The organism is uncultured Cocleimonas sp. (assembly GCF_947495625.1).
Taxonomy (GTDB): Bacteria; Pseudomonadota; Gammaproteobacteria; order Thiotrichales; family Thiotrichaceae; genus Cocleimonas.
The window spans coordinates 173,014-230,684 of sequence record NZ_CANLZW010000001.1 but is presented as its reverse complement, the minus strand read 5'-3'; the positions used below and the strand labels follow the sequence as shown (position 1 = coordinate 230,684).

49 protein-coding genes and 1 pseudogene (2 of these 50 only partly in view) are annotated in these 57,671 nt (G+C 37.7%); 30 read left to right on the top strand and 20 right to left on the bottom strand.

Annotation, left to right across the window (positions count from 1 at the left end; translation table 11 throughout):
- The 5 genes from Q1A31_RS00985 to Q1A31_RS00965 form a co-directional block, all read left to right on the top strand.
- A protein-coding gene (locus Q1A31_RS00985; RefSeq protein ID WP_299871019.1) for an Ig-like domain-containing protein crosses the window boundary here: on the top strand, window positions 1–3,998 show its 3' portion. It extends 370 nt beyond the left edge of the window; the window shows 3,998 of its 4,368 coding nt (coding positions 371–4,368); its start codon lies off the left edge, out of view; it ends in the stop codon at window positions 3,996–3,998.
- A 14-nt stretch (window positions 3,999–4,012) separates the two neighbouring features.
- Entirely contained in the window at window positions 4,013–5,542 is a 1,530-nt protein-coding gene (locus Q1A31_RS00980) for a putative Ig domain-containing protein (protein ID WP_299871017.1), read from the top strand.
- Entirely contained in the window at window positions 5,532–5,942 is a 411-nt protein-coding gene (locus tag Q1A31_RS00975) for a hypothetical protein (protein ID WP_299871015.1), read from the top strand. The genes Q1A31_RS00980 and Q1A31_RS00975 overlap by 11 nt, the downstream gene beginning before the upstream one ends.
- 11 nt (window positions 5,943–5,953) lie before the next feature.
- Window positions 5,954–7,153, top strand: a complete 1,200-nt coding sequence (locus Q1A31_RS00970; RefSeq protein WP_299871011.1) for a cytochrome-c peroxidase — start codon at window positions 5,954–5,956, stop codon at window positions 7,151–7,153.
- A 96-nt stretch (window positions 7,154–7,249) separates the two neighbouring features.
- Window positions 7,250–7,669: a hypothetical protein gene (locus Q1A31_RS00965; protein WP_299871010.1), complete on the top strand. Its 420-nt coding sequence runs from the start codon at window positions 7,250–7,252 to the stop codon at window positions 7,667–7,669.
- A gap of 492 nt (window positions 7,670–8,161) precedes the next feature.
- On the opposite strand, the gene Q1A31_RS00960 is transcribed toward Q1A31_RS00965, so the two are convergent.
- From Q1A31_RS00960 to dnaA, 5 genes are all read right to left on the bottom strand, one after another.
- Window positions 8,162–8,929, bottom strand: a complete 768-nt coding sequence (locus Q1A31_RS00960; RefSeq protein ID WP_299871009.1) for an exodeoxyribonuclease III — start codon at window positions 8,927–8,929, stop codon at window positions 8,162–8,164.
- 12 nt (window positions 8,930–8,941) lie between these two features.
- A complete protein-coding gene (gyrB, locus tag Q1A31_RS00955; protein WP_299871008.1) occupies window positions 8,942–11,359 on the bottom strand; it encodes a DNA topoisomerase (ATP-hydrolyzing) subunit B in 2,418 nt (805 codons plus the stop codon).
- 129 nt (window positions 11,360–11,488) lie between these two features.
- Entirely contained in the window at window positions 11,489–12,574 is a 1,086-nt protein-coding gene (locus Q1A31_RS00950; RefSeq protein WP_299871007.1) for a DNA replication/repair protein RecF, read from the bottom strand.
- Window positions 12,575–12,598: 24 nt separating this feature from the next.
- On the bottom strand, window positions 12,599–13,705 hold the full coding sequence (gene dnaN, locus Q1A31_RS00945; RefSeq protein ID WP_299871006.1) for a DNA polymerase III subunit beta: 1,107 nt from the start codon (window positions 13,703–13,705) through the stop codon (window positions 12,599–12,601).
- A gap of 252 nt (window positions 13,706–13,957) precedes the next feature.
- Window positions 13,958–15,364 (bottom strand): chromosomal replication initiator protein DnaA, encoded by a 1,407-nt coding sequence (dnaA, locus tag Q1A31_RS00940; RefSeq protein WP_299871005.1) that lies wholly within the window; start codon window positions 15,362–15,364, stop codon window positions 13,958–13,960.
- A 415-nt stretch (window positions 15,365–15,779) separates the two neighbouring features.
- On the opposite strand from dnaA, the gene rpmH reads away from it, so the two are divergent.
- From rpmH to Q1A31_RS00910, 6 genes are all read left to right on the top strand, one after another.
- Window positions 15,780–15,914 carry a 50S ribosomal protein L34 gene (gene rpmH / locus Q1A31_RS00935; protein WP_299871004.1) on the top strand — a complete coding sequence of 45 codons (135 nt, stop codon included), beginning with the start codon at window positions 15,780–15,782 and terminating at the stop codon, window positions 15,912–15,914.
- A gap of 54 nt (window positions 15,915–15,968) precedes the next feature.
- The gene (gene rnpA, locus Q1A31_RS00930) at window positions 15,969–16,349 is read left to right on the top strand and encodes a ribonuclease P protein component (protein ID WP_299871003.1); all 381 of its coding nucleotides are present in this window, start codon (window positions 15,969–15,971) and stop codon (window positions 16,347–16,349) included.
- 12 nt (window positions 16,350–16,361) lie between these two features.
- On the top strand, window positions 16,362–18,068 hold the full coding sequence (gene yidC / locus Q1A31_RS00925) for a membrane protein insertase YidC (RefSeq protein WP_299871002.1): 1,707 nt from the start codon (window positions 16,362–16,364) through the stop codon (window positions 18,066–18,068).
- A 61-nt stretch (window positions 18,069–18,129) separates the two neighbouring features.
- Window positions 18,130–19,467 carry a tRNA uridine-5-carboxymethylaminomethyl(34) synthesis GTPase MnmE gene (gene mnmE, locus Q1A31_RS00920; protein ID WP_299871001.1) on the top strand — a complete coding sequence of 446 codons (1,338 nt, stop codon included), beginning with the start codon at window positions 18,130–18,132 and terminating at the stop codon, window positions 19,465–19,467.
- A gap of 80 nt (window positions 19,468–19,547) precedes the next feature.
- On the top strand, window positions 19,548–20,171 hold the full coding sequence (locus Q1A31_RS00915) for a LysE family translocator (RefSeq protein ID WP_299870998.1): 624 nt from the start codon (window positions 19,548–19,550) through the stop codon (window positions 20,169–20,171).
- Between the two features lie 38 nt (window positions 20,172–20,209).
- Complete coding sequence (locus Q1A31_RS00910; protein WP_299870995.1) at window positions 20,210–20,824, top strand: LysE family translocator; 615 nt, start codon at window positions 20,210–20,212, stop codon at window positions 20,822–20,824.
- Window position 20,825: 1 nt separating this feature from the next.
- Here Q1A31_RS00910 and Q1A31_RS00905 read toward each other — a convergent pair whose 3' ends face one another.
- From Q1A31_RS00905 to Q1A31_RS00885, 5 genes are all read right to left on the bottom strand, one after another.
- Window positions 20,826–21,074, bottom strand: coding sequence for a hypothetical protein (locus Q1A31_RS00905; RefSeq protein WP_299870992.1), 249 nt, complete (start codon window positions 21,072–21,074; stop codon window positions 20,826–20,828).
- 168 nt (window positions 21,075–21,242) lie between these two features.
- Complete coding sequence (locus tag Q1A31_RS00900; RefSeq protein ID WP_299870989.1) at window positions 21,243–21,500, bottom strand: hypothetical protein; 258 nt, start codon at window positions 21,498–21,500, stop codon at window positions 21,243–21,245.
- 70 nt (window positions 21,501–21,570) lie between these two features.
- Entirely contained in the window at window positions 21,571–22,053 is a 483-nt protein-coding gene (locus tag Q1A31_RS00895; protein WP_299870987.1) for a HugZ family protein, read from the bottom strand.
- A 62-nt stretch (window positions 22,054–22,115) separates the two neighbouring features.
- Window positions 22,116–22,604 (bottom strand): hypothetical protein, encoded by a 489-nt coding sequence (locus tag Q1A31_RS00890; protein WP_299870985.1) that lies wholly within the window; start codon window positions 22,602–22,604, stop codon window positions 22,116–22,118.
- A gap of 29 nt (window positions 22,605–22,633) precedes the next feature.
- A complete protein-coding gene (locus Q1A31_RS00885) occupies window positions 22,634–23,410 on the bottom strand; it encodes a TatD family hydrolase (protein WP_299870983.1) in 777 nt (258 codons plus the stop codon).
- Between the two features lie 381 nt (window positions 23,411–23,791).
- Between Q1A31_RS00885 and Q1A31_RS00880 the strand changes: the two genes are divergently transcribed.
- Genes Q1A31_RS00880 through Q1A31_RS00870 form a run of 3 tightly spaced genes read left to right on the top strand, consistent with a single transcriptional unit; the run spans window position 23,792 to window position 26,662 of the window.
- A complete protein-coding gene (locus Q1A31_RS00880) occupies window positions 23,792–25,519 on the top strand; it encodes a mucoidy inhibitor MuiA family protein (RefSeq protein ID WP_299870981.1) in 1,728 nt (575 codons plus the stop codon).
- Window positions 25,520–25,573: 54 nt separating this feature from the next.
- Window positions 25,574–26,290, top strand: coding sequence for an aspartate/glutamate racemase family protein (locus Q1A31_RS00875; protein ID WP_299870979.1), 717 nt, complete (start codon window positions 25,574–25,576; stop codon window positions 26,288–26,290).
- 21 nt (window positions 26,291–26,311) lie between these two features.
- Window positions 26,312–26,662, top strand: a complete 351-nt coding sequence (locus Q1A31_RS00870; RefSeq protein ID WP_299870977.1) for a DUF1304 domain-containing protein — start codon at window positions 26,312–26,314, stop codon at window positions 26,660–26,662.
- Between the two features lie 41 nt (window positions 26,663–26,703).
- On the opposite strand, the gene Q1A31_RS00865 is transcribed toward Q1A31_RS00870, so the two are convergent.
- Together Q1A31_RS00865 and Q1A31_RS00860 are read right to left on the bottom strand one after the other, a co-directional pair.
- Entirely contained in the window at window positions 26,704–27,084 is a 381-nt protein-coding gene (locus Q1A31_RS00865; protein WP_299870975.1) for a YbaN family protein, read from the bottom strand.
- A gap of 47 nt (window positions 27,085–27,131) precedes the next feature.
- Window positions 27,132–27,851, bottom strand: coding sequence for a gamma-glutamyl-gamma-aminobutyrate hydrolase family protein (locus Q1A31_RS00860; RefSeq protein ID WP_299870973.1), 720 nt, complete (start codon window positions 27,849–27,851; stop codon window positions 27,132–27,134).
- A 298-nt stretch (window positions 27,852–28,149) separates the two neighbouring features.
- Between Q1A31_RS00860 and Q1A31_RS00855 the strand changes: the two genes are divergently transcribed.
- The 3 genes from Q1A31_RS00855 to Q1A31_RS00845 all read left to right on the top strand — a co-directional run bounded on the left by Q1A31_RS00855 (window position 28,150) and on the right by Q1A31_RS00845 (window position 32,878).
- Window positions 28,150–28,881 (top strand): molecular chaperone, encoded by a 732-nt coding sequence (locus Q1A31_RS00855; RefSeq protein ID WP_299870971.1) that lies wholly within the window; start codon window positions 28,150–28,152, stop codon window positions 28,879–28,881.
- Between the two features lie 55 nt (window positions 28,882–28,936).
- Window positions 28,937–32,194 (top strand): fimbria/pilus outer membrane usher protein, encoded by a 3,258-nt coding sequence (locus Q1A31_RS00850; protein WP_299870970.1) that lies wholly within the window; start codon window positions 28,937–28,939, stop codon window positions 32,192–32,194.
- Between the two features lie 195 nt (window positions 32,195–32,389).
- On the top strand, window positions 32,390–32,878 hold the full coding sequence (locus Q1A31_RS00845) for a hypothetical protein (RefSeq protein ID WP_299870968.1): 489 nt from the start codon (window positions 32,390–32,392) through the stop codon (window positions 32,876–32,878).
- A 95-nt stretch (window positions 32,879–32,973) separates the two neighbouring features.
- Here Q1A31_RS00845 and Q1A31_RS00840 read toward each other — a convergent pair whose 3' ends face one another.
- Together Q1A31_RS00840 and Q1A31_RS00835 are read right to left on the bottom strand one after the other, a co-directional pair.
- Window positions 32,974–33,240: a YcgL domain-containing protein gene (locus Q1A31_RS00840; protein WP_299870966.1), complete on the bottom strand. Its 267-nt coding sequence runs from the start codon at window positions 33,238–33,240 to the stop codon at window positions 32,974–32,976.
- Complete coding sequence (locus Q1A31_RS00835) at window positions 33,237–33,875, bottom strand: hypothetical protein (protein ID WP_299870964.1); 639 nt, start codon at window positions 33,873–33,875, stop codon at window positions 33,237–33,239. The genes Q1A31_RS00840 and Q1A31_RS00835 overlap by 4 nt, the downstream gene beginning before the upstream one ends.
- Before the next feature lie 439 nt (window positions 33,876–34,314).
- Between Q1A31_RS00835 and Q1A31_RS00830 the strand changes: the two genes are divergently transcribed.
- The 12 genes from Q1A31_RS00830 to Q1A31_RS00775 all read left to right on the top strand — a co-directional run bounded on the left by Q1A31_RS00830 (window position 34,315) and on the right by Q1A31_RS00775 (window position 48,367).
- Window positions 34,315–35,082, top strand: a complete 768-nt coding sequence (locus Q1A31_RS00830) for a DeoR/GlpR family DNA-binding transcription regulator (RefSeq protein ID WP_299870963.1) — start codon at window positions 34,315–34,317, stop codon at window positions 35,080–35,082.
- 140 nt (window positions 35,083–35,222) lie between these two features.
- Window positions 35,223–36,719 carry a glycerol-3-phosphate dehydrogenase gene (glpD, locus tag Q1A31_RS00825; protein WP_299870962.1) on the top strand — a complete coding sequence of 499 codons (1,497 nt, stop codon included), beginning with the start codon at window positions 35,223–35,225 and terminating at the stop codon, window positions 36,717–36,719.
- 41 nt (window positions 36,720–36,760) lie between these two features.
- The gene (locus tag Q1A31_RS00820) at window positions 36,761–37,840 is read left to right on the top strand and encodes an ABC transporter ATP-binding protein (RefSeq protein ID WP_299870960.1); all 1,080 of its coding nucleotides are present in this window, start codon (window positions 36,761–36,763) and stop codon (window positions 37,838–37,840) included.
- Window positions 37,840–38,928, top strand: coding sequence for an ABC transporter ATP-binding protein (locus Q1A31_RS00815; protein ID WP_299870959.1), 1,089 nt, complete (start codon window positions 37,840–37,842; stop codon window positions 38,926–38,928). Before Q1A31_RS00820 ends, Q1A31_RS00815 begins: the two co-directional genes overlap by 1 nt.
- Window positions 38,929–38,931: 3 nt before the next feature.
- Window positions 38,932–39,813, top strand: a complete 882-nt coding sequence (locus tag Q1A31_RS00810; RefSeq protein ID WP_299870957.1) for a carbohydrate ABC transporter permease — start codon at window positions 38,932–38,934, stop codon at window positions 39,811–39,813.
- A 65-nt stretch (window positions 39,814–39,878) separates the two neighbouring features.
- A complete protein-coding gene (locus tag Q1A31_RS00805) occupies window positions 39,879–40,688 on the top strand; it encodes a carbohydrate ABC transporter permease (protein ID WP_299871117.1) in 810 nt (269 codons plus the stop codon).
- Between the two features lie 23 nt (window positions 40,689–40,711).
- On the top strand, window positions 40,712–40,993 hold the full coding sequence (locus tag Q1A31_RS00800; protein ID WP_131904724.1) for a DUF2160 domain-containing protein: 282 nt from the start codon (window positions 40,712–40,714) through the stop codon (window positions 40,991–40,993).
- Between the two features lie 72 nt (window positions 40,994–41,065).
- Window positions 41,066–42,787 carry an ABC transporter substrate-binding protein gene (locus Q1A31_RS00795; protein WP_299870953.1) on the top strand — a complete coding sequence of 574 codons (1,722 nt, stop codon included), beginning with the start codon at window positions 41,066–41,068 and terminating at the stop codon, window positions 42,785–42,787.
- Between the two features lie 135 nt (window positions 42,788–42,922).
- A complete protein-coding gene (gene glpK / locus Q1A31_RS00790; protein WP_299870951.1) occupies window positions 42,923–44,437 on the top strand; it encodes a glycerol kinase GlpK in 1,515 nt (504 codons plus the stop codon).
- A gap of 43 nt (window positions 44,438–44,480) precedes the next feature.
- Window positions 44,481–45,242: an SDR family NAD(P)-dependent oxidoreductase gene (locus tag Q1A31_RS00785; RefSeq protein WP_299870949.1), complete on the top strand. Its 762-nt coding sequence runs from the start codon at window positions 44,481–44,483 to the stop codon at window positions 45,240–45,242.
- 132 nt (window positions 45,243–45,374) lie between these two features.
- Window positions 45,375–46,883 carry a YifB family Mg chelatase-like AAA ATPase gene (locus Q1A31_RS00780; RefSeq protein ID WP_299870947.1) on the top strand — a complete coding sequence of 503 codons (1,509 nt, stop codon included), beginning with the start codon at window positions 45,375–45,377 and terminating at the stop codon, window positions 46,881–46,883.
- Between the two features lie 143 nt (window positions 46,884–47,026).
- The gene (locus tag Q1A31_RS00775; RefSeq protein WP_299870945.1) at window positions 47,027–48,367 is read left to right on the top strand and encodes a VOC family protein; all 1,341 of its coding nucleotides are present in this window, start codon (window positions 47,027–47,029) and stop codon (window positions 48,365–48,367) included.
- Between the two features lie 2 nt (window positions 48,368–48,369).
- On the opposite strand, the gene Q1A31_RS00770 is transcribed toward Q1A31_RS00775, so the two are convergent.
- From Q1A31_RS00770 to nirB, 6 genes are all read right to left on the bottom strand, one after another.
- Window positions 48,370–51,306 carry a FimV/HubP family polar landmark protein gene (locus Q1A31_RS00770; RefSeq protein WP_299870944.1) on the bottom strand — a complete coding sequence of 979 codons (2,937 nt, stop codon included), beginning with the start codon at window positions 51,304–51,306 and terminating at the stop codon, window positions 48,370–48,372.
- A gap of 419 nt (window positions 51,307–51,725) precedes the next feature.
- Window positions 51,726–52,976 carry a diaminopimelate decarboxylase gene (lysA, locus tag Q1A31_RS00765; protein ID WP_299870942.1) on the bottom strand — a complete coding sequence of 417 codons (1,251 nt, stop codon included), beginning with the start codon at window positions 52,974–52,976 and terminating at the stop codon, window positions 51,726–51,728.
- A gap of 1 nt (window position 52,977) precedes the next feature.
- Window positions 52,978–53,151, bottom strand: a complete 174-nt coding sequence (locus tag Q1A31_RS00760) for a lipoprotein (RefSeq protein ID WP_299870940.1) — start codon at window positions 53,149–53,151, stop codon at window positions 52,978–52,980.
- A 158-nt stretch (window positions 53,152–53,309) separates the two neighbouring features.
- On the bottom strand, window positions 53,310–53,711 hold the full coding sequence (locus Q1A31_RS00755) for a TusE/DsrC/DsvC family sulfur relay protein (RefSeq protein ID WP_299870938.1): 402 nt from the start codon (window positions 53,709–53,711) through the stop codon (window positions 53,310–53,312).
- A 20-nt stretch (window positions 53,712–53,731) separates the two neighbouring features.
- The gene (nirD, locus tag Q1A31_RS00750; RefSeq protein ID WP_299870936.1) at window positions 53,732–54,049 is read right to left on the bottom strand and encodes a nitrite reductase small subunit NirD; all 318 of its coding nucleotides are present in this window, start codon (window positions 54,047–54,049) and stop codon (window positions 53,732–53,734) included.
- 23 nt (window positions 54,050–54,072) lie between these two features.
- Window positions 54,073–56,508 carry a nitrite reductase large subunit NirB gene (gene nirB, locus Q1A31_RS00745; protein ID WP_299871114.1) on the bottom strand — a complete coding sequence of 812 codons (2,436 nt, stop codon included), beginning with the start codon at window positions 56,506–56,508 and terminating at the stop codon, window positions 54,073–54,075.
- Between the two features lie 472 nt (window positions 56,509–56,980).
- Between nirB and Q1A31_RS00740 the strand changes: the two are divergent.
- Window positions 56,981–57,671: pseudogene (locus Q1A31_RS00740) on the top strand (formate/nitrite transporter family protein); it runs 79 nt beyond the window's last position.

Genomic DNA, 57,671 nt, shown 5'->3' with positions numbered 1-57,671 from the left:
GTGGAAATCTACTAAATTTCTCTGGAAAAAACGTTTTATGTAAACAAATCGAATCCAGGCCACTAGCACACAAAAACGGTAATAATGTGGTTAGTGCAAACAACCTAAGTTTATTTAGTGTTTCGCCCGTGGGGGCTTATTACTATATTCCTACATGGCGTTTTATGGATGACGGCACAATAGAACCCTGGATAGGAGCTACTGGTGCATTGCAACGATTTGGATCCAATCAAAGCAGGGGCTGGAAATTAGGTGATAACCGTGTCGGTATTGCACATTTACATAACTTCTTCTGGAAACTTGATTTCGATTTAAATGGATCACACCTTGATGATGTCGTTGAAGAACTGAATTTCCCATTAGTTAATAACAAAAGACTAAGGACTATTACAGCATTTACTACAGAAGCTGCGCGCAAAGTAAATCCAGATACAATGCGTCATTGGCGAATAAAAGATAAGTCTCTTAAAAACGCAAACGATCATAGTGCTTCATTCGATATTTTAATCAATGAAACAGGTCATCAGGATATCGGGCCAGCGAGTGAACCCTTCACGCATAATGACTTTTATGTGACTAAACAAAAAAATGAGGAGAAATTTGCTTCTCATAATCCCAGTGGTGCAAGTAACCTGGCAGAGTTTGCCAATGGTGAATCAATTTTAAATAACGATATCGTCGTCTGGGCTGGGGTCACTTTCTATCACATGCCCCGCTCTGAAGATGCACCACATATGAATGCCCATTGGAGTCACATAAAAATAGTTCCACGTGACTGGCATGCATCTAATCCTTTGGGTACAACACCTGTAAACACACCACCAACTGTTACTTCTCCCAGTAATCAAAGTACACAACAAGGTAGCTCAGTTAGTCTTTCTATCCAGGCAACTGATGTAGATGGTGATTCTCTAAGCTATTCAGCTACAGGACTACCAAACGGTATTCAGATAAACAATAATTCGGGGTTAATTTCAGGTAATGCTTCAATAGCTGGTGATTATGATACGACTATTACAGTAAGCGATGGAAGTGACACTAGCTCGGTCCAATTTAATTGGCTAATTTCTGCTGTTAATACGAATACACCACCCACAATATCATCTCCCGGAAATCAAACCGGTTTAGTGGGTAACAATGTAAATCTAACAATTCAAGCGAATGATACAGACGGCGATAGCTTAAGTTATAGTGCTTCTGGACTTCCAAATGGTTTACAGATCAATACTACTTCAGGTCGAATATCTGGTAGTTTAAACGCTGCTGGAAATTATTCTGTCACTGTTACCGTGAGCGATTCTTCAGTTTCAGCTAATACATCCTTTAATTGGGTAGTAACTTCACCCAATAATTCTACGGCGAATGAAGTATCAAGTTCTGCAATTACTATAGATGGTAATGTAAATGATTGGAATGGCTTAGATTACTTCAGTGACGACCCTGATGATATCGATGGTGAAAATAACCAAATTGATTGGCTAAAAATTGCTATCGCACATAGCCCACAAAATGTATTTATGACGTATAAAAACCGTCAAAATGTCGATCCTAACAATAATTCTGGAACATATATTCCTTGGGGTTGGGAAGCTTATTTAGACACAGATAATAATTCAAATACCGGTTATAAACTTGGTTCTATAGGTGCTGATTACGTAATTGATGGTTACGTAATCGAACGTTATATCGGAACCGGGACTAGTTGGAGTTGGGATATAGTCGATAATGCTTCTTTGATGTATTCAGGAGCAGATGTAGAACTATCATTTCCACGATCAAATATTGGTAATCCGCAAAATATGAAAGTCGTGTTTAATGGTGATAATGGTGCTTATAACGGAGACAGTACCGATAGATATCCTGATAGTGGGTATTTTAGCTATACTTTTTCAGGATCTAGTAGCCCTAATTCTGCGCCAATAGCTGATAATCAACAATTTACTGTTGGTAGTAGTGCTTCTGTTAGTTTAATTTTAACAGCAACAGATCCAGACAATGACAGCATTAGCTATAGCATTACTCATCAGCCTCAACATGGCTCTTTAAGTGGCTCTGCGCCTAATCTGGTATATACGGCTGATAATGATTTTACTGGTGACGATAGTTTTATATTTATAGCTAATGATGGCGAATTAAATAGCTCTTCAGCAACCATAAAAATTACTGTCACTAATGGGCAAGAAAATGGAGCTATTGCTAACTACGTAAACTCACCAATTACAGTTGATGGGAATGAATCTGACTGGTCAGAATTATCTCGTTTCAGCAACGATGCCAATGATGCTTCAGGAAATATCAATTGGCAAAATACTGCGCTTGCCCATGATACTTCTAAGTTATATTTACTCTATAAAAACTGGGGAAATATTGACCCTTTTGATAGTTCTGGATCTTATTTAGCATGGGGATGGCAGATATTTATCGATAGCGATAAGAATGCTTCTACTGGTTTCCAATTGGGTGCCATTGGTGCTGATTACGTTCTAGAGGGTAATCATATTCAACGCTACACTGGAAGTGGCAGTAATTGGAGTTGGTCTCACATAGATTCAGTTGAGTCTAAATACCAAGCTAACATTGCAGAATTAGCACTTCCACTTAGTCAAATAGGAAATCCTGATTCTATTAGAGTGGGTTTTAGAGGTGACAGTAGTTCTTATGCTGGATCTGGAATTGATTTATATCCTGATGGTCTAAATAATTCACAATCTAGTATTCGCTTTTTCGAGTATGACATTACAGGTGGTGATTCAGGTTCTAATGGTCGACCCATCGCTTATACACAATCTGTATCTGTAAATTCAGGATCTAATGTAAGTATTGCATTGGTTGGATCAGATCCTAATGATGATACTCTGACTTACAGTGTTGTAGCTAACCCTACAAGTGGTTCTTTATCTGGTATTGCTCCTAATTTAACTTATACACCAGACAATAACTTTATAGGTCAGGACAATTTCACGTTTAATGTTAGCGATGGTAATGTTGATAGTTCTAATGCAACAGTAAACATAAATGTATCTGGTGCCCAAAGCGGCACTTACTCTAACCCAGTGAGCAGCATATCTATCGATGGTAACAACGAGGAATGGGCTAGTTTATCCGCGTATACTCAGGATGGTAATGATATCGGCGGAATCAATAACGTAATCGACTGGCAAAGAGCAGCGACTTCACATAATGGATCAGATATTTATTTTATGTATGAAAGCTACAACGCTATAAATACAGATGCCAATAATGGCAGCTTTATCAATTGGGGTTGGCAAACATTTATAGATACTGACTCTAATCAAAATACTGGATATCAAATAGGTACTGTTGGTGCTGAATATGTTATCGAAGGAACTCAAATACAACGCTATATTGGAGACGGCAGTAGTTGGAGCTGGGATAATTTTGCAACCGCAACAGTAAGCTATAACGCCAATACTGTCGAACTCGGTTTTGCTAGGAGTCTAATTGGTAACCCTAATAAATTACGTGTGATCTTTGTAGGAGATAATGATGCATTCGGTGGTAGCAGCATAGACACTTACCCTAATGCTTTAGATTACTTTGAATATCAGTTATCAGGCGGCACAACAGAATCTTCTAATAGACCAGATGCTTCTTCTATTACATTAGAAGTCAGAGCTAGCAATACTGCTGATATAACATTGTCGGCAACCGACCTGGATGGCGATAACCTCACTTACCGACTAGTAGTGCAGCCCAGTAACGGAACCTTGTCTGGTAGTGGACAGAACTACATTTATACACCTAATGCTGATTTCATAGGAGAAGATAGCTTTAGATATATAGCCAGTGATGGCACTTTTGATAGTTCCGTTGAAACCGTTGTTTTGAATGTATCTGAAAGTGGAGCTGGTAGCGGCACAGGCACAGGCACAGGCACAGGCACAGGCAATTCTAGTTCAAGTGGTGGAGGTTCATTGCCATTCGAATGGTTAATGCTATTTAGTTTCATTGGACTTTTAAGATTTAGAATAAAATAATAAGAGCAAATATTTTGAATAAATTAATAACAAAAATAGTTTTACTAATAACAATTTTTTTACTTGGTTTTAGTAACGCTCACGCTGCCGAAGATTGCGGTGATGAGTTTTATGTCAATGAAATCTTTCCCAATGGTGCTCGCTGGGATATGTGTTGGGAACATAAAGACAGAGAAGGGATTATCTTCAAAAGTATCTATTTTACGCCAAAAAATGGCTCTCGTAGAATGGTACTGAATCAAGCTGCAATAGCACAAATACACGTTCCTTATGATGATAACGGCACCCGTTTTCATGATTTATCAGATCTCGGAATAGGTGGCTTGAATATGTTAGAAGTCCAAGCTGACGAATGCCCAAGCGGAAGCCTACTGCCATTCAACGGTAAAAATGTTCTTTGTAAACAAACGACTAAACAAGATATCTCATTTAAATCAGGTACTAATTCATCAAATGGTTATTATCTAAGTTTGTTTAGTGTATCTCCAGTCGGTGCTTACTATTATATTCCCACCTGGAAATTCTTCGATAATGGCTCTATAGAACCTTGGATGGGAGCTACTGGTGCACTTCAACGTTTTGGAACAGACCAAAGTACTGGCTGGTTATTAGCTGATGACAGAGTAGGTATTGCTCACTTACATAACTTTTATTGGAAACTAGACTTTGATCTAAATAAAACCTATCTAGATGATGTTGTAGAAGAAATTAATTTTGATCTTGTTGATGGTAAACGACAGCGTAGCATTATTCCTTTTTCTAAAGAAGCAGCGCGCAAAGTTAACCCAGACACTATGCGTCATTGGCGTGTAAAAGATAAAACAGCTAAAAATGAGAATGGTCATAATATTTCTTATGATGTCATTCTTAGTGAAATGGGCCATCAAGACATCGGTCCAACAAGCGAACCATTTACTCACAATGACTTCTTTGTTACCACCCAGAAGGATAACGAACGCTTTGCATCACACAACACCAGTGGCGGCGAAAATTTAGATGAATTTGTAAATGGTGAAAATATTGTTGATAACGATATCGTAGTTTGGGCCGGAGTCACTTTTTATCATATGCCTCGCTCAGAAGATGCACCGCATATGGATGCTCACTGGAGTCATCTCAAAATAATTCCTCGAGATTGGATGGCTAGAAACACTTTAAGTGAACAAGTTAGTAATTCAGCCCCTACTATTACAACTATCGGCAGTCAAAGCAGTGAGATCAATAAATCTATTACTCTCAATGTAGAAGCTAATGATTCTGATGGCGATAGCTTAAATTACTCAGGGACTAACTTACCTCCTGGATTAAATATAGATGCTACTACGGGTAAAATAACTGGTACTCCAACGAATACAGGAACTTATGTTGTACAAATATCCGTGTCAGATGGTCAACAAAATAGTTCTACTGAATTCAATTGGACTGTAACAGAGGCAGCTACTAGTTCTGGTTCTGGCGGTGGATCATTATCGCTAATTTCACTGTTCTTTTTATTAAGTATTATTTTGTTAAGTGTAAGTCGCAGGTTAAAGAATGATGATTAAATCTGTATTATTTTCTATATTCATTGTTTCTTACGCCATACTGAATGCGGGTGAAAACTCTATCTGGGTAATGTCTCAGGTATCTACAAACAACCACTATAAAGTTGATTTACAATGTGATCACCCCCCCACTTTAAGCGGCTTTCAGTCATGTAGTTTAAACCTTCACGATAAAAACGTAATAATCCCTAATGCCGACATCATTATTGAAGGTGGAATGCCAGAACATCATCATGGTCTACCGACTTCACCTAAAATAATTTGGGATTCTGATAAAAAGACACATAAAATCAATGGCTTAAAGTTTAGTATGTCAGGTGCTTGGCAACTTAAATTTTTAATAGATAAAACTGAAAATCTGCCTCGAGACATTGTTACTTTTAACTTTCAAATTAAGTAAAAACTTGAACAATGATTAAGACTTCATTTAATCTTTTAGTTTTGTTCAATTTAGTATTTATCGTCTCTTTGGTAGATGCAAGTTCATGGTCTAAAGAAGACATACTAAAGATCAACACCTTTACCCTGAAACAACTAGATCCTGTTGTTGATCCTTCAAATAAATATCTTTCAAATAAAAATGCTATTTCCTTAGGTGAAAATTTATTTTTTGATACTCGATTAAGCAGTAATCAAAAAATATCCTGTGCTACCTGTCATATAAAAGGGAATGCTTTTACAGATAATCATAATCTCGCTGTTGGCTTACAAAAAGGTTTTAGAAACACACCGACACTTTTAAATGCAGCACATCATAACTGGTTTTTTGCTGATGGAAGTAAAGACAGTCTTTGGGCACAAGTATTAAGTTCTATTGAAAATCCTGCAGAACAAAATTTTACCCGAGTAGAGTTATATAATTTATTCATGAGAGATAATATTTATAAAACACTGTATGAATCTAGCTTTAAACAAACTCTCTCCAAATCTATTACACCCGTAAATTTACCTAATAAAGCCGGTCCTAATGCAGATTTACAAGGTTTAATAGCATGGAAAAAACTTACACCTAATCAAAGAGATAAAATAAATCAGTTTTTTACTAATATTGGAAAATCAATTGCGTCCTATGTATCTACACTTGAATCAAAAGAGGCACGTTTTGATAAGTTTTCTTACGAGTTAGCAAAAACACAACATTCTTCTCTTCTGAATGAATCTGAGATAAACGGTTATAAACTTTTCATAAATCCAAAATCTGGTTGTTCAAATTGTCATAGCGGTCCACTATTTACCAATAAAGAATTTCATAATATTGGTACCGGAATTCTCGCTCACGATAACGGTAGATCAGAAGTTATAGAAGCTGTTATACATGATGAATTTAATTGTTTAAGCAAGTACAGCGATGCAAAAAAAGAAGAATGTGTTGAATTAAATTACATCAATAGAAACAAGCATGGTCTCTCTGGTGCTTTTAAAACACCGTCTTTAAGAAACTTATCTAAAACTGCACCTTATATGCATGATGGCCGGTTTAATAATTTACAAGAAGTTCTAAAATATTACAGTAGTATTGATGAAAACAGAGCGCTAGAAGTAGACCTACCACCCATATCTTTAACTGTTAAAGAACAACAAGATATTGTTAATTTCTTACTCACTTTATAAAGCTAATTGTCTAGGTTAAACCCTTTTTTATCACTAAACATTATGTAACAATGTATAACAATATCTCACTCTATTGGGCTAAATGGATTTTTACTGATGAAAGTTATACCGCTAATATTATTGTCTGTTCTATTCACAGGTTGCAGCAACTTTAATACTGCTTCTAATACTATGTCATCTCATCCACTTAAATCACAGAAAGACGTCAATATAGAAAAAACACTCACAAGTGGTATCTGGAAATATCAGCGACAACATGATGATTGTAAAGACACATCATGGTCACAAACATTTTACAAAAACAGATATTACAAATCTGTAGGAGACGCGTGTTTAATACCTAATGCATTCTCTGTTGATGCTGAAAATTGGCATATAAAACGTCAAATTTTATATGTAACAAATCTATCACCTATAAACGGTGATGATATTATTTTAAAGTATGGAATTGATTTTCTGAACAACAACAAACTTATATTAAGCAGTGGTAATTATAAATATTCGTTTGTTAAGTAATTGATATTTTTTCTTTATTTTTCACAAGCACCTAAACTATATCCATAAATATTACTGTCACTGCAGGCAGTGCAGCCATTTGAAACTGTCTTTCTGATGTTTGATGGACAGGGTGCTTTTACACATCTCACTTTAGTATCAACATCCGCACATACTGGTCTAAATTCTTTCGTGCACATTTGAGGTCGAGAATTAGAACAACTCAGATAATTTGAATGTTTTTTACTACTGTTGTTAGAAGATGACGATGAGTTATTAGACGGAATTGTTTGACATGCCATTGCTGAAATTAGAACTACAATAAAAATTAATATAATTTTAAATCTATTCAACATCTGCATAATTTTCAGTTAGTTATAAATATTTATAAAATATCTAATTGTTTAAAATATGCCTAAAAGTAGGGGGGTGTCATTTTATTAATATTAAGTCACCCCCTACTTTAGGGCATTTATTTCTTATTCTAAATGAATAAATATAGTAACTAATCTGTTAAATCTTATAGTCGTAATCGATAATCAATGGAGCATGATCCGAGAACTTTTCATCCTTATAGATTTCTGTTTTCTTAACTGTTCCTTTTAATGAAGGACTCAGTACATGGTAATCAATACGCCAGCCTGTATTATTAGCATAGGCCTGACCTCGATTAGACCACCAGGTATAACTATGTTCTTCCTGTTCTAACTCTCTGAACGCATCTACAAAGCCCACATCATCAAAAAGAGTATCTAACCAGGCACGCTCCTCAGGAAGGAAACCAGAGTTCTTTTTATTACCTTTCCAGTTTCTAATATCTTCATTCTTGTGAGCGATATTCCAATCACCACAAATAATGTAATCTCTACCAGAAGATTTCATTTCTTCCATAAGATTCATGAAGAAATCCATACACTCATATTTAATGAGCTGTCTTTCATCTTTCGCAGAACCTGAAGGCATGTACAAAGAGATAACGCTCAAGTTACCAAATTTGGCTTCTAGATAGCGTCCTTCTGAATCAAATGTCTCGTAGCCTGTCCCACTTATCAAATCATCGGGCTCTCTTTTACAATAAAGAGCGGTTCCGCTATAACCTTTTTTAACGGCATCATTATAATAACTAAAACCAGGATGAAACATAGGATCTTCGAGTTGATGGACTTGCGCTTTGGTTTCCTGAATACAAGTCACATCAGCATTCTGTTTTTCTAGCCAGTCAAAAAAACCTTTTTTTGCAGCAGCACGAATACCATTTGTATTTGCTGTAATTATCTTCATATCGATACTTTTCTATACGTCTAGATTGGCAACATTCAATGCATTGTTTTCTATGAACTCGCGACGTGGTTCTACTAAATCACCCATTAACGTTGAGAATATTTCATCAGCTTGATACGCATCCTGAATATTTACTTGAAGCATTCTTCTAGTTTCAGGATCCATAGTTGTATCCCAAAGTTGTTCAGGATTCATTTCACCGAGACCCTTATAGCGTTGAATGTTAAGTCCTCTTTGACCTTCTTTCATTAACCAGGTAATGACGTTATCGAAACGAGAAACATACTCTCGTCGATCAGATCGTTGAATATAACTTTTCTCATTCAACAAACCATCAAGCTTTTGATTCAGTTCAACGAGCAAGATCATTTCAGGACTTGAAAAGAAGTCTTTGTTTAAGAAATATTCAGTATCAACCCCATGCATACGTCGAGTAATTTGAATAGTCCAGTCATCACCTTCAAGTTCTTTTAACTGAGCTTTATAATTACGAGTACCATTAAACTTCTCATTAGCCGTATTTACGGCGCCATTTAACCAATCGGTACCCGAAGTACTATCAATTTCGTTAGTGCCCGCAGAAGTAAATAGCATTGCTTCTAGAACATCTTGATCATAACGACGCGATAGACGTTTAATAATATTATTGATTACTAAAAACTCATTAGCCAACTTTTCCAGTGCTTCACCTTTAATTGCTGGCGCGCCTTCATCTGTAAATAAACCTGCATCTTCTAATGCTAACTGTAATAAACGATTATTTAGCTCATCATCATCTTTTACATATTGTTCTTGTTTACCTTTCTTTATTTTATAAAGTGGAGGTTGAGCAATATAGATATGTCCTCGTTCTACTAACTCATGCATTTGGCGATAGAAGAAAGTTAACAGTAAAGTTCTGATATGCGAACCATCGACGTCGGCATCGGTCATGATAATAATGCGGTGATAACGTAATTTATCGGGATCAAATTCTTCTTTACCTATACCACAACCTAAAGCAGTTATTAAAGTACCTACTTCCTGAGAGGCAAGCATTTTATCAAAACGAGCTTTCTCTACATTTAGTATTTTACCTTTAAGAGGCAAAATAGCTTGAGTACGACGATCTCTACCTTGTTTAGCTGAGCCTCCAGCAGAATCACCCTCCACCAGGTATATTTCAGAAAGAGCCGGATCTTTTTCCTGACAGTCTGCTAATTTACCTGGCAAACCTGCAATATCTAACGCACCTTTACGGCGTGTCATTTCTCTTGCTCTACGTGCAGCTTCTCTGGCTCTTCCAGCTTCAACCATTTTAGCGCAAATGATTTTAGCTTCTTTTGGGTTTTCAATTAAAAACTCCGACAAGCTCTCACCCATCGCAGATTCAACAATACCCTTCACTTCAGAAGAAACTAATTTATCTTTCGTTTGAGATGAAAATTTTGGATCTGGTACTTTTACGGATAAAACAGCAGTCAAACCTTCACGTGCATCATCACCTGTCAAAGATACTTTATCGTTCTTCCTACTTGATAAAACACCCTCTTTTTCAATGTATTGATTTAGCGTACGCGTAAGTGCGGTACGGAAACCTGACATGTGGGTACCACCATCTCTCTGTGGTATGTTATTTGTAAAGCAGTAAATATTTTCCTGATAAGAATCATTCCATTGCAAAGACACTTCAACGCCAACACCATCTTTCATTGTATCAAAGCTTATTACTTTTTCATGTATTGGTGTTTTCTTACCATTTAAGTGACTTACGAATGCGCTAATACCACCTTCGTATTCAAAGACAATATCTTCACCTTCACCACGATCATCTATAAGATGAATTCTTACACCAGAATTCAGGAAAGACAATTCTCTGAGTCGTTTAGCTAAAATATCAAAGTTAAATTCATGAATCGCAAAAATTTCTTTACTCGGTAAGAAACGAACTTTCGTACCCGTTTTTTTAGATTCACCAACCACTTCCATTTCTGTAACTGGGTCACCCATACTGTACTCTTGTCTATGTACTTTACCGTCTCTTTGAATACTTAATGTTAATTTTTCAGAAAGAGCATTTACAACAGATACACCCACACCATGTAAACCACCTGAAACTTTATAGGAGTTATCATCAAATTTACCGCCAGCATGCAGAACAGTCATGATTATTTGAGCAGCTGAACCACCATCTTCATGTTCATCAACTGGTATACCACGACCATCATCAGAAACGGTCACAGAACCGTCTGTATTCAACTTTACAGTGATTTCGGTACAATGCCCTGCCAATGCCTCATCAATTGAGTTATCGACGACCTCAAAGACCATATGATGAAGACCAGTACCATCATCTGTATCACCGATATACATACCGGGTCTTTTTCTAACAGCTTCAAGTCCTTTTAAGACCGTTATACTGGAAGAATCATAGCTATTTGTTTCAGACATTATCTACAACCTATCTATTTGATTTTAGGCACATGAAATATATTGAGTATTTTAGTTTTGTGCGGGATAAATTAACCGATGAATTATACCCTATTCTTCTGAAAATGTATTTAGATTAGCTAGACTTCTTCAGCCTTGATATTCAGAGAAAGAACCGTGTTTCACGTGAAACATCTTTGCATGTTCCAAATCATAACTTAACGGCTTTGTAGTAGTAATGATCGATTGTAACTGTAAATCAGAAATAAAATTTAAAAGTTTATTTTGATTAATGACATCTAACTCTGAAGACAAGTCATCAATTAACAAAATACCTTTACTGGATTTGGTTTCTAGAATAATTTCACTGCGAGCTAAAAGTAAAGATATTGCAATAAGTTTAAGTTGTCCTCTTGATGCAGACTGCGAAGCGGAAATATCACCTAACTTAATTTTAAGATCAGCTTTATGCGCACCAGTTACCGTTCGCTTGAATTTAATATCAATATCAGATTTTGATAAGTAGAAATCCAATAAAGATTTTGAATCTGTTTGTATATCGTTTGGAAAGCCAGAGTATAAATCAATATTAATATCTAGATCAGGTAACAAGACAGAAGTAATCTTTTGGAGTATCGGTTTTATTAATTCAATAGTTTGAGATCGGTATTTAATAATTTCTGGTTGATTAATTACTAGTTCACTTGTCCACTTATCTAAAGCATAAAAATGTTTAGGGGACTTTAAACATATATTTCGCTGTTTTAATACATGTTGGTATTTTTTCCACTTTGAATAAAAATCAGGAAAAATATAGAAAGCCAACCAGTCAATGTAAGCTCGTCTTAAAGATGGAGCACCGGTAATAAGTTCTAATGAATTTGGATGGATTATTGTTATTGGTAAATGAGAACTTAGTTCTGCTTGAGAAAAAATATCTTTCTGGTTAATACGAATTGCCGTTTTACTTTGGCTTTTATCAATACCCATTTTAATTGAAGAATTATTGTTATTGAGTGTTGCATTTACCAAAGCAGATGATTGCTTATGTTTTATAACTTCTGAGATATGCGCAGATCTGAATGATCTACCACTAGATAATAAACTTAAAGATTCGAGTAAACTTGTTTTACCAGAAGCATTGTCACCAATAATAATATTAAAGCCAGGACAAAAGTCTAAACTTTCATCCTCAATTGAGCGTACATTTTTAATGTTGAGTTTCTGAATCCACATAAGATCAGAAGGTATGAAATATAATTACAAACGGATTGGCATAACAACATATCGTGTTTGCAAATCATCTGAAGAATGTAATAGGGCACTGCTATCAGGTGTTGATAATTCCAGATGAACAATTTTACCTTCTAAGTGATTTACGGCTTCAAGCAAATAAGTCACATTAAAACCAATTTCAAATAATTCACCAGAATAATTAATATCTATTTCTTCTTCAGCACTTTCATTTTCTGGATTATTACTGTGAAGAATCATTACTCCATTTTGAAGTTTTAATCTTATGCCACGAAATTTTTCATTTGAGAGAATAGCAACACGAGACAGAGTATCTCTAAACTGTTCTCTGTCTAGTTCGATATTATGTTGGCAGTTAGCTGGAATCGCTGCTTGATAATCTGGATATTTCCCATCAATTAGTTTTGATGTGAATCTAATATTATCTTTATGAACACGAATATGATTATCACTAATTTGTAAAGCAACAGGGATTTCACTGCTTGAATCGAGTAAACGAGTTAATTCAAGAATTCCTTTTCTTGGCACTATAATTTTTAAAGGAGTATCTAATTTAAGATTTTCTACAGTAAATTCAGAAACCGCCAAACGATGGCCATCAGTTGAAACAGCCAAAAGTTTATTATCAGATAATTCTAGTAACAGACCATTTAAATAATATCTGACATCTTGATTCGCCATCGAGAATGATACTTTTTCCATCAATAATTTAAGATTTTTTTCAGGAATAGTAATTTCATTTTGTATAGGGATGTCATCTAGCAGAGGGTATTCTTCAGCAGGTAACGTTGCTAATTCAAATTTACTTCTAAGACCTTTGATGTGAAGTCGTTCACCTTCGGTTTCAAATAAAATAAAACAGTCAGCAGGCAAGGCTTTGCAAATATCAAATAATTTTCTTGCAGGTGCAGTTATTTGACCAGGTTCTTCTGCTTGAATATCAAGTTTAGAAGACATTTCAATTTCAAGATCTGTTCCAACAAGACTTAATTGATTTTCTGAGACTTGAATTAATATATTTTCAAGAATTTTGCTAGTGTGTTTTTTCTCTACAGCACCGACAACGTGAGTGAGTTGATCGAGCAATGTTTCTTTGGAAATAGTTAATTTCATATTTATATTATATATATATTTAAAAGATAATAGTAGTAATAGGGGTAACGCTTTTTTGTTAACAAAGTTTATAAATACAATTAAATCAGTAATTTAAAGATAAAAATGTATGTTGATATTGTACCTGATAAAAACAATTATATCTGTGTAAGAACTGTGGATAAGTATACTTTTAAATTTATGTACTTTTTTATCCACAGCTTGTTATTAGATTTATAACGAATTTAATAACGACTTATCCTTACCCTAATATTACCTTGTTAAGGTTCTTTCTAGTATACGATAGCTTTCATCTAAAGTTGTATCTTCTGTTCTTAATTCTTTAATTTTTTTACAAGCATGTAAAACAGTAGTGTGATCTCTATTTCCAAAGAAAGTACCAATTTCAGGCAAACTATGATTTGTTAATTCTTTAGATAGACTCATGGCGACTTGTCTTGGACGTGCTATTGATCTTGTACGTCTCTTAGAATCGAGGTCAGAGGTTTTAATATTATAATGCTGTGCTACGGTCTTTTTAATGTTATCAACGGTCACCATCTTATCCTGGCTCGCTAATTGATCACGTAATGCATCATGCACAAAATCAAGAGTAATGTCTGTACGCTGATGTAGGCGTAAGCTTGCAAGAACTCTTTGTAAGGCCCCTTCCAGGTCTCTTACATTAGAACGAAAACGTTTAGCGATAAAGAACGCAGCATCTTTTGGTAAATCAAGATGAAATTCTTCTACTTTCTTTGTCAGTATGGCTACACGTGTTTCTAGTTCTGGTGGTTCTATTTCTACTGTAAGACCCCAATTCAAGCGAGAGCGTAAACGATCATCAATTCCTTCTACATCTCTGGGGTATTTATCACTGGTTAGAATGATTTGTTTTTGACCTTCAAGTAATGCATTAAAAGTATGAAAAAATTCTTCTACAGAACTTTTCTTTCCTGCAAAAAATTGAATATCATCAATAAGTAAAGCGTCTACGGTACGATAATATACTTTGAATTGATCAATACTATTTGTGCGTAATGCGGTAATCATGTCATTAACGAAACGTTCCGAATGCAGATATACCACTTTAGCATTTGGATTATTTTCTCTAATTTGATTACCAATAGCATGCATTAAGTGAGTCTTACCTAATCCAACTCCCCCATAAATAAATAAAGGATTGTAAGATTGTCCTGGGTTATCTCCCACTTGTTTAGCAGAAGCAACGGCAAGCCTATTGGATTTACCTTCAACGAAATTTTCAAAAGTCATTGTAGGATTTAGATTATTTGTAAAACTCTTTTGGTTAATAATCGGTTGTGGTTGCGAATTAGAATAACTATTTGCACCATTATTATAACTTTGATTGGTTGGTGTAGTTCCAGAACCAGGCGCAGTTATAGAAGCTTCTGATGGTGGTGGCTCAGAATACGATAATGTATCTCCAGCTCCTATTTGCAGAATAACTTGAACATTATTGCCATTAGAGATTTGTTTAACTTCATCCTTAATAGTTTGTAAATGCTGATCTTTAACATATTGGAATACAAATGTATTTGGGGCTAGAAGTACTAAAACATCATCATGCTGTGTACCATGTAGAGTACGTAACCAGGTATTAATTTCCTGGTCTGATAGTTTTGACTCTAATTTATTCAGGCATTGTTGCCAGAGCATAGATGATACTCCTACGAAATTTATGACAATTTAAGGATTAAACCGTAAAATCAAAAATTGATTAGTGGGTTAAAAATATTAGTATTGTGATTGAATGGCAACAAAGGTAATTTGCTAGGGGGCGAATTACCATTTATACACATTCTATTCTTATTATGAGTACTGTCATAAAGCTATAAAAAATAAATGCTTTGTATTGTACTTAAGAAGGTCAAATACTACTCTCTATGATAAGTTATCCACAAGCAGTTTTTGGTTCAAAAAAATAATATATTATTTGACATTGAGCGAATCATAGCGTATTTTTTCCGCCCTTTGCGATACTACAGTATTTCGAATATAGCAATATGATCAACTGTAGTATGCATTCTTCATAATGAAGTCATAAATAACAGATTTTAATAGGTTTTTAGTCATGAAAAGAACATTTCAACCAAGTATTTTAAAGCGTAAACGTACACACGGTTTTCGCGCACGTATGAGCACTGTTGGTGGACGTAAAGTTTTAGCATCTCGTCGCGCAAAAGGTCGTGCATCACTCTGCTGTTAATTTTTAAGTTATTTAAACAACTTAAGATTTCGGTTTAAAGTGAACGTAATAGATGTGGCTGACAATAATATTAAGCTTCATCTTCATCGTGACTTAAAATTGTTGAATGCTGAAAACTATAAATTCGTTTTTAGTGATTCACAGCGTTTTGGTAATCACAGTTTGACTGTATTAGTCAGAACAAATAATTTAGATCATCCTAGGTTAGGGTTAGCTATATCTAAAAAATGCGCAAAAAGAGCTGTAGATAGAAACCGCATTAAAAGATTATTCCGTGAAAGCTTCAGGTTAAATCAACATAGATTACCCAATGTTGATATCGTCGCTATGTGTAAGCCAAGCATTCTTTCTTTAGATAATGCGGAGATGCAAAGGCAAATAGAAACACAATGGCGCTTCATGCGTAAGAAATTCCCTGCATTATCAAACGAATAGAGTCTTTTAGTCATGGAACAACAACGCCCTTTTCTATATTTAAGTTTAGTTTTTTTAGGTTTTTTAATTTGGTCTACTTGGCAACAAGAGCATGCACCAAAACCTATTACTCCAGCTAATTCAACTGTTCAGCAGCAGACCGCTGGGGGTAACTCTATTCCTTCAGGATCGAGTGTCTCAGTAAATGGAACAGATGTAATTCCTTCAGCTAATTCCTCAGCTACAAATGCACAAGCTCAACAAATTCACGTTAAAACAGACGTGCTTGATATGTATATCAGTACTACTGGTGGAACTATTGTTCAGGCTGATTTACCGACTCACCCAATTAGTTTAGAAGAACAAGATAAAGCAACGCGAATCATCGATAGAGAAATGAAGTACGCTGCACAAGCAGGTCTTATCTATCGTGGAAGCAATGGTGAAAGTTCAGCACCAAATCATTACACTAATTTTGAAGCTAAGAGTACGGAATATACTCTGCAAGATGGTCAAGACACACTTCAAGTGCCTCTTACCTGGAGTAATGGACAAGGTATAACGGTTACTAAAACGTTTTTGTTTGAACGCGGTTCTTTTTTGGTTAAACAAATTCAGACCGTTGAGAACAAAACAGATCAAGTATGGTCTGGTAATGAGTATTTAGAACTTACACATATAGAGCACGAAAGGACAGGCAGTCTACTTGGTGGCGCCATCGCTTACGTTGGCCCTGCTTATTACAATAATAAGTACGATAAAATTGATTTCGATGAAATAAAAGATGGTGAGTTAAAAGATCTTAATAGTTCCGAAATTAACGCATTGCCAGAAGAAGAAAAAGCAAGCCGATTAATACAAGGCGGCTGGATAGCAATGTTGAAGCACTATTTTGTGAGTGCCTGGGTACCTTCTAAAGAACAAATAAATACTTATTACACTCGTTATAACAAATCCAGCGATAATTATATTATCGGTGTTAAATCACCTGTTAAAGAAATTCAACCTGGTACATCGGGTAGTTTCGACAGTCAATTATATGTAGGACCTACAGATCAGGCGACATTGGCTGAAATTTCTGAAGGTCTGGATTTGACGGTTGATTACGGAATATTTGCGTTTGTTTCTAAGCCTATTTTTTGGGTGATGAGCTTTATAAATCAAAATATTGTAAGCAATTGGGGTTGGACAATTATTTTATTAACTTTGTTTATTAAAATAATTTTCTTTTATCCTTCAGCCATGAGTTACAAATCTATGGCTAAGATGAAGAAGCTTGCTCCTAAGATTAAAGAAATTAGCGAAAAATATAAAAATGACCCACAAGCCAAACAAAAAGAAACCATGGCTTTTTATCGTAAAGAAAAGATAAATCCTCTGGGTGGTTGTTTACCCATGTTGATACAAATGCCCGTATTTATGGGATTGTATTGGGTATTGCAAGAAAGTGTAGAATTACGTCAGGCCCCATGGATTCTCTGGTATCAAGATTTATCGATAAAGGATCCATTCTTTATTTTGCCGCTTATTATGGGTGCTAGTATGTTTATTCAGCAAAAGCTGAATCCACCTGCTGTTCAAGACCCGATGCAGCAAAAAATATTTACCTATTTACCAGTTATCTTTACTGTAATGTTCTTATTCTTCCCTGCAGGTCTTGTACTTTACTGGGTCGTGAATAATATACTTTCTATCTTCCAACAGTGGTATATCAATAAAAAGATAATAGGCGACGGATAGTTAACTATTCCTTTGCAATAAAGGTTTATTAACGTTCATTAACATTTAGTGGTATTAGTAAATGATGAATACCATCGATACAATTGCCGCAATAGCTACACCATCTGGTAGAGGTGGTGTAGGTATCATTCGTATTTCAGGGCCATCAGTTCGTGATATGGCTGTTGATATACTAGGTTCCTTACCACCTCCTTTTAAAGCGTCACATCGTCTATTCAAAGATGCTGATCAAGAAACTCTTGATGATGGCGTTGCCATATTTTTCCCCTCTCCCAATTCGTTTACCGGTGAAGATGTTTTAGAACTTCAGGGTCACGGCGGTCAAATCGTTTTGGATATGGTTCTAAAACGATGTCTTGAATTGGGATCAAGAATAGCGAAACCTGGTGAGTTTTCGGAAAGAGCATTCCTCAACGATAAACTCGATCTTACACAGGCAGAAGCAATTGCTGATTTGATAGATTCAGGTTCTGAGCAAGCAGCAAGATCAGCGTTGCGTTCTTTACAAGGTGAGTTCTCTTCTTCAATCGATTCATTGCTGATTAAAATGATTGAGATGCGCGTTTATGTAGAAGCAGCATTAGATTTTCCAGAAGAAGAAATTGATTTTTTAGCGGATAAAAAAGTTCTAGAACGATTACAGGCTATTAAAGATCAACTCACTGAAATTACCTATAAAGCAAAACAGGGAAGCTTGTTAAGAAGCGGTTTAAACCTCGTTATTATCGGTGAACCTAATGCAGGTAAATCCAGTTTACTGAATGCTTTATCGGGTAACGATACTGCGATAGTCACTGATATAGCTGGCACTACACGTGACGTATTGCATGAGTCAATTAATCTTGATGGCATGCCAATACATTTAGTGGATACCGCTGGTCTTCGAGACAGTGATGACCCTGTTGAAAAGATCGGAATCGAGCGTGCCTGGAAAGCAGTAGAAAAAGCAGATATTGCGCTTTTGCTATTAGGCGATACCCATTTATCTACAAAAAGTGATGAAATAGTCAAAAAGCTTCCTGATTCACTCCCATTGCTAATTGTTCAGAATAAGATAGATTTAAATTCAAAAGATGCTGGTAAAGATGGAGATATGATTAATATCTCTGCTAAATACAATCTTGGAATAGATATTCTAAAAGAAGAACTCAAAGAAAGAATGGGATATCAGAATAATAATGAAGGGATATTTATAGCCAGGAGAAGACACCTTCAAGCGTTAGAAAGAACTCAGGAATTTGTCGATAATGCAGAAATGCAATTAACGGAATTTAATGCCGGAGAGTTAATGGCAGAAGAGTTAAGACTGGCGCAGGATGAGCTTAGCCAAATCACTGGAAAATTCACCTCAGATGATTTATTAGGTGAAATCTTTAGTAGTTTCTGTATCGGCAAATAAAGCTTTTATTTCGATTAAAACAGGAATAATCTTCAACAAAAAGTCACCCCCCCACTTATAAGCGGTTTTTTAGGTTAGCCATGTCTTTAGAAGCAGCGATTACATTTACTCTCGCAATATTCATTTTTGGTATTACTCCTGGTCCAGGCATCTTTGCAATACTGGCACGTGCTTTAAATTCAGGTGCAAAATCATGTATTCCATTATCTTTGGGAATGTCTGTTAGCGATGTTATTTATTTGATCTTGGCAACATTTGGTCTTGCAGCAATTGCAGAAAACTATGGTGGTTTATTTACAGCGATACGGTTTATAGGTGCAGCTTACCTGATGTACTTAGGCTGGAAAATGTGGACAGCAAAAGTAGATGATGAAATACAAAATTCTAAGTTAGGAAGACCCTCTTTGCTTAGTGGCTTTATTCAAGGTTTTTTGATTTCTGCTTCTAACCCAAAAGTTATACTTTTTTATATTGCATTTTTACCAACGTTTATGGACTTAACCAAACTGTCTACTTCGGATATTGTATTAGTCAGCGGATTAACCCTGCTAGCTTTAATGGTAGGTTTGATGCTAGTGGCTGTGATGGCATCTTCGGTTAGAAAATACTTAAAGTCGCAAAAGGCATTAAAACGACTGAACAAAACTGCAGGCAGTATTATGATTGGTGCTGGTTTGTTCTTAGTCAGCAGAGGAACAAGTTAGAGTACTTACTTGGTGAGCAAGTAAGCTGATTATCTCTTATGCAAAACCTATCACTTTTCATCACTGCAACATTGATATTAGCCATGACACCCGGGCAAGATTTTATCTATGTTATGGTTCGAAGCATTTCTCAAGGTATTCGCGCCGGTTTCATTTCTGTAACAGGTTTATTTATCGGGGTTATGTTTCACACATTAGCAGCAGCCACTGGAGCTGCAGCAATTTTATTAACCTCCGCCTATGCATTTACCGTTATCAAAATTGTTGGCGCACTCTATTTGATTTATCTGGGTATTCAAGCATTCAGACAAAAAGGGCGTTTAGAAATAAAGAAGACTAGAGACAAAGCATCCGATTTAAAACTATTAAAAGAAGGTATGCTTTCAAGCACGCTTAACCCTAAACTAGCGCTATTCTTTATGGCTTTTTTGCCTCAGTTCGTAAAACCGGATTCAGATGCTTTTACTAATATGGTTTTGTTGGGTTTACTGTTTCTTGTTTTATCATTGCCCATACTTATCTCTGTGGTTTTATTCTCTTCCAAATTTGGTGAATTACTCAGTAATAACGAAAAAATTAGCACACTAATTGGCAAGGCGACGGGTGTTATTTTGATTGGTTTAGGGATTAGATTGGGGTTTGTAGAAAGCTAGATCATTGATTGTCCTCGCTAGCAGCATCATCTATATTATTTTGATTTAACCAATCCCAGAACAGTGTTTTCCTTAAATTCTGAGTAATGGCATACCAATTTGCATCTATAAACAGTGCCCTGTCTAAATGATGGGTGGCTGTTGGCAATTGATCACGCATAGAAAAGCCTTGTTCAGCATGTAGACCTATTCTGCGTAAGGCACTTTTTCTAGTGGGTAAGTAAGGGATAATCTCTACCAGTTTAGCCATGTTTTCGGCTTTTATAACAAAACGGATAAAGTCATTTTTTAATTCAGTTTTAGAATCCCTATTGAAACCAGCGACGCCAAGGTTGAAGCGAAACCAGATCGTGCATCCGGTAAAGATGTTCTAAGTTGTACCGCTTTAATTGCATCGGCAGGCCCCAAAGGTCTCTTTTCAATGGTTAGTTTTTGAAAAAAAACCAACAATCAGGCCACCAATAGCGGGTACTAATACTGTAGCTGCAGTCAGTAAAAATGAATTGTGTAACTGGATGCGAGAGCGAGGAGAAATAAGTAATACATCATTTATCCAGTCTACTGATTCAATAAACGCTATTGCAGCGAGCGAAGCGATACTGCCTAGCGTTAATGCGAGAAGGGTTAAAACGATAATTCGATAGCTAATCAGAATAAAAGTGGCATCAGAAGTCATACTAAAGACTAGTAAACAACTGTATGTTAAGTAAATGAAACTACGTTCGTGTTACTTCGATACGATGTGCTTAGGCGCTGATATGTTCCAGTTCTGTTAAATGTTCACCGGTTAGTTGATAGGCTTTACCGAAGCCTTGAACATAAAGTCCTTCAGTTGGTGTTAGTTTAAATAGAATGAAATCTGGCAGGCTTCTCAGTAATGGAATGATGCTACCAAAAGAATTTTCGAAATTATCTAAAGTACTAGAATAAGTAGAGTCATTCGCTTGAATGATGTCTATTTGGCATTGATAGGTAATGCGTTGCCTAGCGAATAACTGTCTAGAATCTTGTTCATCTTCCATCAGTAATATACTGGCTATAGGTTGCTTTAGAAGATCTTGTGTATGGCTAGCTAATTGACTTAAAAATAGATAAAAGTGGCCATGCCCATCTTCAATAAACGGTGCATAACTGATATTAGGTTGACCTTCTTCTGTCAGTGTAGATAAGGAGAGTGTTTTAACACTTGATTTAAATGTCAGAAAGTCTTGCTCGGGAGAATGGCTCATACTTCTACTTTAAACAGTAATACTATAAATATAAAGTCACCCCCCTACTTTTAGGCACTTTTTTAATTAAGCTTTTTAGTTCTAGTCACTAACACACCACGTTTAGTATCCGGGTTATATATCAAAGCCACAGAACGTCCCTGATCTGTGCCAGAAAAATAGGTTTCCTGATTCACAGCAGTGGGATGCCACCAACTGGCTGGTGGGTTATTTGTAGAGAAAGTGGATTCTAAAATTTCTGGTGTCAGCGTATTTTGAGATAATTTTTTATTGATAATGTACTTTTCAACTGGGCGACGACCCACGCTAAATGAAAACCAGGATGATGAAGCTTCATTGCCCGACTTGTTAATTGCTTGTACATCCGTGATTAAGGCATCGGGTGATTGAAACCATTGCTGAAGCGCCATTACAGCTGCTTCTGGTTTTGCTACACGTGTAGCATTCTCAGGAACGGGGAAAAACTTATCAGCAACGAATGGTGTTACCGCGAGTATCAATCCAGCTAAAATAACGATACCCATAATTATGGTGGAGAGTGTTTTCATCATAAAGTCACATCTAATAATCTGACGCAGGATTATAACGCAAACAACCTCTTCGCATTAGCCGTTGTTACACTCGCTACCTGATTGATGTCTATACCGCGTATTTCTGCAATGGTATTTGCAACTGTGGGTAAATAGGAGGGTTCGTTACGTTGTTGGTGATGAGATGAGTCAGGTTGATCCGGAGAGTCGGTCTCTATCAACATATTGTCCAGGGGCAGTGTTTTTACAAGTTGTTGTAACCGAGTTGCCCGTGTGTAAGTAATAGGTCCACCGAAGCCTAAATAAAAACCCAGATCTATCAGCTGTTTTGCTTGTTGTTCACTACCCGAAAAACTGTGAATAGATCCAGTTAAAGAAGGAAATTGTCTGAGGTGTTTTAGTACTATATCGAGTGATTTACGCGCGTGAATAATAACCGGCAACTGAAACTCATTAGCAATGGCTAATTGCCCGACGAATATATCTATTTGCTTTTGTTTGTTCTGTTGTTGATGACTTTCAGGGATAAAAAAATCCAGACCAATCTCCCCTATTGCGACGGCATTATACTCTTGTAAATACTGTTTTAATTTACCCAGATCATCATTATTTACATCATCCATAAACATCGGATGTAAACCATAAGCTGCGTGACACATTGATGGATTAGCTTCAACTATATTTGTAATCAATCTCCAACGATCCGAAATTGTCGATGAAACGATAATATGAGAAACATCTACTTGTTTAGCCCGCAGGATAGCGTCAGCGCGATCATGATCAAACTCTGCAAAATCAATATGTGAATGGCTATCTATGAGTTCCATGGTTTCTTATTTTAGGTTTTTACATTCTTTTTACAAAGTTGTTACACTTGATTAACGAATTAAAAGTCTCGTTCTTTATAGTGATGTCATATGTAGGGCATGTCTATTGCTTAGGTACTTCATTTGGCAACGCCAAAAAATCAGAATCAAGGCATAGTCACGCAGAATGCTTATTGCCTTTCAAGTGAGTATAACGCAGAGTTTGAATTTTTGGCTAAGCCCCTTTGGGCAAGGCTAAACACAATCATCTCCGTTGTTTCACTTCTTGTAAAGGGGTATCCATTTCCTACAAAGTGAGCCTAGGATATGATCGTGTTTAGTCTTGAAAATGAAACACCTAAGCAGTAGATATGCCCTAACCCAACAACAAAAGGTATAAAAATGTCTAAGAATACTTCTGACTTAATATTCAAGTCATCTTCATCATTAAAACTAGTGAGTAGTACTGCATTATTTGGCTTACTACTCTCTGCTCAATTTTCATCACTGGCATTTGCAGATGACATCATTGCAGAATCTAGCATTGAAGCAGTCACTGTATATCCGGGTAGCGCCAAAGTGACGCGAGTTAGCAAGATTTCATTAAATGCGGGCAATAATGAAGTGGTTATAGAAAATTTGCCTTTAAATCTTAATGAAACTTCATTGCGTGTATCTGGTGAAAGTCAGGCTGATGTATCACTTGGTAGCATTGAGCTATTCAAGAATATTAAAAGAGATGTAGTGCAACAACAGGAAAAAGAATTACGTCAAAAAATTGAAGATGTTCAGTTAGAACAAAAACGTATTCGAGATGATATAAGTCGTAATAAGACACAACTTCAATTTATTCGTCAGATGGTTTTAGGTAGTAATAATACAAAGCAAAAAAATGAAGAAGTTAAAAGTGGAAGCTACACGAATCTGCCTTTAGATCAGTGGAAACAGGCATGGGATACATTAGACTCTGCAACTGCTGAAGTGCAAGAAAAAATCAGACAGTCAGAAATTGCGCTTTCAGAGAAAGATCAGACATTAAATCAATTGAAACGCGAGCTTCAGCTGGTCGCTACTAATCAAAAAGAAACCAGAAGTGCAAAACTACAAGTCGAATCTAATGGAGCGACTGAGTTAACCTTAAATCTTACTTATCAAATAAACGGGGCCCGCTGGGAGCCAGTTTACGATGCTGATTTAGATACTCAAACAGGCGACATTAAATTAAAAACCTTAGCCCAAATTAGTCAACGAACCGGTGAAGACTGGACGGGTGTAGATGTAACGTTATCTACCTTGCGTCCTAGCGCAGGCTCGCAATTACCAATACTTCAACCCTGGGCATTAGATTTTATGCCAGAAGCTATGCCTATGGTACAAGCAGAAAGTGCTGGCATGATGATGAAGAAAAACAATATGGCAGATATGGCACTGGCAGCTCCTATGCCTTCGCCCGTCAAAAGAGCACCTAGGAAAAGTATGCAGCAACAGCAAAGCCGTTTGATCAGTACAGATTTTTCTGCGGAATATAAAGTTCCGGGTAATATCAGTTTAGGTTCTGGCAGTAATAAGCGACGTTTCGCGCTGACATCACAAGATTTACAATCAACGATTAATCTTGCTAGCGCTCCTCGAATGGATCCTAGAGTGATGATTCTTGCTACTACAAAATACCAGGATGAAACACCATTACTGGCTGGCAGTATGTCGCTTTATCGAAACGGTAGTTTTGTCGGCAGTACCTTCTTATCTCAAAAACAATCAGGCGAAGAAATAAAACTATCGTTTGGTGAAGACGATAAAGTGAAAATCAAATTTTTACCTGACCCAGATCAGAAACGAAAAGACGGTTTATTATTTGGTAAAAAGAAGGTTGTTGAAAGACATTACAAAGTCAGCGTAAACAGTAACCACAATAAAGCTTATCCATTAGTGATACAGGATGTATTGCCTGTTTCGTCTAACGAAGAACTTAAAATTAAAATACTGGGAGACCTTCCTACCAATACACATGTAGATGGTAAGAAAGGAGTGTCGAGTTGGAACATTAACTTATTACCAAAAAAGTCAGTGAATATTAAGTATGGTTACTCCGTGAGTTATCCTGAAGATCGTATAGTTCCAGGGCTATAAAAGTCTTACTTCGTTATAGATTGGCTCCCGAATAGTTAATAAAGGTTATAAAAAATGAAAACAATAGGTTTATTAGGCGGCATGAGCTGGGAGTCTACAGAGCTTTATTACCGTTGGATAAATGAAGGGATAAAACAAAACCTTGGTGGATTACATTCTGCCAAGATTGTTTTGCACAGCGTAGATTTTTCAGAAATTGAAAAACTTCAGCATCAGGGAAAATGGGATGAAACAGCTGAAATACTAAAAGCTGCTGCTCAAGGATTAGAAAAAGCAGGCGCTGATTTTATACTGATATGTACTAACACGATGCACCTTGTTGCGCCGCAAATACAACAAGGTATTTCTATTCCGCTATTACATATTGCTGATGCGACAGCAGAAGAAATTGTAAAACAAGGCCTTAATAAAATCGCACTCTTAGGCACTGGTTTTACCATGGAGCAGGATTTTTACAAAGGTCGCTTGATCAGGGAGTATGGCTTGGATGTGATTGTTCCAAACGAGCAAGATCAACAAATCATTCATCAAATTATTTATGATGAGTTATGTCTGGGAAATATCGCAGATTCATCAAGACAGGAATATTTGCGGATTATAGATTCCTTAGTCGAACAGGGTGCTGAAGCGATTATTCTCGGGTGTACTGAAATTACATTGCTGGTTAAACCGGAACATACAACTGCCCTACTTTTTGATACAACAAAAATTCATGCACTTAAAGCTGTTGAAAAGGCATTGTTAGGCTATTGTAAAACTGACGTTAAATAAATTTTTCACTGAGTAGTCTTTATGCAAATGCTTGCTATAGGTTTTACCGCACTGGTAATCGTTTTACACATCTATTTTTTAGTCCTGGAAATGTTTTTATGGGATAAACCCATGGGCCGAAGAGTATTTGGTTTAACTCAGGAATTTGCTACCCAATCAAAAGCAATGGCGGCCAACCAGGGTTTATATAATGGTTTTTTAGCAGCTGGACTAATCTGGGGTTTAAGCCTAGGTGAAAGTGGACGCTCTATTGTTATATTCTTTCTTACTTGCGTAATTGTTGCGGGAATATTTGGCGCACTGACAGTGAGTAAGAAGATTGTTGTGTTTCAGGCATTACCTGCATTTATTGCTCTGATTTTTACATTATAGTAATAAAAAGAGCCTTAAAGTAGGGGGGTGACTTAACTGAATTAGGGATCTTGTTTTGGCTGTTCAGGTCTTGTGACTAACCAGATAGCAATTACACTTAAGACAATAGCTACCCCTGCTCCGGTCATGAAGGCGGGCTTTGCAAAAAACTGAAACAAGATATAGCTAATAGACATGCTAACAACGGCCGCTATTTTACCCTTTCTTGAAACCACGCCATGCAGCATGAAAGCTTCTATCTGAGAACCATACTTAGCGTTGTCATACACTTTTTGCATGAGCTCAGGCGCACCGCGAGACCAGAGCCAAACGGCAATAATCCAAAATACAACTGTAGGAAGTAATGGTACAAACATCCCAAGAAAGCCAATAGCAAAGCTTAGCCAACCCAAAACTATATAGGTGTATTTTCTCAGTTTCATCAAGTTAGCGGGTTTATCCTATTGAAAGATAGATAGTAGATTGTGAATTATGCACGAGAGTTCTTAATAAAATCTACCATCCAGGAACCAACGGTTTTACCATCGACCTCTTTCTTTAATGACTCAATAGCGGCATTAGTGGTGTCTTCACCAATGCGATCTAATCGATTTGTAATTAAAGTTTCTAAATATTCTTTTGAAAATTCAGGGTGTCCTTGAAACGTAACAACGGAATTTAGCTGAAACCCTGCAATGGGACAGAAGTCACTACCAGCAATTAATGTGGCGTCTTTCGGCATTTTCACAACTTGATCTTGATGGCTAGCGCGCATTGACATTGATTCCAAAGGATTCCTCTTCATCCATTCTTGTTGGTTTTTAATTTGCCATTGGTGTACACCAACACCCCAACCTTTATCTGTCGCCCTTTCTACTTTACCGCCCAATGCTTCGGCAATGAGCTGATGACCGAAGCAAATACCAACTGTGGGTATTTGAGCCTGATATAGATCTCTCACCAAATCTTTGGCTTTATGAATCCAGGGAATATCTTCAAACGCACTGAACTTACTGCCAGTGATTATATAGCCATCACAAGCACTTAAATCTATAGGAAACTGATTAGCCGTTAAATCGTATACGCTAATTTCAATCTCATCATCTTGAGATAGGACTAAATCAGCAAACATATCCTGATAGTCGCCATGATTTTCGATTAAATCATCTGCAACGTGATCGCATAGGAGTATCCCGATTCTGATTTCCATTATAAATAACCTAAGGCAAGATTGAAATTTAAGGTATGACGCATCTCAAGCGTATCATAGACTTAAACGAAAGATGAATAGATGCTAAAAGAGAACATTATAAATAACAAAAGAAGTAGGTGTGAAAGATTAAGTGATAATGTATATGTAAGAAAAAACCGATCAAAAACAATAAAAAATGCAAAAATAATAATGGTTAAGCCTAGGTAAAGAAAACACATTGTATATTCAAACGAGTAACGTTAAGGATAAAACGTTCTTTAGCAAAAATAAAAATAATACATATCGGATGTAAGCAATGAACAAAATAAATAACAAAAATAACCACTTCCTTACTAAAGCCTTTATTAGTGTTTTCTTTTTACTCGTCAGTGTGAGTAGCAATGCGCTACAAATGAATCCTTTGTCATTAGTTTTAAAACCTTCTGGTGGCGGAGCTAAACAATCCGTTAGAGTATCTAACGAAAGCAATCAGCCAATCGCGGTTCAGTTTAGTGTTACTACAAGACAACAAATCAATAATAAAGAAGTAAGAAAACCTGCTGATAAGGATTTCATGATCTATCCTCCGCAAACGATTATTCCTGCTAACTCTACACAAAGAGTGAGAGTTGAATGGTTAGGCTCGGGTAAATTACCCCGAGAACAAGCATATCGCCTAATTGCAGAACAAGTTTATGTTTCACTCGAAGAGAAAAATACAACGGGTGTAAAGATGTTAATGACGCTGGTTGGTGCGCTTTATGTTCAGCCTAATGGAACAAAGAGCAATCTATCGGTTAAAAGTGTTCAGCGTCAGGGTAATAAATTAGCGATTACAGTAGCGAATACAGGTAATAAACATCAACTAATGCGTTATGCAACGTTGATATTGCGTAATGGCGGTCAAACAATTCAGCTTAAAGGTAAGCAAATTTTAGGATTGGAAGGCAATAATGTTTTAGGTGGCTCAACTAAACGCTTTTTTATCCCATTACCAAAGAATTTCAGGGATGGGGCCTGGAAAGCTGAAATTAAATACCCTAAATAATAATTCATTAACTAATTTACGGTTATCTATAGCTTAATTTGTGAATTAATTAACAATGAACCAGCAACTCATCAAAATTAACGATTCTAAAGTTATTTTTTGGGTTGCTGGTTTTTTTCTCCTTTTTTACACCCTCTTTTTTACTTCTTCTTCAGTCTCAGCAAAAGAAATAACAGATGCTGAAATAGCTGCTTTCTATCATCAAATTTCTTCTGCTGAAAAATCATCGATTAGACAGCAAAAAAAACTGACTTCTCCAAAGATAAAAAAATCTTACCGGAAAAAATTATCACCTAAACTAAAAAATACCAGTAAACCCAAAAAGGTTGCAGTGTTAAAAAGTACAGGTGATTTAAATAGAAATGATCCCGCATTGATCGCTTTTTATGAAAGTCTGGATATCAAAAAACTTATTCCAGAAGTTCAAAAAAAGTCAGCTCCAAAAGAAAAAAACACTGTAATTGTGGCTCGTAAAGTCACTAAAGAAAATGCTGCTGTAATTGATAATCGCGATACAAGTTATGACAAAACGATAAATAATCAGGCAGATAATCTATATGTAGATATAGATAATAAAGGTAAGGTCACCCCCCCACTTTTAGCCAATAAAATTATAAAAACTCCAGCTAGAGTCGAAGTACTCAGCAGTTCGAGAGAGGAAGTTCCTGAAGCTGATGTAAAAAGCTCTGTAACGTTATCTCAAACTACTAATAACACGGCCCTTTCAAATCAGGGAGTTAGTGATGAAAAAGCTGAACAACCATCCCCAAATAATTCCAAAGCTAGCGATCTAAATGCTTTATTTGCAAAAGCATTTGGTAAAAAGGTTGCAAGTACTCCTAAGGAAGTCACTGCAGAATTAAGAGTCAACAAATCAACGGTTGGTGAATTAAAATTATTTAGTAATACACAGGGCGTTTTAGACAAAGTAGAAACTGAACCATTACTGATTTCTCTCAAAGATGTTTTAAAAGAGCATGTTTATGTTCGCGTAGACGAAAAATTGAAGAGCCAAAAGAAAATTCATTTTTCTGAGTTAAGTAAAATGGGGATTGATGCGGAATATAACCCGACAAATCTAAGTCTTGATTTAAACATTAAGAATGAATTCAGAAAACCCAATATTCTGTCGATGATAAACAGAAAGAAAGCATCAGTTAGAGCCGAGAATAAAATAAAGGCTAATGACATTAGTACTTTTATTAATGCATATACCACTGTTGGTTTAAATTCTCAGAACACTAGTGAAGCTGATTTCAAAATGAAATTAGAAGGAAGTTTGAATATTGGCGATAGAGTATTAGAGACAACCTTAGATATTCGAGATGAAGAATACGTATTCAGTAATACAACACTTACCTTTGATCAGCCTGAGAAATTGAAGCGTTATACCTTAGGCAATATATCTTCAGGAAATAGAAACTTTCAAGAAAACTTGTCTTTAAATGGAATCAGAGTGAGTAAAGAATTCTTTATGGATCCTGAGTTGCAGATAAGACCACAAGCGAATGAATCACTGGTTCTTGATTCAGACTCGGAAGTAGAAGTATTCATAAACAATCAATTAATCCGTCGTTTTTACTTAAAAGAAGGGGTTTATTCTTTAGAAGATATTGGTCTATATAACGGTGCAAATAACATACGGGTTCGCATAAAAGACGAGTTTGGAAAAATTACAGTCAAAAGTAGTGAGCAGTTTTATGACTCTCACTTATTAAAATCAGGCTTGTCTCTGTACGCTTTCAGTGTCGGTTATTTGAGTAATGAAGAAGGTTACACCAACGATAGTTTAGAAGATGAATTGATCCTAAGTGGCTACTATCAAAAAGGTTTAACCAAAGACCTTACATTGAGCGTAGACGCTCAAATCACCCCTAATAGTTACTTATTGGGAACTGAAGTTTTAACATCTGTGGCTTTAGGCTCAATAAAGAACAGTTTTGCCGTTAGTGGCGGTGCTGATAATCAGGATACAGGTTATGCGACAAGCTTCGAGTTTAGACCAAATAAGAAAAGAGAATATATTAGTCTAGATACCTTAAGAGAAGATATGCTCGGACTTGAACCACCGATAAATGACTTTCTGAATGGTTGGACAATTACGGGCGAATATCGAAGTGAAAACTTTTCACAAATTAATGAAGTGCAATTAGATACGGTTGATGAATTAGGCAATATCGTAGAAGTAAGCAATCAACGTCTAAAGTCGAATTTTCAAACGAACTTCAGTTTGAACTTAAGTGAAAAGTGGAATGGTTATTTAAACCTCGGAATATCCGATTATTATGATGCTGATGAAAATATCTATGCAAGCCTGAATACCACCAGGCGATTTGATAATGGTGTGTCTCTCAGTTTAGGTGCGCGATATGACAGTGAAGATGATTTTTCAATGAGCATGCAACTCTCTGTTCCTTTATCACATAAATCAAGCCGTCGTAAAAAGAGTCTCGATGTATTAGTGAATACCAAAGACAGCACTCTAGAATCGAAATTAAGTGTAAAACCAACAAGTTTAGTGGGCACAAACAGTTTGGCAGGGTCTTTAGAACATTATCAAGATGATGATACAAGACAGCAGAACCTTAACGTTCAGTATAGGCACAACAGATTTGAATCCACATTCGCTGCACATAATAGATACAGTATGTCTGATAGTGAAAATACTCAGCAATTGAATGTAGGTTTTAATACGAGTTTAGCCTGTGTGGGCGGAAACTGCGCTACTTCATACCCTATTAATGATAGTTTTGCATTAGTTACGGGGCCTTCTAATCAGGAAGCACCCATTGCCATTAATAACGGTAATAATCGTTTTAGATACTCGGAAGATAATGACACTGGTTTGCCCGATAACTATACGGCTTTGATACCTGGTAAGGGAGATAGTGCTGTGGTGCGTTTAGATTCATACCGTTATCAAAACATTAATATCGATGAAAGCACATTGCCTAATGGTTACGATACTGAAAAAACAGAGTTTGAAGTATTACCAAAATATCATCAAGGTTTCTTAATTAAAGCAGGTGGTGAACCACAGACTATTTTAGATGGAATGTTAGTTAACACTGCAAATAAACCTCTAGGGTTTAAAGGAGGTCAATGGGTGCCTGTTTCAAATAATAATGCTAAAGAAGAAAACACCATTGCATTCTTTTCTAATAAAGCGGGTCGTTTTAGAGTTATTTCAATTCCCGCAGGAACATATAAATTAGAATTATTCGATTATCCCGATATGGATTCTATCCAGATTACTGTTCCTGACTTAAAAGGTGAAGTCCACAAAGTGGGTAACTTAATCATAGGTGAATAAGTAAAACCCCTCTGTATAGCCATTTTGGAAAAGGGTAACAGATACACGGTAGAAAACTGAATGTTTTATTCAGGAAGCATTCAGCTAAAAATGGATAAGATATATCCAAGGTCAACAATATAAAAATTAACGGTTACCTTGTTTTAAAAAACAAACCCATAACAAACCCTTTTAAAATAAAAAATAGGAAAAACAATGAAATTTACTAAATCTATTCTTGCGTCTGCTGTTCTTTTAGCAACTAGCTCTTTCGCTATTGCGGCAACAGATTCTACAGATATCGAAATCAATGTAACTAAAGATGCATACGTAAACCTAATTGGCACATTAGCTGGAAATACTTCTGTAGTTCTTGCTGAAGCAGATGTTAATGGTGCGACTACTACTCTTGGTACGCTAGGTACAGAAGCTAACACTACTGGTGGTTGTACTGTTGCAGTATCTTCGGTAAATGATTTCAAATTACAGCATGATACAGTTGCTGCTTTGTACCTACACGGTGCTTCTAATTACTCAGTAAGCTGGGCAGGTACTACATATACAGCTGGCGCTCCGAACGCTGCAACTTTAACTTCTTGTAACAATGCTTCAAGTGCTTTCAACATGACTTCACCTGCTATTTCTGGTGTAGTACAAGCTGGTACTTACTCTGATACTGTTACTTTAACTGTAACAACTCAGTAGTAGTTAAAAGTTATGATTTGAAGCAATAACTGCTTCAATGAAAAAAGCCGCATCGAAAGATAGCGGCTTTTTTGTGGAACAAAATTATGTCTAGGTCAATTTAGAGATTCATTGTTCCCAAAAAACTCACTCTTGGCAGGAGGCATTTGTAAAAAATAGCCATTTTCTTTTAGTATTCTTAACACTTCTTCTGATTCTGCTTTTACTAATTTACGATCTTTGCTTAGATCAAACTCAAAAGAGAATACGACTTCACCTAATAATTTCATTAGAGACTCAGGTACATCTTCGAAATTGTCTCTTTCAACAAGATAGAGGTACATACCTTGTTTTTTATTACTGCGGTAGACATAACAATTCATCGGTTTGCTTTTTTAACCATGAGTAATACTTGTTTTATTGTCGCAATCGGAATTTCATTTTCATAATCTCCTTCAACCACCACACTACTCGCACTTACTGCTTTAATTCGACCTTCAATCTCTTCATTTTGTTGATTGGTTATTTTAACTATACGGCCTTGTAATGTACTTATTTGATTAACGGGTACTGGGTCAAAATGCATCGAATATAACGCTTTGCTAGGCAGGCCAAGCATCTTTGATTCATCAATAGGGTTGTATTGTGCTCTTGGTGGAGTGAGATTATTATTTGAGGCAGTACCCTTATTTGTAACAATGCGTTGAGTGTTATCTGAACTGCGTATTACAGTCTCTGGTGAAGTGTTATTTCTGTGAGCAAGGTAATTATTAACGGTTTTATTGGCACCTAGAATCCATGATCCCCCCGCCAGAACTAGTCCTACTAACCCCATCAGGAACTTACCTCTGCCTTTATCCCATAGTGAAGGCAGTGTAACTACGTTGAGCACAGGTAATGCTGCGATTACTCCCGTCACAAAATGGTGTTTAAAGCCGGTAACTATATAAGTGAGATAACTCACTAAAAATAATAAAACGCCAATGCCTAAAATAATGGTAAGTACTAGTTCGATCAAAAGATGTTCCCCTTTTGGGCATTATTGTACATGTTCGAGATTAATGTTGCATATCGAATACCCTTAAAAAACGCTTATAAGTGGGGGGGTGCCTTTAAATTTTAATAAGGTCCTGAAAAACAAAGCATTTCGGTTTTCATTAAATATATTTTGCATAATTTTCTTAAAAGAAAATTATGTTTTGGAAATGTTTAAGGGCTATTTAATATTTTGTTTGTCAGTTTTTATGATTGTAATACCCATAAAATATTTTCGTTTTACTTTCTTATTTAGGATTTAAAGGGTAAATTTTTTTCAAAATTTTAATACATATAGTAATTATGTATTATATATCAGTAATTTAAGTCTATTTTGACAAAGAGCAAAAATTTGCGTAATTTGTACAATTACAAAAAATCGAAAAATAGAGTAAAAATAATATAAAGGGACATGTGGATTTATGTTTATTAGTAAAAGGCAAAATAAAATTCTCGATATGCTAAAAAAACTGGATCAGGTTTCTGTTGAAGATCTGGTCGCTGAATTTAATGTGACTCCGCAAACTATTCGAAATGATCTTAACGAACTCGATAAAGCAAAAAAACTGGTGAGGGTTCATGGTGGAGCGAGACTGCTTAATAGTCGCGGCAATGTCGAGTATGAAGCAAGAAGACAGATCGCAGCATCACAGAAAGTACTGATTGGCAAAGCAGCGGCTGAAATGATTCCCGATAATGCTTCCCTCTTCATCAATATAGGAACCACTACTGAAGCATTCAGCGATGCACTTGTAGATCATAAAGGCTTAATGGTTATAACCAATAATATCAATGTTGCCAGTAGGTTAAGACTATATTTAGAAAATGAAGTAATTATTACTGGCGGCGTAGTAAGATCATCAGATGGCGGGATTGTGGGTGAAGCTGCGGTTGATTTTATTGAGAACTTTAAAGTCGATTACGCCATTATTGGCTCTTCAGCAATAGACTCTGATGGCTCATTATTAGACTTTGATTTTCGAGAAGTAAAAGTAGCTCAAGCCATTATCAAAAATGCACGTCACGTTATATTGGTTGCAGATTCAACTAAACTTAAACGCAGCGCACCAGTGAGAATTGGTCACATCTCTCAAATAGATACATTCGTCACAGATATTATTGACGATAATGAGTTTAGGGAGATTTGTGAGGAGTCTGAAGTAAAGGTTATCGAAGTAGAGGCCACCTAACGAGTCTAGATAACTTTTACAGTACTCAACAATTATTTTCTCATGACTTTCGTTTGACATTCGTTTTGTTTTCAAATATCTTTCCTATTCGTAATTTATGAAGCAAATTCAGAAAATGTATAAATACATAGGAGAATGTATTGTCTGAGATAGATGATATTTTCGTCATTGGTGGCGGAATAAATGGATGTGGCATAGCTCGCGATGCTGTTGGCCGTGGTTATTCTGTTCGTCTAGCTGAAATGAACGATCTGGCAAGTGGCACATCATCCTGGTCATCAAAACTCATTCATGGTGGTTTGCGTTATCTGGAGTATTACGAATTCAGGTTGGTACGTGAATCCTTGGGTGAACGTGAAGTGCTTTTAAAAATGGCACCGCATATCATCTGGCCGATGCGTTTCGTTTTACCCCATCACAGTGATATGCGTCCAGCCTGGTTATTGCGACTAGGTTTATTTCTTTATGATCACATCGGTAAGCGCAAGTTATTACCCGGCACTTCTCAGGTTAATTTAAAAACGTCTGTTATAGGAAAACCGTTAAAAAAAATATTTTCAAAAGGATTTGAGTACTCAGATTGTTGGGTGAATGATGCTCGTCTAGTCGTTTTGAATGCAAAAGACGCTCAAGATCGTGGCGCAAAAATAGAAACTCGCTCTAAAGTTGTCTATGCTTGTAGAGAGAAAGACTATTGGAACATTACGACAGAAGATGTTCGTACCGGGGATAGGAAACAGCATAAAGCTCGTTTGATAGTGAATGCTGCAGGACCCTGGGTAGATAAAGTGCTCGATGAAACGATGAGCAGCAACAACGCTAAAAATGTTCGACTGGTACAAGGAAGTCATATCGTTGTCCCAAAACTTCATGATCATGACAGAGCATATATATTTCAAAATAGCGACAACCGCATTATTTTTGCGTTGCCTTACGAGAATGATTACACCCTCATAGGAACCACGGATCATGATTTCAAAGGTGATCCGATAAACGCCAAAATCACTGATTCTGAAGTTTCGTATTTATGTTCAGCTGCCAGTGAGTATTTCGAAAAACCGATCAAAATTGAAGATATCGTTTGGTCATATTCAGGTGTTCGCCCTCTTTATGACGATGGTGCAACAGAGGCACAAGAGGCGACACGAGATTATGTGTTACGCGTTGATGGCAAAGGTGATGAGCCAAAACTAGTGAATGTTTTTGGTGGAAAAATCACTACTTACCGCAGATTGGCAGAGTCAATGCTCGAGAAAATTGAGGATTTGATCGGAAGTCGAAAAGATTCATGGACTGCAGATTCTTCCCTCCCTGGTGGTGATTTCGCAGTTTCTGACTATGATTTATTAGTGTCGAAATTAAAGGCTGAATTCCCTTTTATAGAGCAATCTTTGGCTCAAAGGTTGATTCGCTCTTATGGTACCAAAGCTTGGGTACTGATGGATGGTGCGGTTAAGCTTGAAGATATGAGACATGATTTTGGTGGTTCGCTGACAGAACGAGAAGTCATGTATTTGATAAAACACGAGTGGGCAGAAACTGCGGAAGATATTGTTTGGAGAAGATCCAAACTTGGTATTCGCCTTAGCGATCAGGAAATAAAAGAATTAGATAATTGGCTACAACAAAACCAATAAATAAAAGTAAATAAGCAAGAAACAAAGCAGAGGAGCTGGAATTGTTAGAATTGCGTAATGTGAGTAAAAAGGTAGGAAATACCTTTCACATAAATGATGTGTCTTTGAAATTAGAGAAAGGGTCTTTAAATGTCCTTCTAGGGCCAACTTTGTCTGGAAAAACGTCATTGATGCGATTGATGGCGGGTCTTGATAAACCAACCTCAGGCGATATTTTGATGGACGGCGCTAGTGTGGTTAAAACACCTGTGCAAAAACGTAATATTGCGATGGTATATCAGCAATTCATTAACTACCCAGGCTTTACTGTTTACGAAAATATTGCCTCTCCCTTACGAGTAGCAGGAGTTGATAAAGTATCAATAGATAAGAAGGTTCGTGAAGCTGCAGAGTTGATGAAGCTTTCGCCATATCTTGATAGAGGAGTTTTGTATTTATCGGGTGGTCAACAGCAAAGAACCGCACTGGCAAGAGCATTAGTAAAAGGCGCAGAACTTGTTTTACTTGATGAGCCATTAGCAAATTTAGACTATAAATTACGTGAAGAACTGAGAATAGAACTGCCTCGTATTTTTGCAGAGACTGGTGCTATATTTGTTTATGCGACTACAGAACCACAAGAAGCTTTATTACTAGGTGGTGATACTGCGACATTACATGAAGGCCGTATCACACAATTTGGCCAGACAATTGATGTACACAATAATCCTTCAGATTTAGTCACGGCACAAACCTTTTCCGATCCACCCATGAATGTGATTCCGATGCAAAAGCAAGGCGCACAATTCGCCTTTTCTCAAGGTAAGGTTGACTGCCCTGAAGATCTATCTGGATTATCAGACGGTTCTTATAGTATTGGTATTCGCCCACATCACTTAATGCTCAGTGAGCCAAAGCAATCATCAGTGAAAGTTGTGGCACCTGTTTCTACTTCAGAAATAGCTGGATCAGAGACGTTTGTTCATGTGGCTTTCGATGACATAAAACTGGTGATACTTACACACGGTGTACATCGAGTAGATATCGGTGAGCAAATTCAGGTTTATATGGATCCAGCGAAATTTTTTATATTTGATGGAGAGAATAAACTCATATCTGCTCCAAAGACGGGAGCAGCATAATGGCTCAAATCACACTTGATAAACTGGCGCACTCCTACCTGCCAAATCCAAAAACCGATCATGATTTTGCATTAAAAGAGCTTGATTATGCTTGGGATGATGGTGGAGCTTATGCTCTTTTGGGACCTTCAGGCTGTGGTAAAACAACGCTTCTAAATATCATATCAGGGCTATTAGTTCCATCTAATGGACAGATACTCTTTGATGGAAAAGATGTGACAAACCTACAACCTGAGCAACGCAATATTGCTCAAGTTTTTCAGTTTCCAGTTATTTATGACACGATGACTGTTCGTCAAAATCTCGAATTTCCACTTAAGAATCGTAAAGTGCCAAATGATGAAATATCAAAGCGAGTTTCTGAAATGATAGACATTCTGGATTTAAGCGAAAAAGCAGATAGAAAAGCACGCGGACTTACTGCTGACGAAAAACAAAAGATTTCGCTGGGTCGTGGTTTAGTTCGTTACGACGTGAACGCTATTCTGTTTGATGAGCCATTGACGGTTATTGATCCGCACATGAAGTGGCAACTTCGAACTAAATTAAAAGATCTGCATCGTCAATTCGGTCACACCATGATTTACGTAACACACGATCAGACAGAAGCATTGACCTTCGCCGATAAAGTCGTGGTTATGTATGAAGGTGAAGTGGTTCAAATAGGGACGCCAGAGGAACTGTTTGATGAACCTAAACATACCTTTGTTGGTTATTTTATTGGATCGCCAGGTATGAATATTTTACCTGCTGAAGTCAGTGGTAATCAGGCAAAATTGGGAAATCATACAGTTACTCTAAAAGGAGCTTACCCAGATTTAGCAGGAAAAATTGAGCTTGGTATTCGTCCTGAATTTTTGACCCTTACAAATTCGGAATCGGGAATTCCCGCACAAATTAATGGTGTTGAAGACATAGGCCGTTTCAAGATTGTTCGTGCAAGTATTGAAGGCGTTGAATTGAATGTTGTTTTAAATGAAGGAGAAAACATTCCTGCTGAGCCTAAATTGATCTTCGATTCAACACGAATAAATATTTACCAGGATGATCATTTGGTTCGTTCCCTAGAAAATGAAAAAGGTATTTAGATCATGGATAAGACATATAACAACAAAGCCTGGTTACTGGTAATACCGGTTTTTTTGCTGGTTGCTTTATCTGCAATTATTCCAATAATGACTGTGGTTAACTATTCCGTGCAGGATACCTTTGGCGGTAATAAATTTTTCTGGGTAGGTACAGAGTGGTTTACTGATGTCCTTAGATCTGAGCGTTTTCATGATGCTTTAGGTCGTAATCTTTTGTTCTCATTTATCATTCTCTGTATAGAAATTCCTTTAGGTATTTTGATTGCATTATCAATGCCAAAAAAAGGTATTTGGGTTCCTATTTGCTTGGTTTTGATGGCACTTCCGTTACTCATTCCATGGAATGTTGTAGGAACTATTTGGCAGATTTTTGGAAGAGCAGACATCGGACTGCTTGGTCATACAATGGCTGCGCTTGGAATTGACTATAATTATTCAAGTAATGTATTCGATGCGTGGGCTACAATTATTATTATGGATGTCTGGCATTGGACAAGCCTTGTTGTATTACTGTGTTATGCCGGTTTAGTTTCTATTCCTGAAGCCTATTATCAAGCAGCTAGAATTGATGGTGCCTCGAAATGGTCGGTTTTTCGTTACATACAATTACCAAAAATGCAGGGCGTTTTAATTATCGCTTTTCTGCTTCGATTCATGGATTCATTCATGATTTATACAGAGCCTTTCGTTCTCACAGGTGGTGGTCCAGGTAACTCAACAACGTTTCTTTCAATCGATCTTGTAAAGCAAGCTATTGGCCAATTTGATTTAGGCCCTGCTGCGGCGATGTCGCTTGTTTACCAACTAATCGTGTTGCTGGTTTGCTATGTCTTTTTCACAGTAATGAGTAATGTGGGAACCGATAAGCCAGAGGTGGAGGAATAATTATGTCTGATAATAATAAACCGACTACACATTTGGTTGAAGGTGCACTGCGTCAGGCAAACCAAATGAAAAAACCAAAAAATTTTAGATGGTTTACTCCTTCTCTTTATATTTTCTTTTTGATGTTGCCGATTTACTGGCTCGTGAATATGAGCTTTAAAACGAACCAGGAAATTCTCTCTAAATTTACACTTATTCCTGATAATCCAACATTAAGCAATTATGCGGTAATTTTCAGCGATCCGTCTTGGTATAACGGCTACATAAATTCGATTATTTATGTAGTGATGAATACGGTTATTTCAATTTCAGTGGCCCTGCCAGCGGCTTATGCATTTTCTAGATATCGTTTTCTAGGTGATAAGCATATGTTTTTTTGGTTGTTATCGAATCGTATGGCACCCGCAGCAGTATTCGTACTTCCATTTTTTCAACTATATTCATCCTTTGGTTTGATTGACACTCATATAGCCGTAGCGCTCGCTCATTGTTTGTTTAATGTTCCCTTAGCAGTTTGGATATTAGAAGGGTTCATGTCTGGCATTCCAAAAGAAATTGATGAAACAGCCTATATAGATGGTTATTCATTTCCAAAATTCTTTATAAAAGTATTCACACCATTAATTGCTTCTGGAATAGGAGTGGCAGCATTCTTCTGCTTTATGTTTTCTTGGGTTGAATTATTGATAGCTAGAACATTGACCACTGTTGATGCAAAACCAATAGCCGCAATTATGACAAGAACGGTGGGAGCTTCAGGGGTTGATTGGGGCGTTTTAGCAGCGGCAGGAGTATTAACCATTATTCCTGGTGCATTAGTTATTTACTTTGTTCGAAATTATATCGCTAAGGGTTTTGCCCTAGGCCGCGTTTAAACAATTAAAAGGAGTATCAAATAATGGATCTCTCTTGGATGGCATGGACCGGTCCGACTGCACTTTTCTGGTTAGGAATTGTGAGTTGCCTGGTCATTATGATGGTATGGGAATATTTTTCACCGGGTGGAAATCCACGGGTAGGTATTTTACGTTTCGAAACAACAAGGGGTGATCGTTTGTTTATATCATTGCTTGGTAGTGCATTTATCCACCTCGCTTGGCTAGGCTTTATAGGTCCTGGTTTGTGGTGGGCTCTCGGTATTTCATTTGTTTATGCCATTGGCGTATTTAAAACAGTATGAAGTCAAAATGGGAACATACACTAGAAAGTATGTCCCTTCAATCTACATAAAATCTTAAAGGAGGATTTTATTATGCGAAAACATTTACTAATATCTACAGCAGTAGCTGGTTTGATGTTAGGGATGAGTTCTGCACAAGCTGATATGGCTGCTGCAGATAAGTTTCTAACAGACGAAATCGCTGGCGTCTCAGTGTTAAATGCTGATGAACAGAAAGCAGAAATGAAGTGGTTTATCGATGCAGCCAAACCGTTCAAGGATTTGAAAATTAAGGTTGTTTCAGAAACTATTGGTACGCATGAATATGAATCCAAGGTTCTTGCACCAGCATTTACAGCCATTACAGGTATAGAAATCACTCATGATTTGATTGGCGAGGGCGATGTAGTTGAGAAACTTCAAACTCAAATGCAATCAGGTGAGAACATCTATGATGGCTATGTAAATGATTCCGATTTAATTGGAACACACTGGCGTTACAAACAAGTAAGAAACCTGACAGACTGGATGGATGGAGAAGGTAAAGACGTTACAAATCCAGGTCTTGATATTAAAGACTTTATCGGCACATCTTTTACAACCGCACCTGATGGGAAACTCTATCAGCTCCCTGACCAACAGTTTGCAAACCTTTATTGGTTCAGAGCCGATTGGTTCGATGACGCAAAAAACAAAGGGGATTTCAAAGCTAAATATGGCTACGACCTAGGTGTTCCAGTGAACTGGTCAGCGTATGAAGATATTGCTGAGTTTTTTACAGGACGTGACCTATCGCGCTTAGGCGTTGATGGGAAAGTGTATGGCAATATGGACTATGGTAAAAAAGATCCATCACTTGGCTGGCGCTATACTGATGCCTGGATGTCAATGGCGGGTATGGGTGATGTCGGAGAACCAAACGGGCTTCCTGTTGATGAGTGGGGTATTCGTGTAAATGACAAGTCACAACCAACAGGTTCTTGTGTTGCACGTGGTGGCGCGACTAATTCACCTGCTGCTGTTTATGCGGTAACTAAAGCAATCGAATGGTTGAAGAAGTATTCTCCACCTGAAGCTGCTGGTATGACATTTGGTGAAGCAGGACCAGTTCCAGCGCAAGGTAATGTTGCTCAACAAATGTTCTGGTATACAGCCTTTACTGCTGCAACAGTTAAACCTGATCTCCCAGTAATGAATAAAGACGGTACTCCTAAATGGCGGATGGCTCCTTCACCACATGGTGCTTACTGGAAAGAAGGTACAAAAATTGGTTATCAGGATGCAGGTTCATGGACATTGATGAAGTCTACTCCAACTGATAGAGCAAAAGCGGCATGGTTGTATGCTCAGTTTGTGACCTCTAAAACTGTTGATTTGAAGAAATCTGATGTGGGTCTTACCTTCATTCGAGAATCTACCATTAACGCTAAGCACTTTACAGATCGTGCGAATAAGCTTGGTGGATTGATTGAATTCTATCGCTCACCTGCTCGTGTTCAGTGGTCTCCAACTGGAACAAATGTACCTGATTATCCTAAGCTAGCTCAACTTTGGTGGCAGAATATTGGTGATGCCATGTCTGGTTCTAAAACGGCACAAGGAGCATTAGATGGTTTATGCGCTGCACAGGAAAAAGTATTAGCTCGTATCGAGCGTGCAGGTGTTCAAGGTGATCTTGGTCCTAAGTTAAATGAGGAAAAAGATGCAGAATACTGGTTAGCTCAAGCTGGTGCACCTAAACCAAAATTAGCAAATGAAAAGCCTCAAGGCGTTACTATTTCATACGACGAACTTGTTAAGAGTTGGACTCAGTAGTAAGTACTTACTATGCACGTCTAGAGGTTTAGACGTGCACTCCTCCTGCATCGCTTAAAAAGGATGCGATTTGGACTTGAGGCAACTCAGGTCCTTTTTTAATTATATGTTTTGTACAAAAAAATGGAGACAGTTATGGCTTCTTACATTCTGGCGATAGATCAAGGTACAACATCCTCTCGCGCTATTCTATTTGATGATGCTTTTCATATTATCTCATCAGCACAACAGGAGTTCACTCAACATTTTCCCGCATCGGGTATGGTCGAACATGACGTTGAAGAAATTTGGCATAGCGTTGTGGCAACTTGCAGAAAAGCTATTGCTGATGCCGGAATAAAAGCGACACAAATTGCCGGTATTGGAATCACAAACCAACGTGAAACTACAGTCATCTGGGAAAAGTCTTCAGGTAAACCCATACATCACGCGATTGTTTGGCAGGACAGACGTACTTCTAGTTTTTGTAATGAATTAAAAGCGAGTGGCTACGAAGAAACGGTTAGAGATAAAACAGGGCTTTTGCTTGACCCTTATTTTTCTGCAACAAAAATTAACTGGTTGCTCAATCATGTGGATGGCGCTAGAAAGAAGGCGAACAACGGAGAGTTACTATTCGGAACAATCGATACCTATTTATTATGGCGTCTTACCGATGGTGCTTCGCATAAAACAGATGCGACAAACGCTTCCCGAACGCTACTTTTTAATACGGAAAAGAATGAGTGGGACGATGAATTACTGAAAATATTTAACATTCCGCGGGCAATTCTTCCAACTGTTGAAGATTGTGCTGCTGAGTTTGGTAATACCGTAACAGATTTATTTGGTGCTTCAATTCCAGTACTTGGAATTGCCGGCGATCAGCATGCTGCCGTTTTAGGGCAAGCGTGTTTTTCTCCCGGAATGATCAAGTCAACTTACGGAACAGGTTGTTTTGTTATGTTGAATACCGGCGAGCAACGAGCGGTATCGAACAACCGTCTACTTTCAACTATCGCTTACAGAATCGATGGTAAAACGACTTATGCATTAGAAGGTTCAATCTTCATTGCGGGAGCTGCTGTACAGTGGCTCCGAGATGGATTGAAAATCATTGATGATGCGAGTCAAACTGGAGGTCTTGCTGCTGAAGCTGATCGTAGTCAAGATGTCATTATGGTTCCTGCATTTGCTGGTCTCGGCGCACCCTATTGGGAGCCGGATGTTAGAGGAGCAATATTTGGACTAACGCGCAACACGGGACCACGAGAATTATCACGAGCTGCTTTAGAAGCGGTTTGTTACCAAACACGTGATTTGGTTGATGCCATGAAAAAGGATTGGCAAGGGCAAAAGGAAGAAAGTGTACTCAGAGTTGATGGCGGTATGGTGGCTAGCGATTGGACGATGCAATATCTCGCAGACACACTTGCTACTTCTATTGATCGACCTTCTATTCTTGAGACAACAGCTTTAGGCGCCGCTTGGCTTGCTGGAATGAAGAGTGGTGTTTGGCCAGATATGGAAGGATTTTCCAAATCGTGGAAACTCCAGAACCGTTTTGAACCGCGATTGGATGAAGCTAAACGTGCTTGTCGATACAAGGCTTGGCGTGCGGCAGTTGAAAGTACTATTGCTCAATCAAAAGCTAGTTCAAATGATAATTAACCATTTCAGAAAATGACTAAATAAGAATTAAAGGAAAAAGCTAATGACTAATAATGGATTTAGTAACGATCTTCTATCAGGTAAGACCGTTGTAATAACTGGTGCAGGTCGCGGTATTGGTTTAGCCATAACCAAAGCAATGAAACAATGTGGCGCAAAAGTAATCGCTCATAGTGGTCGTTCAGGAACTGCTGGTGCTCTTGCAGATATCACAGATTCTGTTTTTGAAGCCGATATGACTGATGCAAATTCAATAGAAGCATTTGTGAAATTTGTACAAGCAGAAACATCAACTATCGATGTGTTAATCAATAATGCGGGAACAATGCTAGGTCGTTTTCCGGCTGATGAACTTACTAGCGATCAATACCAAAAACTTGTCGATCTTAATCAAACTTCGGTTGTGATAATCACCAGTGCATTAATTCCATCTTTGCGTAAATCACAAAATGCTTCAATCATAAATACGGTATCAATTTCTGCAACAACAGGCGGAAGTCCTGGTTCTTCTATTTATAGTGCGACAAAGGCTTTTGTCAGTACCTATACAAAGGCGCTCGCCAGAGAATTAGCGCCAGATAATATTAGAGCAAATGCCGTTTCTCCGGGAACGATCACCACGGATTTCCATAAGCGTTATTCCAGTGAGGAAAAGTTAGAAGCGACTAGATTATCGATACCTCTTCAGCGCCTGGGTTTACCCGAAGATTGTGCGCCTGCTTATGTGTTCTTATCTTCTGAAAAGTTATCAGGTTATATTACTGGTCAAGTGCTGGAAATTAACGGTGGTCAGTTGATTGCCTGATTCATTAGGCCTTATCTAAAACAGCTAGTGGATTTATCGTTTCACTCATTGCCTCTTATCAGGGAGAAATAGAGGGTAGAGTTATATTTAGCTATAATTATCTTTCATAAAAAATAATAATGCTAAATTGCTATGAATCTTGCTGTAGTTTTTAGTCGTACCAATGATGGTATCGACGCTCCTTTGGTAACTGTAGAAGTCCATCTTAGTAATGGTCTTCCAGGCTTTGCGATCGTAGGGCTCCCAGAGCTGGCAGTCAAAGAGAGTAAGGATCGCGTCCGTGCAGCTATTATTAATTCCCGTTTCGAATTTCCAGCAAAAAGAATTACGGTCAATTTAGCGCCTGCAGATTTGCCAAAAGATGGGGGGCGTTTTGACTTGCCTATCGCTTTGGGGATTTTAGCGGCATCAGGGCAAATATCAGAGAGCGCCTTGGCAGATTACGAGTTTATCGGAGAACTAGCCTTGGGAGGTCAACTGCGCCCAGTAAAGGGCGTATTACCAACAGCCTATGCTGCCAGCGAAGCAGATAGAAAACTCTTTCTTCCTCAGGAAAATGCAAACGAAGCCAGTTTAATTAAAGACCTAGAAGTCTTTCCAGCCTCTCATTTATTACAGATCTGCGCTCACTTGACCGATACTGAAAGATTATTGGCTCATGAAAATACCGAAATAAACAATGAAGTAAAGTACGCTAGTGATTTAAGCGAAGTAAAAGGTCAGTTTCAAGCGAAACGGGCTTTAGAAATAGCCGCAGCTGGCAATCATAATTTACTGATGATCGGCCCACCCGGAACTGGAAAAACAATGCTTGCCTCAAGGTTAGCAACCATACTTCCACCGATGTCAGAAAAGGAATCTTTAGAGTCAGCGGCAATCGCATCAATTAGCGATCAGGGGTTTGATTCCAGTCAGTGGGGGCTACGACCGATAAGAGATCCGCATCATACTTCTTCGGGTGTTGCATTGGTCGGTGGAGGAGCAAAAGTTCGTCCGGGAGAAATCTCACTAGCGCATAACGGCGTATTGTTTCTTGATGAATTGGTGGAGTTTGATCGCAAGGTACTTGATGTATTGCGTGAGCCGTTAGAAACAGGCTGCATAACCATCTCAAGGGCAGCAAGACAAGCGACCTACCCTGCCCGTTTTCAGTTAATTACTGCAATGAACCCGTGTCCACAAGGTCGAGATTGCGATTTCAAAAGTAATTGCCACTGTTCGTTAGAGCAACAGCGAAAACATCGCTCTAAGTTATCAGCGCCATTCTTAGACAGGATAGATTTACAGATTGAAGTGTTGCGTTTACCGCGTGAAGACTTGCAAAGCCCGAGCACAGGAGAAACCAGCGCGACAGTTCGCGCAAGGGTTATCGACGCGAGAAATAGACAACTTCAACGTCAACAAAAAGCCAATCACTTTCTAAGCAATAAAGAAATCGAGAAGTACTGTAAATTAAGCGAAGCGGATGAAAACTTACTGGCTCAGGTAATGGAAAAATTTAAACTTTCGGCCCGTGCTTATCATCGTATTCTAAAAGTTGCGCGAACCATTGCGGACATAGAAGGCAGTGAACATATTCAAACAACGCACCTAAGCGAAACCATTAGCTATCGAGCTATGGATCGCATGAACGGTGTTTAGGTTTTAGTAAGAAATTAATAATTAAGTCACCCCCCCTACTTTTGGGCACTTTTTTAAGATAAATCAAAAAAAGCGCCTAAAAGTAGGGGGGTGTCATTAGATTTATACTAGACTCATATTCCGATTACAAAATGTTCGTGAATATGACTTCTTCTACTGTTCTTTCTAAAGATGAAATTCGCCAGAATTTTGCTTCTGCCATGTCTGATATGTACCAGCAGGAGGTACCTGAATATGGTCGATTGTTATCGTTAGTGAAGCAATCCAATAATAATTTCATCCAGCAAAATTCAATCACATTATCGTTGGATGAAGATTCTTTACTAGCCAAAGAACATCATGGCGCAATTCGTGTTGGAACAGCTGAAGAGCTATCGGCACTAAGACGCGTTTTCAATGTTATGGGTATGTTCCCAGTAGATTATTATGATTTGAGTGTAGCCGGAATTCCTGTTCATTCCACAGCTTTCAGAGCATTAGAACCCGAACAGTTACTAATCAGTCCATTTCGTGTTTTTACTTCGCTATTGCGGTTAGATTTAATCGCTGATGAAGGACTGCGTGAAGAAGCTCAACAGATACTTTCTACCAGAAATATTATCACTGATGAATTAGTAGCTTTGCTCGATAAATCAGAAAGTCAGGGTGGCTTAAACGAACAAGATGCTGCTGTGTTTGTTGCCGAGGCACTCGAAATATTTCGCTGGCATCAACAGGCAAATGTAAAAAAAGAACAATACAATGCATTGAATAATACACACCGATTGGTCGCTGATGTTGTGTCTTTCAAAGGTCCACATATCAATCATTTGACACCAAAGGTGTTGGATATTGATGAGATTCAAAGTGAGTTTAAGAATCAGGGTTTCAAAGCAAAAGCCATCGTTGAAGGACCGCCAAATAGAGACTGTGATATCTTATTACGTCAGACCAGTTTTATCGCACTAGATGAAGCAGTCTCATTCACGGATGACGAAACGGGAACACATACAGCCAGATTCGGAGAGGTAGAACAAAGAGGTATAGCATTAACACCTAAAGGGCGTGCGTTCTACGATGAGCTACTAAATCTTGCGCGGAGTAATAAAAGCGACAAGGTAGATTATGCAACGACCTTGAAAAATGCTTTCACCGATTTTCCCGATAGTTATGAGGAATTAAGAAAGCAAGAGCTGGCATATTTCAGCTACTTTGATACCAAGCAACCTTGCCCTCTTGATAAGCAAAAACGTTCTTTAGAAGCACTTATCGAAAGCGGGAATATTGATTTCAAGCCGATCAGATACGAAGACTTTTTGCCAGTCAGTGCTGCGGGGATTTTTACATCTAATTTAGCGCAGGATAATGACACTGAAAATGAGATTCAACAAAGCCCAAACAAGGATAGCTTTGAAAAAGCATTGGGTACTAAAGTGATCAATGCTTTTGATCTATACCAGAGTCAGCAACAAGCTTCTATTGAACGCGCATTAGCTGAATACTGATTTTATGTGGATTTTTCCGTGGGATCGGCTTTCAACCCTTTAACTTTTCGTTTTAGTGAAGAGTTGATATTGATTGATTTTTCCACACCATCCAGACTTTTTAGTAAATCTGACATCATTTCATCAAAATCAGTAACATCAGATTCAGAGGCTAGTTTTTCTTCTTTGAAGTCGATTACATCATTTTTAGCAGAGTCACTGCTCTTCGTTTCTGTGACTTTAAGTTCAGAGCCGTTAAGTTCTGCGACTTTAGGTGTATCAACGACAAGAGTATCAACGGCAAGTGTATCAACAACGATCGTTGTGTCTTCTGCGCTTCTACTGTCTATGTAGTCATCGCAGATTTTTTCAATACTGAGCCATTCGTTATCGCCAATAGATACTTCTGTTTTTGAGCTAGAGCTAGAATTAAGATCACTAAATAACTCTGTGACTAAATGTTCACAGTGCTCAATCTCTTTTGTTTCTTTTGCGATAGATTCTTCTTTAGGCACTTCATTTTCTAAGACATCTAATTCCACTTCTTCTTCGTATTCATGTTCTGTGAATTCTTGGACTGGGTCGCTATATAACTCAGCAACAGAATTGTTTTCAGTGTCTTCTATATATTCCTTTATAGGGTCTATTTCCGTTATAGGTTCTTGATGGGTAATATTACGCTCTTTCAATTCATACTCATCAATACCAGGTGCAGGATAGTATTTTGGTTCATCAAAATTTATCGCTGTGTAAGAATAAATTTCGCGTCGATATCTAATCAGTAACCATCCTAAAATCAAGACCATTGATAAATAAGCCAGATTTTTAGGTGATGTATTATTGGAATAATCCTGGATTAAACTACTTAGCATGTGATTAAAACCCTCATCAGTTTTTGAAATAGATGATTGTTTCAACATACTTAAGGTTACCGCTTCAGCCGCAGTGGAACTTGAAGTAGTTTCAGGATACAGCTCATCTTCTATGATGACGTCTTCGGGTGCGAATCCCTGACTTTGTAATATCTCTTGATTTTTTTCATTGCTAATTTTTAGTTTAATCAATGACGACTTTAAATCTACTAACTGGCCGTCCTTTTCAAATATGATGGCATCTTTTGCAGATAGCTCTGTTTCCATTTTCGATAGGCCAGATTGAGCTTGATCAAGCTCAGATCTAAGTTCACGGATACGCTTTTCTAAATTTGATGTATCTGGATTTATAATTGGTGAGACAACAGTTTCAGCATTATTATTAATACTCGTTGTTGCCAGCTTTTCTGTAACAGATTCTTTATTGGTGGCAATTATACCTGTTAGCTTAGTTGGCATATTGATAACATTTGTTCTTGCACTGCTGTTGGTGTCATCAATTTTCTGAGGAGAATCTTTAACGGATGTGCTAGTAACAGAACTGTCAGTTAATTTCTGAGCGTTTAACGCTTCTTCTTTTGGTTTTGTATCAACGTTAGATTTTTTATCAGACGTATATGTAATTCCTTCAATAGCGTTTAGTTTTGGTAACACTAATACAGAACCAACTTTCAGTTTGGTTATATTGTTTTTCTCAAAAGATTGAGGGTTTTCAGTATAAATTGCTTTCATCATTTTGGTGAAAGATACATTCTTGTAACCAATATCTTTTGCTATTTTTGTTAATGTGTCGCCTTCTTTTACTCGGTATTCATTTTCTTCAAGTACTCTTGTTTCATCAATACTTGTTGAATTTTGATTCGATGTACTCAGAGATAGTTGATCAAGCGAAAGGTCAGTTTTGGACTTCGTTTCTGCAGTATTTTCGGTAGACGCCGTCTTTTCTGATGCTATTTTGCTAGGCTTAACCTGTGTAGATTCTGAGCTGATTGCCACTGTAGTCACAGTAGGTGTTTCAACTTTTGGGGCTTTCTCTGCAGGTGCAGATGCTACTTCGTTAAAAGAAGGAATTTTCAGTGTGGCGCCTGCTTTTAACTGACTCTTGTTATTCTGGGAGAAAGCTTCGGGGTTGGCCGTAAATATAGCATTCATCATCTTGGTAAAAGATGTGTTTTTATCGACAAATTTTTGTGTGATTTTAGACAGGCTATCGCCCTTAACAACTTTGTAGGTATCCTTAGAAAGCACTACTTCTGAAACTTTAGGGGTTTTACCTTTAAATTCGATTTTCTTTGCAATGTTATTCAAACCAGTTAACTCTTTGTGTGAAGGCAAAGTTAAAACAACGCCTCTTTTAATCTTGTCGATATCCCCACGAATGAATGCTTTCGGATTTTTATCAAAAATTGCACGCATCATTTTATTCAGCGAAATATCATTGGGTTTGTATTGTTTAGCAATTCGAGATAATGAATCACCTGACTTTATTTTGTGATTTTTTGCCTTATTGGTAACAACACTTGTCGATGAATAGGTGACAGGTAAGTCGTTATTGCTAATTTCACTTTCATTGCTTTGGTAGGTCGCATCATTTATCGCTTCTGAGGATGAATCGTTAGAAAATTCAAAAAGCGTAGGTTGGCCCTGCGTTATTTGTGATTCAGCCTGGTAGCCCTGAGGATCAAGCAGAACGGTGTAATCCTGATAGAGAACACCTTCTGGTCCTTCTATTTCCAATACAAAATTTAAAAAGGGGAGCTGGATTGGAGAATTTGAGCTTATTTGAATAACAGGTTTATTCGATTGGTTGACGATGTGAAATTGTAAATTATTAAGAATGGGTAGCCTTTCGGCACCGATCTGATCAAACACATGTTGTGGAGCAAGCCGTACTGATAATTGACGAGTGCTTTCTACACTAGTAAATAAAAAAGGTATGGAGCCCTTAAATGGTTGATTAAGGTATGACGTCGCATTTATGTCTCCCAGATTTAGACCGACCGAGTTGTTCGGCATAGCCTGGGCAATGCTAATTGTTGGCGTCGCAAATGCTACACAGCTTGCTAGCACAAGAGCTTTCTTCTTCACGCATTTTCCTTTTATTTTTTTTATTATTACGTAAGGTTTTTCTAGTACGCATTTAATATCTTTCTCGCACTATCCAATTTATTGCATAAGTCGATATTAGGCGATTATTAGATGATGAACGGTATATGAGTTTTTTTATGGGGGTAATAAGTTAACTTAGTCAAGTTATCTAGTTAGACTAGAAAGTGATACAAATCAGAGAGGAGTAAACAGAAAATAGTTAATTATATTAATTACTTAGTATTCTTAATTGCTTTTTTAGGATAATACCAAAAAACTTATTAATAAAAATTAGAGGTTTGATCTATTTAAAAATAAAGTGCTATTTAAGCTGTTATAAAAAAGTACTTCTTACAAAAACCCCCTAAAAGTAGGGGGGTGACAATATTTCACAATTAGAATAATGGTCCAGTAAACGGTTATGCCTCGGGTAACATAATTTCATTTTCAAACAGGCTTTCAATCGTTTCGCGCTTTCTAATGACAGTGGTTTTATCACCATCTACTAAAATTTCAGCCGCACGTGGACGTGTATTGTAGTTAGAAGCCATGGTGAAACCATAAGCACCCGCAGAACGAATAGCCAATAGATCTTCCTGTTCTAATGCTAGATTACGATCTTTACCGAGGAAATCACCGGTCTCACAGATGGGTCCAACTATATCGTAGGTTTTTGTATCTGCCTGGCTTTCAGTAACAGGAATAATTGCCTGCCATGCCTGATAAAGCGAAGGACGGATTAAGTCATTCATCGCAGCGTCAACGATAGCAAAATTCTTTTCTTCGCCATGTTTAAGATATTCAACCTTAGTCAGTAACACCGCAGTGTTAGCTGCAATTGCCCTACCCGGCTCGATGACGATTTCGTATTCTTTGAGTTTTTCATTGGTGAATAACTTTTCGGTGTATTCAGAAGGTAACGGTGGCGTTTCATCTTTATAGCGCACACCTAAACCTCCACCTAAATCGAGGTGTTTTATTTGGATACCTTGTGTTTTTAAACGATCCGCTAAATCCAGTAAACGCTCAAGAGCGTCCATAAATGGGGTAACATCAGTGAGTTGTGAGCCGATATGACAATCGATACCAGTGACATTGATATTTTCCATAGTCGCAGCTCGAAGGTAAACCGCTTCAACAAGGCTGATATCAATACCAAATTTATTTTCTTTAAGACCCGTTGATATATAAGGGTGCGTTTTGGCATCTACATCAGGGTTAACACGAATCGAAATACTCGCGATTTTATCCATGCTTGCAGCAACATCGTTAAGACGGACTAATTCAGCTTCTGACTCAACGTTAAAACAACGGATGCCAACTTCTAATGCGCGTTGCATTTCATCGGCGCGTTTACCAACACCCGAGAAAACCACCTTTTTCGGATCACCACCGGCTTTTAAAACGCGTTCTAATTCACCGACAGAAACAATGTCAAAACCAGAGCCTAAACGTGCTAATAAATTTAAGATAGCAATATTAGAATTGGCTTTTACGGAATAGCAGATCAAATGCGGTTGATCACCAAAAGCATCATTGAATGCGTGATAGTGGCGTTCTAGAGTTGCTCGAGAATATACATAGCTCGGTGTTCCGTATTGCTTGGCAATATCTTCTAATGCAACATCTTCAGCAAATAGCTGCCCGTTTTTATAATTAAAAAAGTCCATATCAATGCTTCTTAGGTGGTTTTACAGTATCGGTTGTGTTTGATTTAGATGCAGAGCTTTTCGCATCTGGCAGGTACAAATCACCTTTATTGCCACAGCCAGAAATAGTCACAATAAATAATGCAACAATCATTAGCGCAAATAGTTTTTGAGCCCAGCAGATATTTTTAAACATGACAGTTCTGTATCTAAAATAGTGAAACGACGAAGTATACCAATTCTTTACAAAAACAATAGTTTTGCATTATTTGGATCTTATAACCGAAATCAAAAACTGCCTAATAGTAGGGGGTGACTTTATATAATTAGTGATAAATCTAAATAGAAAAGAAGCTACAAATCCAACATGATTTTCAGTGGTACACGTGTTCCAGCAATTCGACACGCTTGAATAGCATAGCCATAGGGGAATAATTTATATAAATATTTACGTGTGGCTCGTTCTTTTCCCAAGTGTTCTTTCATCGATTTGAGAGCATGACGCGCTTCAGGCACACAACTGCTGTATTCGTATTGCTCACGAATGTAATTGACCACAAACCAGTGATCATCGGTCATCTCAACATTGGCTAGCTCAGCTTGTTTCAGAGCAACTTCAACATCCCAGTCTTTTGGATTGGTTAAATAACCATGCATGTCGATGGGTATATCCAAACCATTGACGCTAATATACTCAGCAATTTCCATACGGGTATTGCCCGCAGATCGACTAGGTTCATTGACTGTTTTAGACATAAAAGTTTCCCGAATAGTTATTAAATAGTAGGGCTCTTTAAAAAGACTTTACCGTCTTCGACTTTTGTTTCATAAACATTAGTACAACCTTCATCTGCACCTAAAGCTTCACCAGAAACCAGACTTATTTTCCAGTTGTGTAACGGGCAGGTGACAGAATCACCATGCATAATACCTTGAGAAAGAGGCCCTTGTTTATGAGGGCATTGATCTTTAATGGCAAAGACTGCATTTTCTTTGCCTCTGAACACAGCGATATTTACGGTGTCTGTTTCTACAACTCGCGAACCTAAAACAGGAATTTCTTCAAGGGCTGCTATTTCTAACCAATTGCTCATACTTTTATCCTATATCCCGTCGCTTATGCTGCTGTAATTTTAATTGATTTAAACTGATTTTCATCCACGCCATCTGCATGTTTCTTCCAAGGGTCAATTTGTGAAGGTTTTTGTGAAATGATGAATCGCTCATAAAGCGCTTTTCGGTTGGCTTCATCATCCAATACAGCTGCTTTGATTTTGTCCAGACCCACACGTTCTATCCAGGGTGCTGTTCTTTCTAAGTAGTGTGCATCTTCACGATAGTATTGACTGAATGCTGCACAGTATTCGAGTACTTCTTCTTCCGTATCGAGTTTGATTAAAAAGTCAGTCACGCGTACTTTGATGCCACCGTTACCACCGACATGAATCTCGTAACCCGAGTCTACACAAACCACACCAAAATCTTTGATGGTTGCTTCGGCACAGTTACGGGGGCAACCAGAAACCGCAAGTTTGTATTTATGTGGCATCCACGAACCCCAGGTGAGTTCCTCTAATTTAATACCTAAACTGGTTGAATCCTGTGTTCCCATACGACACCAGGAATCACCAATACACGTCTTACAGGTTCGCATTGCTTTACCGTAAGCATGGCCAGATACGAAACCGGCCTCGCTGAGATCTTTCCAGACCAGTGGTAAATCTTCTTTTTTGATGCCGAACATATCAATACGTTGACCACCGGTAACCTTCATTTCAGGGACTTTGAATTTTTCCGCGACATCAGCTATTGCGTGTAGGTCTTTAGGTGTACACATACCGCCAAACATGCGTGGTACAACAGAGTAAGTGCCGTCTTTCTGAATATTTCCATGTGCCCGTTCATTTATAAAACGGGACTCAGGATCGTTATAATCGGGGTTTTCACACAGCAGATAATAGTTGGTTGCCTGACGACAAACTGCGCAACCGTCATCTGTTTTCCAGTTAAGTGATTTGCGAACGTCTTCATGGTCTTTTAAGTGTAATTCTCGAATGCCAGTACGTACTTCTTCATGGGTTAACTCGGTACAAGCACACAATGATTTTTTGCTAGGCGCTTGTGAATAATCACCACCCAAAGTATGGGCAAGCAGAGATTCAACTAAACCCGTACAAGAACCACATGACGCAGATGCTTTGGTATGTGCGCGTACGTCATCAAGGGTAAATAATTTCTTTTCGCTAATGGCATTAACGATTTCACTTTTACAAATACCATTACAACCACATATTTCAGCATTATCTGCCATTGCCGCAACGCGGGTTTCATCACCGTGACCGGCATCACCTAAGTGGGCTTGTCCGAATAGAATAGAATCGCGGAAGTCTGAAATATTGGTACCATCTTTCATCATCTGGAAGTACCAGGTGCCGTCCATGGTATCGCCGTATAAACAGGCGCCAATAATAATATTATCCCGAAGGATTATTTTTTTGTAAGTGCCGCTGGCTACATCGCGAAATAATAACTCTTCGGTATCTTCATCACCGATAAAGTCACCCGCGGAAAACAATGAAATGCCCGTTACTTTAAGCATCGTAGAAGTAACGGTTCCTTCGTAACGACCGTAGCCAAGTTCAGCAAGATGGTTAGCGGCGACTTTGGCTTGTTCAAATAGGGGAGCAACTAAACCATATACTTGCCCACGATGTTGAACACACTCACCAATCGCGTAAATATTTGGGTCGAAAGTTTGCATCGTGTCGCTGACTACAATACCGCGTTCACAGTGTAAACCAGTTGATTTGGCAAGTTCGAAGTTTGGTTTGATACCTACTGCCATGACTAATAGATCAGCATCAACTTCTGAACCATCATTGAAGCGTAAACCTGTAACTCGTTCATCACCTAAAATTTCTTCAGAAGCATGAGACATTAAAAACTTCATGCCCTTTTCTTCGAGCGATGTTTTGAGCATGGTCGCCGCGTCTTTATCGAGTTGGCGATCCATTAGGCTGTCACCGATATGTACTACGGTCACATCCATGCCTTGTTTCATTAATCCGTTAGCCGCTTCAAGTCCTAATAAACCACCGCCTATTACGACAGCTTTCTTGTAATTCAACGCGGCATTGACCATCGTATCGACATCTTTAACATCACGGAAACCAATCACACCTTGTTTATCTGCACCTGGTAAAGGCAGCATGAATGACGTGGAACCCGTAGCAATTAATAATTTATCGTAAGGTAATTCAGTGCCATCTTCGGCAATCACTTTTTTAGCGACTCGGTTTATATCAGTTACTTTTTTCCCTTTTTCAAAGCGGATATTGTTTTCCTGATACCAGTTGTCATCGTTTAGCATGACTTCTTCGAGCGTTTTTTCATTCGCTAAAACAGGAGATAGCATGATTCGGTTGTAGTTACCGTAAGGCTCATCACCAAATACAGTAATATTATATTTTTCAGGTTCTAGCTTTAAGAGCTCCTCAATTGTGCGCATGCCGGCCATACCGTTGCCGATAAGTATAAGATTTTGTTTAGCAATATCACTCACAGGGAAAACTCCATTTAATGGTTGTTAACTCTAATATCAGCAAATAACGTGCCAAAGTTTTTAAGGGATGTTTGTTTATAAAATATGTTTAGCATGACGGAGCGAGACATTCTGTGGAACACAGGGACGACGTCCCGTAAGGCTTGGTTTTCAATAAAAAAATGAAAAAACTACGTAATACTAAAGCCAATAATCGAGCTTAACTTTTCTAACTATTAAACGAAAAACTCGCTAAAAGTAGGGGGGTGATATTATTTATACTTAAAAAACGCACCATTATCATGCGGTTTAGAATAAATGCACACATATCAAGCGTAAAATGGATAAAAACTCTCGTTAAACTCTTTTTGCTCTCAGTTTTAGTTGGCACTTATCTTGCTTTATATAAATTTGATTACTTTAAATTTAAACAAATAAAGGATGATTTATGGCTTATTTAGAACCTAGTGAATTCGTTACCTAGATGGTAGATGCTGGTGAACAGAAAATTTTCATGTCCACTAAAGATACGTTTATTCGAGCATTTATGGCGGGTGTAATACTTGCTCTAGCAGCATTTTTTTCTATAACAGTAACCGTAAAAACAGGTAATCCATTAGCTGGGGCTATATTGTTTCCAGTTGGTTTTATCTTGCTTTATATAAATTTGATTTGCTCACAGGTTTTTCACATTAGTACCTCTAGCGGTTATAGATAAACGTGCAGGGTGTACTGTTAGTGAATTATTTCGTAACTGGGTTTTGGTGTTTATTGGTAATTTTTGTGGTGCTATCACCGTGGCATTCTTTGCATCCTTTATATTAACTTACGGCTATGCAATAGATGGTGGAGTTATTGCTGAAAAGGTAGGGCACATTGGTGAATCTCGTACTTTAGGTTATAAAGAGCAGGGTGCTGGCGGTTGGTTCACGAATTTTCATTCGTGGCATGCTGTGTAACTGGATGGTTTCGATGGGTGATGTTGGTGCAATGATCTCAACATCTGCCGGTAGTAAAATGGCAGCAATGTGGATGCCGATCATGCTGTTCTTCTACATGGGCTTTGAGCATTCTATTGTAAACATGTTTTTATTCCCATTCTCAATGATCATGGGTGGTCAATTCACAATTGGTGATTACTTAATGTGGAATGAAATTCCAACAGTACTAGGTAA

Excerpts from the sequence above, each read along its gene's own strand:
- rpmH (WP_299871004.1), top strand. The coding sequence starts at position 15,780 with ATGAAAAGAACATTTCAACCAAGTATTTTAAAGCGTAAACGTACACAC.
- dnaA (WP_299871005.1), bottom strand. The coding sequence starts at position 15,364 with ATGCTCTGGCAACAATGCCTGAATAAATTAGAGTCAAAACTATCAGAC.
- gyrB (WP_299871008.1), bottom strand. The coding sequence starts at position 11,359 with ATGTCTGAAACAAATAGCTATGATTCTTCCAGTATAACGGTCTTAAAA.
- Q1A31_RS00850 (WP_299870970.1), top strand. The coding sequence starts at position 28,937 with ATGAACCAGCAACTCATCAAAATTAACGATTCTAAAGTTATTTTTTGG.
- dnaN (WP_299871006.1), bottom strand. The coding sequence starts at position 13,705 with ATGAAATTAACTATTTCCAAAGAAACATTGCTCGATCAACTCACTCAC.
- Q1A31_RS00840 (WP_299870966.1), bottom strand. The coding sequence starts at position 33,240 with ATGAATTGTTATGTCTACCGCAGTAATAAAAAACAAGGTATGTACCTC.
- Q1A31_RS00890 (WP_299870985.1), bottom strand. The coding sequence starts at position 22,604 with ATGATGAAAACACTCTCCACCATAATTATGGGTATCGTTATTTTAGCT.
- Q1A31_RS00795 (WP_299870953.1), top strand. The coding sequence starts at position 41,066 with ATGCGAAAACATTTACTAATATCTACAGCAGTAGCTGGTTTGATGTTA.
- Q1A31_RS00855 (WP_299870971.1), top strand. The coding sequence starts at position 28,150 with ATGAACAAAATAAATAACAAAAATAACCACTTCCTTACTAAAGCCTTT.
- Q1A31_RS00900 (WP_299870989.1), bottom strand. The coding sequence starts at position 21,500 with ATGACTTCTGATGCCACTTTTATTCTGATTAGCTATCGAATTATCGTT.
- Q1A31_RS00970 (WP_299871011.1), top strand. The coding sequence starts at position 5,954 with ATGATTAAGACTTCATTTAATCTTTTAGTTTTGTTCAATTTAGTATTT.
- Q1A31_RS00845 (WP_299870968.1), top strand. The coding sequence starts at position 32,390 with ATGAAATTTACTAAATCTATTCTTGCGTCTGCTGTTCTTTTAGCAACT.
- Q1A31_RS00895 (WP_299870987.1), bottom strand. The coding sequence starts at position 22,053 with ATGAGCCATTCTCCCGAGCAAGACTTTCTGACATTTAAATCAAGTGTT.
- Q1A31_RS00830 (WP_299870963.1), top strand. The coding sequence starts at position 34,315 with ATGTTTATTAGTAAAAGGCAAAATAAAATTCTCGATATGCTAAAAAAA.
- Q1A31_RS00865 (WP_299870975.1), bottom strand. The coding sequence starts at position 27,084 with ATGAAACTGAGAAAATACACCTATATAGTTTTGGGTTGGCTAAGCTTT.
- Q1A31_RS00780 (WP_299870947.1), top strand. The coding sequence starts at position 45,375 with ATGAATCTTGCTGTAGTTTTTAGTCGTACCAATGATGGTATCGACGCT.
- Q1A31_RS00880 (WP_299870981.1), top strand. The coding sequence starts at position 23,792 with ATGTCTAAGAATACTTCTGACTTAATATTCAAGTCATCTTCATCATTA.
- mnmE (WP_299871001.1), top strand. The coding sequence starts at position 18,130 with ATGATGAATACCATCGATACAATTGCCGCAATAGCTACACCATCTGGT.
- Q1A31_RS00760 (WP_299870940.1), bottom strand. The coding sequence starts at position 53,151 with ATGTTTAAAAATATCTGCTGGGCTCAAAAACTATTTGCGCTAATGATT.
- Q1A31_RS00910 (WP_299870995.1), top strand. The coding sequence starts at position 20,210 with ATGCAAAACCTATCACTTTTCATCACTGCAACATTGATATTAGCCATG.
- Q1A31_RS00975 (WP_299871015.1), top strand. The coding sequence starts at position 5,532 with ATGATGATTAAATCTGTATTATTTTCTATATTCATTGTTTCTTACGCC.
- nirD (WP_299870936.1), bottom strand. The coding sequence starts at position 54,049 with ATGAGCAATTGGTTAGAAATAGCAGCCCTTGAAGAAATTCCTGTTTTA.
- Q1A31_RS00755 (WP_299870938.1), bottom strand. The coding sequence starts at position 53,711 with ATGTCTAAAACAGTCAATGAACCTAGTCGATCTGCGGGCAATACCCGT.
- Q1A31_RS00785 (WP_299870949.1), top strand. The coding sequence starts at position 44,481 with ATGACTAATAATGGATTTAGTAACGATCTTCTATCAGGTAAGACCGTT.
- Q1A31_RS00905 (WP_299870992.1), bottom strand. The coding sequence starts at position 21,074 with ATGGCTAAACTGGTAGAGATTATCCCTTACTTACCCACTAGAAAAAGT.
- Q1A31_RS00950 (WP_299871007.1), bottom strand. The coding sequence starts at position 12,574 with ATGTGGATTCAGAAACTCAACATTAAAAATGTACGCTCAATTGAGGAT.
- glpK (WP_299870951.1), top strand. The coding sequence starts at position 42,923 with ATGGCTTCTTACATTCTGGCGATAGATCAAGGTACAACATCCTCTCGC.
- Q1A31_RS00870 (WP_299870977.1), top strand. The coding sequence starts at position 26,312 with ATGCAAATGCTTGCTATAGGTTTTACCGCACTGGTAATCGTTTTACAC.
- Q1A31_RS00960 (WP_299871009.1), bottom strand. The coding sequence starts at position 8,929 with ATGAAGATAATTACAGCAAATACAAATGGTATTCGTGCTGCTGCAAAA.
- Q1A31_RS00885 (WP_299870983.1), bottom strand. The coding sequence starts at position 23,410 with ATGGAACTCATAGATAGCCATTCACATATTGATTTTGCAGAGTTTGAT.
- Q1A31_RS00810 (WP_299870957.1), top strand. The coding sequence starts at position 38,932 with ATGGATAAGACATATAACAACAAAGCCTGGTTACTGGTAATACCGGTT.
- Q1A31_RS00915 (WP_299870998.1), top strand. The coding sequence starts at position 19,548 with ATGTCTTTAGAAGCAGCGATTACATTTACTCTCGCAATATTCATTTTT.
- Q1A31_RS00965 (WP_299871010.1), top strand. The coding sequence starts at position 7,250 with ATGAAAGTTATACCGCTAATATTATTGTCTGTTCTATTCACAGGTTGC.
- Q1A31_RS00775 (WP_299870945.1), top strand. The coding sequence starts at position 47,027 with ATGACTTCTTCTACTGTTCTTTCTAAAGATGAAATTCGCCAGAATTTT.
- lysA (WP_299870942.1), bottom strand. The coding sequence starts at position 52,976 with ATGGACTTTTTTAATTATAAAAACGGGCAGCTATTTGCTGAAGATGTT.
- Q1A31_RS00800 (WP_131904724.1), top strand. The coding sequence starts at position 40,712 with ATGGATCTCTCTTGGATGGCATGGACCGGTCCGACTGCACTTTTCTGG.
- Q1A31_RS00860 (WP_299870973.1), bottom strand. The coding sequence starts at position 27,851 with ATGGAAATCAGAATCGGGATACTCCTATGCGATCACGTTGCAGATGAT.
- yidC (WP_299871002.1), top strand. The coding sequence starts at position 16,362 with ATGGAACAACAACGCCCTTTTCTATATTTAAGTTTAGTTTTTTTAGGT.
- Q1A31_RS00815 (WP_299870959.1), top strand. The coding sequence starts at position 37,840 with ATGGCTCAAATCACACTTGATAAACTGGCGCACTCCTACCTGCCAAAT.
- Q1A31_RS00875 (WP_299870979.1), top strand. The coding sequence starts at position 25,574 with ATGAAAACAATAGGTTTATTAGGCGGCATGAGCTGGGAGTCTACAGAG.
- Q1A31_RS00805 (WP_299871117.1), top strand. The coding sequence starts at position 39,879 with ATGAAAAAACCAAAAAATTTTAGATGGTTTACTCCTTCTCTTTATATT.